The 57,671-nt window shown below is 53.8% G+C and carries 46 protein-coding genes and 1 pseudogene (1 of these 47 running past the window's edge); 35 read left to right on the top strand and 12 right to left on the bottom strand.

Features of this window, described 5'->3' with window-relative positions:
• A protein-coding gene (gshB, locus tag ABYA77_RS01545; RefSeq protein WP_372964169.1) for a glutathione synthase crosses the window boundary here: on the bottom strand, window positions 1-765 show its 5' portion. The gene continues 189 nt to the left of window position 1, outside the view; only the first 765 of its 954 coding nucleotides appear in the window; the start codon lies at window positions 763-765; its stop codon lies off the left edge, out of view.
• 310 nt (window positions 766-1,075) lie between these two features.
• Between gshB and pilG the strand changes: the two genes are divergently transcribed.
• The 12 genes from pilG (at window position 1,076) to ABYA77_RS01485 (ending at window position 17,848) form a co-directional block, all read left to right on the top strand.
• Complete coding sequence (gene pilG / locus ABYA77_RS01540; protein WP_372964168.1) at window positions 1,076-1,468, top strand: twitching motility response regulator PilG; 393 nt, start codon at window positions 1,076-1,078, stop codon at window positions 1,466-1,468.
• A gap of 33 nt (window positions 1,469-1,501) precedes the next feature.
• Complete coding sequence (gene pilH, locus ABYA77_RS01535; RefSeq protein WP_011787171.1) at window positions 1,502-1,864, top strand: twitching motility response regulator PilH; 363 nt, start codon at window positions 1,502-1,504, stop codon at window positions 1,862-1,864.
• A 21-nt stretch (window positions 1,865-1,885) separates the two neighbouring features.
• On the top strand, window positions 1,886-2,431 hold the full coding sequence (locus ABYA77_RS01530; protein ID WP_372964167.1) for a chemotaxis protein CheW: 546 nt from the start codon (window positions 1,886-1,888) through the stop codon (window positions 2,429-2,431).
• 93 nt (window positions 2,432-2,524) lie between these two features.
• Window positions 2,525-4,597 (top strand): methyl-accepting chemotaxis protein, encoded by a 2,073-nt coding sequence (locus ABYA77_RS01525; protein ID WP_372964166.1) that lies wholly within the window; start codon window positions 2,525-2,527, stop codon window positions 4,595-4,597.
• Between the two features lie 27 nt (window positions 4,598-4,624).
• Window positions 4,625-5,524: a protein-glutamate O-methyltransferase CheR gene (locus ABYA77_RS01520; protein ID WP_372964165.1), complete on the top strand. Its 900-nt coding sequence runs from the start codon at window positions 4,625-4,627 to the stop codon at window positions 5,522-5,524.
• Window positions 5,525-5,535: 11 nt separating this feature from the next.
• On the top strand, window positions 5,536-13,110 hold the full coding sequence (locus ABYA77_RS01515) for an Hpt domain-containing protein (RefSeq protein ID WP_372964164.1): 7,575 nt from the start codon (window positions 5,536-5,538) through the stop codon (window positions 13,108-13,110).
• On the top strand, window positions 13,110-14,162 hold the full coding sequence (locus tag ABYA77_RS01510) for a chemotaxis protein CheB (protein WP_372964163.1): 1,053 nt from the start codon (window positions 13,110-13,112) through the stop codon (window positions 14,160-14,162). Before ABYA77_RS01515 ends, ABYA77_RS01510 begins: the two co-directional genes overlap by 1 nt.
• Before the next feature lie 11 nt (window positions 14,163-14,173).
• Window positions 14,174-14,635 (top strand): chemotaxis protein CheW, encoded by a 462-nt coding sequence (locus ABYA77_RS01505; RefSeq protein ID WP_372964162.1) that lies wholly within the window; start codon window positions 14,174-14,176, stop codon window positions 14,633-14,635.
• A 72-nt stretch (window positions 14,636-14,707) separates the two neighbouring features.
• Window positions 14,708-15,199 (top strand): Fur family transcriptional regulator, encoded by a 492-nt coding sequence (locus ABYA77_RS01500; RefSeq protein ID WP_372964161.1) that lies wholly within the window; start codon window positions 14,708-14,710, stop codon window positions 15,197-15,199.
• The gene (gene znuC, locus ABYA77_RS01495) at window positions 15,192-15,965 is read left to right on the top strand and encodes a zinc ABC transporter ATP-binding protein ZnuC (RefSeq protein WP_372964160.1); all 774 of its coding nucleotides are present in this window, start codon (window positions 15,192-15,194) and stop codon (window positions 15,963-15,965) included. Before ABYA77_RS01500 ends, znuC begins: the two co-directional genes overlap by 8 nt.
• The gene (gene znuB / locus ABYA77_RS01490) at window positions 15,952-16,764 is read left to right on the top strand and encodes a zinc ABC transporter permease subunit ZnuB (RefSeq protein ID WP_372964159.1); all 813 of its coding nucleotides are present in this window, start codon (window positions 15,952-15,954) and stop codon (window positions 16,762-16,764) included. Before znuC ends, znuB begins: the two co-directional genes overlap by 14 nt.
• 82 nt (window positions 16,765-16,846) lie before the next feature.
• Window positions 16,847-17,848, top strand: a complete 1,002-nt coding sequence (locus tag ABYA77_RS01485; protein ID WP_372964158.1) for a histidine kinase — start codon at window positions 16,847-16,849, stop codon at window positions 17,846-17,848.
• On the opposite strand, the gene ABYA77_RS01480 is transcribed toward ABYA77_RS01485, so the two are convergent.
• On the bottom strand, window positions 17,845-18,927 hold the full coding sequence (locus tag ABYA77_RS01480; protein WP_372964157.1) for a patatin-like phospholipase family protein: 1,083 nt from the start codon (window positions 18,925-18,927) through the stop codon (window positions 17,845-17,847). The two genes, ABYA77_RS01485 and ABYA77_RS01480, sit on opposite strands and share 4 nt — an antisense overlap.
• Before the next feature lie 225 nt (window positions 18,928-19,152).
• Here ABYA77_RS01480 and ABYA77_RS01475 point away from each other — a divergent pair, with 225 nt between their 5' ends.
• Complete coding sequence (locus tag ABYA77_RS01475; protein WP_372964156.1) at window positions 19,153-20,223, top strand: diguanylate cyclase; 1,071 nt, start codon at window positions 19,153-19,155, stop codon at window positions 20,221-20,223.
• Here the strand turns inward: ABYA77_RS01475 and ABYA77_RS01470 are convergent.
• Window positions 20,220-21,149 carry an alpha/beta fold hydrolase gene (locus ABYA77_RS01470; protein ID WP_372964155.1) on the bottom strand — a complete coding sequence of 310 codons (930 nt, stop codon included), beginning with the start codon at window positions 21,147-21,149 and terminating at the stop codon, window positions 20,220-20,222. The genes ABYA77_RS01475 and ABYA77_RS01470 overlap by 4 nt on opposite strands.
• 177 nt (window positions 21,150-21,326) lie before the next feature.
• Between ABYA77_RS01470 and folE the strand changes: the two genes are divergently transcribed.
• From folE to ABYA77_RS01455, 3 genes and pseudogenes are all read left to right on the top strand, one after another.
• Window positions 21,327-21,899, top strand: coding sequence for a GTP cyclohydrolase I FolE (gene folE / locus ABYA77_RS01465; protein WP_372964154.1), 573 nt, complete (start codon window positions 21,327-21,329; stop codon window positions 21,897-21,899).
• Between the two features lie 104 nt (window positions 21,900-22,003).
• Window positions 22,004-22,822: pseudogene (locus ABYA77_RS01460) on the top strand (SDR family oxidoreductase); the annotation flags it as partial.
• A 72-nt stretch (window positions 22,823-22,894) separates the two neighbouring features.
• Window positions 22,895-23,611: an enoyl-CoA hydratase/isomerase family protein gene (locus ABYA77_RS01455; RefSeq protein ID WP_372964153.1), complete on the top strand. Its 717-nt coding sequence runs from the start codon at window positions 22,895-22,897 to the stop codon at window positions 23,609-23,611.
• Window positions 23,612-23,671: 60 nt separating this feature from the next.
• Here the strand turns inward: ABYA77_RS01455 and ABYA77_RS01450 are convergent, their stop codons facing one another.
• Together ABYA77_RS01450 and ABYA77_RS01445 are read right to left on the bottom strand one after the other, a co-directional pair.
• Entirely contained in the window at window positions 23,672-25,366 is a 1,695-nt protein-coding gene (locus ABYA77_RS01450; protein WP_372964152.1) for a hypothetical protein, read from the bottom strand.
• Window positions 25,363-26,091 (bottom strand): MBL fold metallo-hydrolase, encoded by a 729-nt coding sequence (locus tag ABYA77_RS01445; protein ID WP_372964151.1) that lies wholly within the window; start codon window positions 26,089-26,091, stop codon window positions 25,363-25,365. Before ABYA77_RS01445 ends, ABYA77_RS01450 begins: the two co-directional genes overlap by 4 nt.
• 132 nt (window positions 26,092-26,223) lie before the next feature.
• On the opposite strand from ABYA77_RS01445, the gene ABYA77_RS01440 reads away from it, so the two are divergent.
• The 8 genes from ABYA77_RS01440 to ABYA77_RS01405 all read left to right on the top strand — a co-directional run bounded on the left by ABYA77_RS01440 (window position 26,224) and on the right by ABYA77_RS01405 (window position 37,725).
• Entirely contained in the window at window positions 26,224-26,661 is a 438-nt protein-coding gene (locus ABYA77_RS01440) for a CoA-binding protein (RefSeq protein WP_372964150.1), read from the top strand.
• Window positions 26,662-26,764: 103 nt separating this feature from the next.
• Window positions 26,765-28,060, top strand: a complete 1,296-nt coding sequence (locus ABYA77_RS01435; RefSeq protein WP_372964149.1) for an HD-GYP domain-containing protein — start codon at window positions 26,765-26,767, stop codon at window positions 28,058-28,060.
• 56 nt (window positions 28,061-28,116) lie between these two features.
• Window positions 28,117-30,363, top strand: coding sequence for an EAL domain-containing protein (locus tag ABYA77_RS01430; RefSeq protein ID WP_372964271.1), 2,247 nt, complete (start codon window positions 28,117-28,119; stop codon window positions 30,361-30,363).
• A 53-nt stretch (window positions 30,364-30,416) separates the two neighbouring features.
• Window positions 30,417-30,743 carry a hypothetical protein gene (locus ABYA77_RS01425; RefSeq protein WP_372964148.1) on the top strand — a complete coding sequence of 109 codons (327 nt, stop codon included), beginning with the start codon at window positions 30,417-30,419 and terminating at the stop codon, window positions 30,741-30,743.
• 9 nt (window positions 30,744-30,752) lie between these two features.
• Window positions 30,753-33,251, top strand: coding sequence for a heavy metal translocating P-type ATPase (locus ABYA77_RS01420; RefSeq protein ID WP_372964147.1), 2,499 nt, complete (start codon window positions 30,753-30,755; stop codon window positions 33,249-33,251).
• 123 nt (window positions 33,252-33,374) lie between these two features.
• On the top strand, window positions 33,375-33,824 hold the full coding sequence (locus ABYA77_RS01415; protein WP_372964146.1) for a DUF411 domain-containing protein: 450 nt from the start codon (window positions 33,375-33,377) through the stop codon (window positions 33,822-33,824).
• 124 nt (window positions 33,825-33,948) lie between these two features.
• Entirely contained in the window at window positions 33,949-35,667 is a 1,719-nt protein-coding gene (locus tag ABYA77_RS01410) for a diguanylate cyclase domain-containing protein (RefSeq protein WP_372964145.1), read from the top strand.
• Window positions 35,668-35,739: 72 nt separating this feature from the next.
• Window positions 35,740-37,725, top strand: coding sequence for a ribonuclease R family protein (locus ABYA77_RS01405; protein ID WP_372964144.1), 1,986 nt, complete (start codon window positions 35,740-35,742; stop codon window positions 37,723-37,725).
• A 12-nt stretch (window positions 37,726-37,737) separates the two neighbouring features.
• On the opposite strand, the gene ABYA77_RS01400 is transcribed toward ABYA77_RS01405, so the two are convergent.
• Window positions 37,738-38,631 carry an acyltransferase gene (locus ABYA77_RS01400; RefSeq protein ID WP_372964143.1) on the bottom strand — a complete coding sequence of 298 codons (894 nt, stop codon included), beginning with the start codon at window positions 38,629-38,631 and terminating at the stop codon, window positions 37,738-37,740.
• Window positions 38,632-38,814: 183 nt separating this feature from the next.
• Between ABYA77_RS01400 and ABYA77_RS01395 the strand changes: the two genes are divergently transcribed.
• From ABYA77_RS01395 to ABYA77_RS01375, 5 genes are all read left to right on the top strand, one after another.
• Window positions 38,815-39,966, top strand: a complete 1,152-nt coding sequence (locus tag ABYA77_RS01395; protein ID WP_372964142.1) for an alpha/beta fold hydrolase — start codon at window positions 38,815-38,817, stop codon at window positions 39,964-39,966.
• A gap of 66 nt (window positions 39,967-40,032) precedes the next feature.
• Window positions 40,033-40,944: a LysR family transcriptional regulator gene (locus ABYA77_RS01390; protein ID WP_372964270.1), complete on the top strand. Its 912-nt coding sequence runs from the start codon at window positions 40,033-40,035 to the stop codon at window positions 40,942-40,944.
• Between the two features lie 113 nt (window positions 40,945-41,057).
• Complete coding sequence (locus tag ABYA77_RS01385; RefSeq protein WP_372964141.1) at window positions 41,058-42,281, top strand: Bcr/CflA family multidrug efflux MFS transporter; 1,224 nt, start codon at window positions 41,058-41,060, stop codon at window positions 42,279-42,281.
• A 108-nt stretch (window positions 42,282-42,389) separates the two neighbouring features.
• Window positions 42,390-42,890 (top strand): thiol peroxidase, encoded by a 501-nt coding sequence (gene tpx / locus ABYA77_RS01380; protein WP_372964140.1) that lies wholly within the window; start codon window positions 42,390-42,392, stop codon window positions 42,888-42,890.
• 178 nt (window positions 42,891-43,068) lie between these two features.
• Window positions 43,069-44,343, top strand: a complete 1,275-nt coding sequence (locus ABYA77_RS01375; RefSeq protein ID WP_372964269.1) for an MATE family efflux transporter — start codon at window positions 43,069-43,071, stop codon at window positions 44,341-44,343.
• Between the two features lie 9 nt (window positions 44,344-44,352).
• Here the strand turns inward: ABYA77_RS01375 and ABYA77_RS01370 are convergent, their stop codons facing one another.
• Window positions 44,353-44,778: a thioesterase family protein gene (locus ABYA77_RS01370; protein ID WP_372964139.1), complete on the bottom strand. Its 426-nt coding sequence runs from the start codon at window positions 44,776-44,778 to the stop codon at window positions 44,353-44,355.
• A gap of 148 nt (window positions 44,779-44,926) precedes the next feature.
• Between ABYA77_RS01370 and ABYA77_RS01365 the strand changes: the two genes are divergently transcribed.
• The 3 genes from ABYA77_RS01365 (at window position 44,927) to ABYA77_RS01355 (ending at window position 49,188) form a co-directional block, all read left to right on the top strand.
• Window positions 44,927-46,564 carry an MBL fold metallo-hydrolase gene (locus ABYA77_RS01365; protein ID WP_372964138.1) on the top strand — a complete coding sequence of 546 codons (1,638 nt, stop codon included), beginning with the start codon at window positions 44,927-44,929 and terminating at the stop codon, window positions 46,562-46,564.
• A gap of 257 nt (window positions 46,565-46,821) precedes the next feature.
• Window positions 46,822-48,207: a succinylglutamate desuccinylase/aspartoacylase family protein gene (locus ABYA77_RS01360; RefSeq protein ID WP_372964137.1), complete on the top strand. Its 1,386-nt coding sequence runs from the start codon at window positions 46,822-46,824 to the stop codon at window positions 48,205-48,207.
• A 42-nt stretch (window positions 48,208-48,249) separates the two neighbouring features.
• Window positions 48,250-49,188, top strand: a complete 939-nt coding sequence (locus ABYA77_RS01355; RefSeq protein WP_372964136.1) for a DMT family transporter — start codon at window positions 48,250-48,252, stop codon at window positions 49,186-49,188.
• 13 nt (window positions 49,189-49,201) lie between these two features.
• Here ABYA77_RS01355 and ABYA77_RS01350 read toward each other — a convergent pair whose 3' ends face one another.
• On the bottom strand, window positions 49,202-50,383 hold the full coding sequence (locus tag ABYA77_RS01350) for a MalY/PatB family protein (protein WP_372964135.1): 1,182 nt from the start codon (window positions 50,381-50,383) through the stop codon (window positions 49,202-49,204).
• 177 nt (window positions 50,384-50,560) lie between these two features.
• Between ABYA77_RS01350 and ABYA77_RS01345 the strand changes: the two genes are divergently transcribed.
• On the top strand, window positions 50,561-51,451 hold the full coding sequence (locus tag ABYA77_RS01345; protein WP_372964134.1) for a prenyltransferase: 891 nt from the start codon (window positions 50,561-50,563) through the stop codon (window positions 51,449-51,451).
• A gap of 114 nt (window positions 51,452-51,565) precedes the next feature.
• On the top strand, window positions 51,566-54,064 hold the full coding sequence (locus tag ABYA77_RS01340; protein ID WP_372964133.1) for an acyl-CoA dehydrogenase: 2,499 nt from the start codon (window positions 51,566-51,568) through the stop codon (window positions 54,062-54,064).
• Window positions 54,065-54,079: 15 nt separating this feature from the next.
• Here the strand turns inward: ABYA77_RS01340 and ABYA77_RS01335 are convergent, their stop codons facing one another.
• Window positions 54,080-55,027 carry a LysR family transcriptional regulator gene (locus tag ABYA77_RS01335; protein WP_372964132.1) on the bottom strand — a complete coding sequence of 316 codons (948 nt, stop codon included), beginning with the start codon at window positions 55,025-55,027 and terminating at the stop codon, window positions 54,080-54,082.
• Between the two features lie 105 nt (window positions 55,028-55,132).
• Between ABYA77_RS01335 and ABYA77_RS01330 the strand changes: the two genes are divergently transcribed.
• The gene (locus ABYA77_RS01330) at window positions 55,133-56,014 is read left to right on the top strand and encodes a DMT family transporter (RefSeq protein WP_372964131.1); all 882 of its coding nucleotides are present in this window, start codon (window positions 55,133-55,135) and stop codon (window positions 56,012-56,014) included.
• Window positions 56,015-56,334: 320 nt separating this feature from the next.
• Here the strand turns inward: ABYA77_RS01330 and brnA are convergent, their stop codons facing one another.
• The 3 genes from brnA to ABYA77_RS01315 form a co-directional block, all read right to left on the bottom strand.
• Window positions 56,335-56,571 carry a type II toxin-antitoxin system BrnA family antitoxin gene (brnA, locus tag ABYA77_RS01325; RefSeq protein WP_372964130.1) on the bottom strand — a complete coding sequence of 79 codons (237 nt, stop codon included), beginning with the start codon at window positions 56,569-56,571 and terminating at the stop codon, window positions 56,335-56,337.
• On the bottom strand, window positions 56,561-56,824 hold the full coding sequence (locus ABYA77_RS01320) for a BrnT family toxin (protein ID WP_372964129.1): 264 nt from the start codon (window positions 56,822-56,824) through the stop codon (window positions 56,561-56,563). Before ABYA77_RS01320 ends, brnA begins: the two co-directional genes overlap by 11 nt.
• Before the next feature lie 111 nt (window positions 56,825-56,935).
• On the bottom strand, window positions 56,936-57,671 hold a 736-nt coding region (locus ABYA77_RS01315), incomplete at its 5' end, for a hypothetical protein (RefSeq protein ID WP_372964128.1).

Genomic DNA, 57,671 nt, shown 5'->3' with positions numbered 1-57,671 from the left:
GATTTCCCGGTCACGGGTCGTCAGCTCACGCCCTTCGCCACGACCACCTGCCGCCAAGTTCCCGCGATTTTCGCCCTGGGAAGGAATTCGTGCAAGGGCATAGGGCACCGGCTCGCCATCAATCAGCAGTATGCGCTTGTCGCCGTCAGAGATTTCAGGAATGAACTTCTGGGCCATAGCCTGATGTTCACCATGGTTAGTCAGGGTTTCAATGATGACACCAAGGTTGGCGTCATTCTCTTTCACCCGGAAGATCGAGCGACCACCCATACCATCTACCGGCTTCATAATAATGTCGCCATGCTCCGCGTAAAACTCCCGGAAGCGCTTGGACGAGCGAGTGACAACAAGCGGTGGCGTTAAATCCTCAAACTGCGTGGCAAACAGTTTCTCATTGCAGTCCCTGAGCGTTGCTGCCGGGTTAACCACATATGCGCCCTGCTGCTCTGCCGCTTCGAGGATATAGGTAGCCATCAGGAATTCACGATCAACAGGAGGGTCCTTGCGCATCAGGATCACATCCAGATCACCCAGCGCTATGTCCTGGGAGGGGCCATATCTGAACCAGTCCTCGGGATTATTATGCACCGTCAGGCTTCGGGTGTTGGCTCGGGCCTGACCACCGGCCAGATACATGTCCTGGAGTTCCATGTATTCGATTTCCCAACCGCGGTTCTGTGCGGCCAGCAGCATCGCCAGTGAACTGTCTTTCTTAAACTGAATATCCTCAATGGGATCCATCACTATCCCGAGCCGGATTGTCATAGTGTCTCCTGGAGTATCAAATTGGAAATCTGCGAAACATGCCACTGAAAACAAGAACCGGTCAGCAGAGCGAACCGCAAATAAAGTGTTATGCTGATGATGGTATTGTACCCCAGCCACGAATGCATCCGGAGAAATCCTGAGCTGAATACGTGACGAGGAATGCAGAAGTACATTTAGTCACAAACTAATACTTTTTATCCAGCCATGGATACTCTATAAATGAGAAGGGTTTATAGAACAACCTTAAGGTTTGTGTTAAAACCCTCCTTAAATTATGACACCCGCTCGAGCGCAAGGCAGTCGGACAATGGATGACAACTTCGAGAACTTGAAGATCATGGTGATCGACGATAGCAAGACCATTCGTCGCACCGCAGAAACCCTCTTGAAAAAGGTTGGCTGTGAGGTCATTACTGCCACTGACGGCTTTGACGCTCTGGCCAAAATCGCCGATTCCCAGCCGGACATCATCTTCGTTGATATCATGATGCCTCGCCTGGATGGCTATCAGACCTGCGCTTTGATCAAAAACAACTCCTCTTTCAAGAAGACACCGGTCATTATGCTGTCGAGCAAAGACGGCCTGTTTGATAAAGCAAAAGGGCGCATCGTAGGCTCGGACCAGTATCTGACTAAACCGTTCAGTAAGGATGAACTGCTCAATACCATCCGCCAATACACGTCTCAGGCGGAACAGTAAAACCTGCTGACACCCAGAACCATCGAGGAAGCCATGGCTCGCATTTTGATTGTTGACGATTCGCCAACTGAAGTTAAAAAAATCTCCACCATTCTGGAAAAGCACAAGCATGAAGTGCTGACCGCTGACAACGGCGCAGATGGTGTTGCCAAAGCCCGCGCAGAAACACCCGACCTGGTGCTAATGGACGTTGTCATGCCGGGCCTTAATGGTTTTCAGGCTACCCGCCAGCTAACCCGCGCACCGGAAACAGCTTCTATTCCCGTCGTTATCGTTACCACTAAAGATCAGGAGACTGATCGCGTGTGGGGAACCCGTCAGGGTGCCAAGGGTTACCTGGTAAAACCAGTTAACGAAGACGACCTGATCAAAACAATCAATAGCCTGATTGCCTGATCCTTCGCCGTGGAGTTAAGCATGTCCGCCCAGGCCGCCCCCTTTGCCGTTCTGACGGATATCGCCCAGCGCAGCCGGTCTATGGCCTCTGGCTTGCCGGAGCAAGAGAAAGCTGTTGAGCTGTGGAACGGCATCGGCTTCATTCTGGCCGGTGAACGCTACGTAGCTCCCATGGGCGACGTTACTGAAATCCTGCACGTACCCCGGTTCACGCACATCCCCGGGGTGCGCCCGTTTATGATGGGCGCCGCCAACGTTCGGGGCCGACTCCTGCCTCTGGTAGATCTCGCCAGCTTTTTTGGCATTCCCCGGTCATCGCGCAGCCTGCGCGAGCGCCGGGTTCTGGTCATTGAACAAGGCGACATTTTCAGTGGTTTGGTCGTAGACAGCGTTTTAGGCATGCAATATTTCGCAAAAGACAGTTTCAGAGCCAACCCGAAAGGGGTGCCTGACAGCGTTCAACCGTTTGTAGATGGCGGTTATGAGCGCAACGAAGAGATCTGGAATGTGTTCTCCGCCGCCGACCTGGTGGATGACGAACACTTTCTTGATGTCGCACAGTGGTAAGGGTGATGGTACTGGCAGGAACGTCACCCTGACCGTCTGAAACCAGATACAACAACTTGCCATTTCCAGAAGAAAGAGGCCGGGAGCCAGAAGATGAAAAACAGAGCCGGAAGACTCAGTATGGGACAGGGAGGCAACAAGCTGGTTGCAGGCCTGATCGCAGCGCTGATTGCACTCACTATCCTGCTCGTTGTGGTGCTGTTCATCATCAACAAAGACAGCCAGAACGATCAGGAATACATTGCTAACACCGCGGAAATGCGCGTGCTCTCTCAGGAGGTCGCTAAAAACGCAACCGAAGCAGCCGGCGGTACTGCCGAAGCCTTCGACCAGCTTAGCCGTTCCCGGGATGAGTTCCAGCAACTCTGGACAAATGTAACCCAGGGCAACCCCGAAACCGGCCTCCCTGCCAGTGAGCTGGCTCAGAAGAGCGATACTCAGAAGCACTGGAACCGGGTTCGTGAAAATGCCGACAGTATTCTGTCTACCCGAGAAGCGGTACTTGGCCTTCACGAAGTAGCCCGCACGCTCAACGAAACCATTCCTCAGCTACAGGTAGAGTACGATGACATTGTACAAATCCTGCTGGATAATGGAGCTCCGGCCGAGCAGATATCCCTCGCTCAACGCCAGTCTCTCCTTGCTGAGCGTATTGTTCGCTCTGTAAACAACGTACTTTCCGGTGATGAAGATGCGGTTATCGCAGCCGACCGTTTCGGCCGTGACGCCAGCCTTTTCGGCCGCGTTCTGGATGGCCAGCTTAACGGCAGTCCTGGCATGGGTATCACCCAAGTAGCTGACGAAGACGCCATTTACGGCCTGGAAGCGGTTGACGAGCTGTTCGAGTTCGTTTCCCAGAACGTAGATGCCATCCTTGAAGCCTCTCCCGACCTCTTCAAGGTTCGTACAGCCGCCAGCGACATTTTCCAGAACTCAGAAGTTCTATTGGATGAACTGTCCACTCTGGCGGACGACTTCGGTTCACAAGCCAATTCGCGTCTGATTAACGCAACCCTCGCCTTCTTTATTCTGGCAGCCATGATTGCGATTGTAGTCTTCATCGGTTTCGCTCTTTACCGTGATGCTCAATCTCGTCTGGCATCTACGCAGGAACAGAACGAGCAAAACCAGAATGCAATCCTGCGACTACTGGATGAACTGGCCGACCTCGCAGACGGTGACTTGACTACTGAGGCCACCGTTACGGAAGACTTCACTGGTGCGATTGCAGACTCCATCAACTTCGCGATCGACCAGATGCGCGGGTTGGTACAAGCGATTCGTGGCACCGCCGTGCGAGTAGCTTCAGCGGCTCAGGAATCCCAGGCCACAGCAATGCACCTGGCCGATGCTTCCGAGCATCAGGCCCAGGAAATTGCAGGCGCCTCTGCGGCCGTTAATGAAATGGCCGTTTCCATCGACCAGGTATCTTCAAACGCTGCAGAGTCTTCTGCGGTTGCGGAACGGTCGGTTGCGATCGCGAAGAAAGGCGCGGAAGTGGTACAAAACACCATCCGCGGCATGGACAATATCCGTGAGCAGATTCAGGAAACATCGAAACGGATCAAACGCCTCGGTGAATCTTCCCAGGAAATCGGCGACATCGTATCTCTGATCAACGACATTGCCGACCAAACTAACATTCTGTCTCTGAACGCGGCCATCCAGGCCTCCATGGCCGGTGATGCCGGCCGGGGCTTCGCAGTTGTTGCGGACGAAGTTCAGCGGCTTGCGGAACGCTCCTCTGCCGCAACCAAGCAGATTGAGGCTCTGGTTAAGACGATCCAGTCTGACACCAACGAAGCCGTTATCTCCATGGAACACACCACCGCGGAAGTGGTACGTGGTGCCCGCCTGGCACAAGATGCGGGTATCGCACTCGAGGAAATCGAGAACGTATCCATGAGCCTGGCGGAACTGATTCAGAACATCTCCAACGCCGCACGTCAGCAATCGTCCTCTGCTGCACACATTTCCAACACGATGAACGTCATCCAGGAAATCACCTCGCAGACGTCTTCCGGTACCAATGCGACCGCGAAGTCTATCGGGAACCTGGCCGAAATGGCGTCTGAGCTGCGGTCTTCTGTTGCCGGCTTCACTCTGCCGGACGAAGAAGCCACCAGCGAAGAGGACGAAAACAGCGACGTCCCGGTGGTCAGCTGACCATCGGGCCGGGGCAGATAGAGGTTTATGGCTCACACGCATAACCAGTTGTCACCCAAGGAAGGTATCTGGGCACTGCGCAAGCTTCCTGATATGGATGAAGCGCAGTTCAATCAGTGGCAAACCCTGCTGGAACACCGGACAGGGATGACACTGCCCCCCGATCGCCGTTCATTTCTGGAGACCAATCTGAGTATCCGGATGCGGGAAATTGGCTGCAGCAGCTATCAGGCCTACTACGAAAAAATCGTAACGGGCCCGGAGGCTGTCCGAGAGTGGGCAACACTGGTAGACCGGCTGACGGTTCAGGAAACCCGCTTTTTCCGGGATCCCGATGCCTGCAGGCTGGTAGCTGATTATGTAATGACTCGTCCCCGGGAACAGCTAAAAGCCCGGGCTATTGAAGCATGGAGTGTGGGTTGCTCAACCGGCGAAGAGCCATACACCCTGGCCATGATTCTTGATGAGTGCATTGAACAGTTAGGCATGCGGCCTCTGTATGGCGTTACCGGCTCAGATATCAGCCAGCCTGCCATCGAGAAAGCCAGACAAGGGCTGTTCAGTGCCCGCAAGCTACTGGGCATGGATGAAGACATGAAGTCCCGGTATTTCCGACCTGCTGAGCGGAATACCATAAAAATTGTGAACCGCATCCGTGACCGGGTGTGCTTTGCCAGGCTCAACGTTCTGGATCTGGACAAAGCGCCCATGCACGGCATGAACATTATCTTCTGCCAGAACCTGCTGATTTATTTCCGCCGCTGGCGCCGGCGCGAAATCGTCAAACGGCTTGCAGAGCGTCTGGCACCGGGGGGGTTACTGGTGCTGGGCCAAGGCGAACTGACCGACTGGCAGCCGCCTGGCCTGCAGAGGGTTCCCTCGGAAAAAGTGCTGGCGTGGATCAAACGTCAGTCCGACGAAGAATAACCGGAGTGGTTATGGGCAATCACCATGACAGTATCGCCCTCGACTGGGTTCGGGGCGAAATACAGGACACGCTGACTCAGGGTCAGCATGCACTCGAAGCGTACGTTGACAATCGTGACGATACCGCGCGCCTGCGCTTCTGCCTGAACTACCTTCACCAGGTGCATGGCACGCTGCAGATGGTGGAGCTCTACGGTGCAGCACTGCTTACCGAAGAGATGGAAAAACTCACCCAGGCCATTCTGAATGATGCTGTTGTTAACATAGACGACGCTCTTGAAGTCTTGATGCAGGCCATTCTCCAATTGCCTCAGTATCTGGAGCATATCGGAAGCAGCCAGGACGACTTCCCGATGGTTCTGCTGCCGTTGCTGAATGACCTGCGAGCGGCCCGCGGTGAATCGCTCCTGTCTGACACCTCACTCTTCAAGCCTGACCTCGCGCCTTCTCGCCTGAAGGTTACCGGCAAGGTTTCTGAGCGGCTGCAAGATCCAAAAGTGCTCGGACATCTTCGTAAACTGCGTCAGATGTACCAGTTTGCGCTTGCAGGGGTCGTTCGCGAGGAAGATCTTGACGCCCACTTCGGCTACATGCAGAAAGTCATAGCCCGACTTTGCCGGCTTTGTCAGCAAACAGCCAGGGGTGAACTCTGGAAAGCCGCAGGTGCCTTTGTCGAAACTCTGGAAGCACGAGTTAATCCGGTCAACACGGCCGTCAAATCTCTGCTTCGTGAACTCGACAGCGAAATACGAAAACTGACGGACGAGCACGCCGACATCCTGCTACAACCGGTTCCGGAAGCCTTATTCAAGAACCTGTTGTATTACGTAGCCCGCGCCAGAGATCTGGACCGCCCGCAGGTCAATTATTTGCGCAAGACATACCAACTTGCAGATGCCCTGCCCTCAGATGATGACGTCAGTGCAGCCCGTAATCGGGTTTCCGGCCCAGGCCGGGATGCCATTCACTCGGTCGTCAGTGCGCTGAATGAAGAACTTGGCCGCCTGAAAGATCAGCTCGACCTCTTCGTGCGCGCAGAACACCGCCAGAACAATGAACTCGACGACCTCCTGCCCAGTATGCGTCAGGTTGGCAACACCCTCGCAGTCCTTGGCCTCGGTATTCCGCGAAAAGTAGTAACCGAACAGATTGAACTGGTTGAAAAACTGTGCTGCCAGGCTGAAGTCATAGATGACGGAACCCTGATGGATATTGCCGGCGCACTGCTCTACGTCGAGGCAAGCCTTGCCGGCCTGGATACTGACCACCATCCTGAAGCCTCGGCCAGCACCAACGAAACCGGCTCCGCCAATATCGGTTCCAGAGAAATTACTGAAGCCAGCGAAGCGCTGATCAGAGAATCCCGGAACACTCTGGAGCAGGCAAAATCGGCCATCGTAAACTTCATTGCATCCCAGTGGGACACCCAGGAAATTGAACATGTACCCGGTTTGCTTCACAGCATTCGGGGTGGTCTGAGTCTGGTGCCGGTGGAGCGCGTACCTGAAATGCTGGACTCCGCCGAGCGTTACGTTTCCGACGTCTTGCTAGCCAACAAACAAATCCCTGACTGGCGTCAACTGGATACCCTCGCTGATGCTGTCACCAGTATCGAGTACTACCTGGAACGTCTGGCCGAGGGGATCAGCGACAACGACGCCATCCTCCAGATCGCTGAAGACAGTTTGGCCAGCCTGGGTTTCCCGGTTGGGCAAGAGCCTACCTGGGGCCGGGCCTCCGATTCCGACACAGACGCAACAGAAGACGTTCCCGTACTGGAAGAGGTGCCGCAAGAAGAACCCGAACAGCAACAAAAAAGCTCGGACAGCGAATTGCTGGATGACGAAATTCTGGGAATTTTTGTTGAAGAAGCTGAAGAGGTTCTGGAAACCATCCATGAATATTACCCCCGGCTTCGCCAGGATCATGCCGACCGTGATGCACTGACCGAAGTAAGGCGTGCCTACCACACCCTGAAAGGCAGTGGCCGGCTTGTTGGCGCCACCAGCCTGGGTGAACTGGCCTGGTCTGTTGAAAACCTGCTGAATCGGGTAATCGACCAGTCTCTGAAGCCAACGGAAGACATGTTCACGCTGGTGGACGACGTGAATATGCGAATCCCTGATCTGATTCAGGAATTTCGCCGTGGTGAAACTACAGGTGACGTTGAGGCTCTTATCGCTCGTGCCGAGGCCCTTGCTACAACTCGCCGCACAGATACCTCCGCACCGGAAGTTCCAGACTCCGGCGAAGCTCTTGAGCCCACTATTGAGACTTCAGCCAGGGACTCACAGCCTGCTACTCCGCCGGAAGCGACCGATGAACATGAACCGGCCACCAATCTTCCTGAATCGGCGGCCGAAGGCGAAGACGATCTCATCGACGATGAGATTCTGGAAATATTTATCGAAGAAGCGAGCGAAGTGCTCGACACCATTCGTGAATATCTACCTATGCTACTCCGCCAACCTGACGACCGGAGTGCCCTGGCCGAAGTGCGCCGCGCATTCCACACGCTGAAAGGTAGTGGCCGCATGGTCAATGCCACTGTCATTGGCGAGCTATCGTGGTCTATCGAGAACCTGCTTAACCGTATTATAGACGGCAGCATTTTCATGAATGACGACATCTCGCAGCTACTGCAGGATGTGACAAGTGTCATTCCAACGTTGGTCCGTAATTTTGAAAACCGTGTAGCTGCCTCGGTAGACACCTCCGGTTTTGAAGCCCGGGCTTACGCGCTGGCCAGCGGTGAGCTACCGGATACTTCAGCCATGCCGGCCGCGGAATCGGCAGAGACTCACCTGCAGCCTGCCGCTCAGGGTATCGAAACCCTGGCTGACAACGCAGGTTCAGAGCAGCAGTCCCTTGATGATGTTGATCTGGTCCTGCTCGAAATTTTCGAGCAGGAAGCTCAAACACACCTGCAGACAATTCAGAACTACCTGTCAGCCGCTGGCAACAAACCTGCTGCCGTCTATACAGATGAACTTTCCAGGGCTCTGCATACCCTCAGGGGCAGTGCTAACACTGCGGGCATTTCGCCCATTGCGACCGTAATCACGCCTCTTGAGCGATTTATTAAAGAAGCCCGGGCGCAAAACAAGCGAGCCAATCAAGATGTTCTGGAATTGCTCGCCAACGCAAGTAGCTTCCTCACCCAAGGCTTGGCGCAGATTCATGTCAACCCTCAGGCAGAGCTTGACGGCACCGCAGACTATCTCGAAAAACTCGAGAGAATCAGCAAGCTGACACTGCAAGCCCAACACGACGACGATGAAGCACAGCCCGCGGCTCAAGTATCGACACAACTGGTCCAGCTATTCCTGGGTGAAGGCCTGGACATTGTTCTGGATGCCGAGACCATTCTTGATGAATGGGCTGAGAACCCGACCGAAACCAGTGCCCTGACAACACTGCGTAGCGAGCTCGAAACCCTGACCGATGGCGCCGCAGATGCCGGCCTGGCCGACGTAGCCAATCTGGCCGATGCGCTGACCAGACTCTACGGCGCTGTCGCCGCACAAGGTTTGTCAAAAACTGACATTTTCTTCAGCACCGCCCGTTATGCCCAGGAACAACTGATCAACCTGATGGATCAGGTTGCTGCTGGCCTGGCCACGGATCCTTGTGACAAACTCATTCTTGACTTGAACGCTCTCACCGAAGCAATACACCGAAACGAGCCGGATGAGTTTGAGCAACAATTCACAGAAGATCTGGAAGAGATCGACCTGAGCCTCGAGATCAACGATCTGGATGACCAAGGCCTGACCTCCGAAAGTATTACCCTGCAGTCACCGCCGGAATCTTTCGAAGATGACAGTGAAATGGACGATGAGCTCGCAGCCATCTTCCTGGAAGAAGCCCGGGACCTCATCAACAGTTCTGCAGAAACCTTACAGAGCTGGAATGAGGACACCGAAAACCTCGATATCCTCCGTTTGCTTCAGAGAGATCTGCACACTCTCAAGGGCGGCGCACGTTTAGCTGATATTAAGGCGATTGGCGACCTTTCCCACGAACTTGAAAATCTGTTCGAAGGTCTGACCGAGCACAAGTTCTCGGTTAACGACAAACTTTCGGATCTGCTGTTCCGCTGTCATGACCGCCTGGCCAGTATGGTCGATGCGCTTGAAGCGCAAGAACAACCAAAGCCAGCACCTGACCTGAATCAGGAAATCCAGGATTACATTTCGGATTCCCGGAGCGCCCGACCGGTCACCGACATCACCCCCCTTGAAGAGCAGCCAGAAGGCTCAGAGCCTGACAGAGCCGGTGATCACGAATCAGCTCTCACAGAAATCGAAAGCGCCTCAACTGAGGAGGATGTGGCTGACCTGTCTCATCTCGACCCGGAACTGCTTGGCATATTCCTGGAAGAAGCTTACGACCTGATCAACTCTACCGGCAGCGCCCTGCATACCTGGAGTGAAGACCCATCAGATCGTGGCGTTGCCGCGGAGCTCCAGCGTGATGTACACACCCTTAAGGGTGGCGCGCGCATGGCAGGTGTTGATGCCATTGGTGACCTTACTCACGTTTTAGAAGACCTCTTTGAGAAAGTCGCCGAAGGCCAGCTAGAAGCAAGCAGCTCCATGATGGACCTGCTGTTTGCTTGCCATGACCAGCTGGCCCAGATGGTCGAGCAGGTTGCCACACAGAAACCATGCCCGGCAGCCAGGCAGCTGGAAGAACAGGTTAAGGCGATTCTGAAGGGAGAAAGCCTGCCGGAAGCTGAAGAGCCGATACCCGAACAGGAACAATCCGAAACCGTCCAGGATATCAGCGAGGAAAGCGAAGCTGATTCACAGGAAGTCCTGCCAACGTCAGCAGATGACGACATCCTCAGCATCTTCCTGGACGAAGGGCTGGAAATTCACGACTCTATCACCGAGACCCTGAACCAGTGGCGTGAGGATCCGGAAGAACTCACGACTGTTATTGCGCTTCGACAAGAGCTGCATACTCTCAAGGGGGGGGCCCGCCTGTCAGACGTAGACGCCGTCGCCGACCTGGCTGAAGCCTGGGCTCATGCTCTGGACGAGGTTGTCAGCGGAAGTAAACGCCCGGAAACAGCCCTCGCCCTCAGTGATCGCGCACTTGCCAGCTTTAAAACCATGCTGGGTGCGATTGAAGAAGGCAGAAAGCCTGAGCTCGACTTCAGCCTCATTGATAGCTTAAGCCAGACCGAAGAGCAGGTTACTGAGACACATCAACAAGTTAGTGAGCAACCGGATACCGGCTCTGTTGAAGCCGTAGATCCTGAAGTGCTGGAAATCTTCCTGGAAGAGGCCAGCGAAATCATGGATCAGCTGGAGCAGGTGCTGGCTGACTGGCACAAAGAGCCTGCCAACCAACACTTTAATCAGGAGGCTCAGCGGGCCATGCACACCCTCAAGGGTGGTGCTCGTCTGTCTCAGCTTTCCGGTCTGGGAGATAAAGCCCACACCTTTGAAACGCTGCTGATTGACCTGGGCAGCACTGCTCCTACTGAAGAACAGTGGCAAGAGATCGCCCGGCACCACGATGGCATCATCGCAATGGTGGCGGACGTTCGTACCCGATATGAACAAGGCTCAGCCTTGCCTCAGCCAGAACCAGCGCAATCCGCGGGCGAACCGGTGGCCGAAGTAGCTGACACAATGCCAGAGCCGAAAGCTCCGGCACAACCGGCTGCACAACCTCAGAAACCAGTGCGGAAGCCTTCGAGATCTCGTGGCAACAGGGCCGCCGAAGCTCAGCGTGCCGCTCAGGAAACCATTCGGGTTTCTGCGCCTTTGCTGGACGAGTTGGTCAACCTGGCAGGTGAAACCAGTATCACCCGGGGCCGTCTGGAACAACAGTCCAGCGATTTCAGCCACACTCTGGATGAAATGGCCGCCACCATCGAGCGCCTGCGAGAACAGCTGCGCCGAATGGAAATCGAAACTGAAACTCAGATTCTGTTCCGTGCCGAACAGGAGCATGGCGCAGATTATGGCGATGATTTCGATCCCCTCGAAATGGACCGGTATTCGTCGATTCAGCAGCTGTCACGAGCTCTGACCGAGTCGTCTTCTGACCTGGCAGACCTTCGGGAAACTCTGGCGGATCGTGTTCGCGACACTGAAACCTTGCTGGTTCAGCAGTCCCGGATTAACACGGAACTCCAGGAAGGTCTGATGAAGACCCGAATGATCCCGTTCTCCTCCACAGTACCCAGGCTGCGCAGGATTGTCCGGCAAATCAGCGGTGAGCTAGGTAAGAAGGTTGAGTTCGATGTCCGCAACGCCGAAGGCGAAATGGACAGAACCATTCTTGAACGCATGGTTGCGCCTTTGGAGCACATGCTCCGGAATGCTCTCGACCATGGCATCGAAACGCCAGAAGAGCGCCAGCAGGCCGGTAAGCCCGTAACTGGCGAAGTCACTCTGTCACTCACCCGTGAAGGCGGTGATGTGGTTCTTCGCATGATCGACGATGGTAAAGGCATACCATCGGATGTGATCCGGGACAAAGCCATTCGTCAGGGCCTGATGCGTGCAGATGAAGCGCTGTCTGAACGGGAAATCCTGCAATTCATTCTGCAACCCGGCTTTTCAACGGCCCAAAAGGTCACCCAGATTTCCGGACGGGGTGTGGGGATGGACGTCGTCGCCAGCGAAATCAAACAACTTGGCGGCAGCCTTGATATCGATTCGACCTTTGGCCACGGCACAACCTTTACCGTACGCCTGCCATTTACAGTATCGGTAAACCGCGCGCTGATGGTTTCTACCGGCGAAGACTTCTATGCCATCCCGCTCAACACCATTGAAGGTATTGTTCGGGTCAGCACGTATGAGCTGGAAGAGTATTACAAGCCTGACGCCCCCATGTACGAATATGCCGGCCAGCAATACCGGCTTCAGTACCTTGGCAACCTGCTGAACAGCGACCATCATCCCAAGCTTCAGGGGCAGGCTCTGCCACTACCGGTCATTCTGGTACGGGGTGCAGAGCAACCTCTGGCACTGCAAGTTGACCAGCTGATGGGTAGCCGGGAAATTGTTGTTAAGTCTCTTGGACCGCAGTTCAGCACTGTTCGCGGTGTGTCTGGCGCAACCATTCTCGGTGACGGTAACGTCGTTGTGATCCTCGACCTTCCAGCCATGATTCGCTCGGATATTTTGTCGGACCGCCAGCGTCTCGCCAGTCTGGCCAAAGACCGGGGAAGCAAACGTTACGAAGAACAGGTCACCACGGTTATGGTGGTGGATGACTCGGTTACCGTACGCAAGGTTACTTCGCGCCTGCTGGAGCGGAACGGTATGGAAGTCATTACGGCCAAAGACGGTCTGGATGCAGTAGCACAACTTCAGGATCACCGCCCGGACGTTATCCTGCTGGATATCGAAATGCCCCGGATGGATGGCTTCGAAGTGGCCAGTTTTGTGCGCCACGATGAAAGCCTTAAAGACACGCCGATCTGCATGATCACCTCTCGAACCGGTGAAAAACACCGTGAGAGAGCCCTGGCTATCGGCGTGAATGAATATCTGGGTAAGCCATTCCAGGAGTCTGTGCTGCTTGAGACCATCAAACGGCTAACTGAGACCAAGTGATGTCCGGGCGGGCCGGTCGACCACGGGTCGGAATTGTTTCTGATGAGGCGCTACAGCGTCGACGGCTACAGGAAGCAACCGAAAAATTCGGTCTTGAGAGCTGTTTTTCAGGAGGTCCGGACAGGCTAATCGCCTATCCGGATTTTCCGGAAGCAGCACTTTGGCTGGTCACCCTGCAAGACGAGGCTGACCACCCTACCTTTTTCGATCATTTGCTGGAAAATACAGATGCTCCGGTCCTGTTCGGTGTCGACCTTGCGCCAAAGCCTGGCGGTACCGACTATTTCCGTTGGGAGCGGCGACTCATAGATAAGCTGGAGCGCCAGCTCGGCCCTCTGGAAGAGCTGGACACCGCTAACGACCTCGAGGAACTGGTTGAGACAGAGCCCGAACCCCAAACGTCACCGGAATTACCCCACTGGATTACTCCGGCAGCACCAGACTCTTTAGCAGACGAGATCTGGATACTGGGCGCCTCGCTGGGCGGCCCTGCAGCGGTGAAGACTTTTCTGGATAACCTGCCGCCCGGGTTGCCTGTCGGTTTTATCTACGCCCAACACATTGACGGCAACTTTACCGATGTTTTGACCCGGGTTTTGGGCCGCCACGCCCACTATCAGCTACGGCGGGCAGAAGAAGGTTACCAGGTGCATAATGGCGATGTTGTACTGATGCCGGTTGAACATGAGTGGTCCTTTGACCACGAAGGTCGTTTCACCCAATCAGACAGACCATGGCCCGGCCCCTATGGCCCCTCTATTGATCAGGTTTTGCTCAATGTAGCAGACCATTATGGCAAACGCTGTCATGCTATTCTTTTTTCGGGCATGGGCAATGACGGTGCCATTGCGGCGCCGATGCTCAAAGCCTATGGTAGCCGGATATGGGTTCAGGAAAGCCATGGCTGCGGCAATAGTTCCATGCCTGAATCCGTCGCTGCAACCGGCTGTACCAGTTTTTGTGGTACACCAGAACAGCTGGCTGCAGAGCTGGTAAAAACCATTGAGAACAACTGCCTGCTCAAAGGCCGGCAAAAACGGGATTCTGCCTGAGGAAACATGCGATGAACGAAAACAGCCAATCCTTGTCCTGCGTCATGATACCCGTCAGCGACCGGCAACTGCTGCTACCGAACGTCTCGATTGCCGAAGTCGTAGACCTGAACAGCACCAGTGCTGATACCAATACCCCGGATTGGCTGGTCGGATTTATCGAATGGCGCGGGCTCAACTTACCCGTCATATCCTATGATGTGGCCAATGGGGGCAATCTGGTTATGCCGGGTGCTAACCGTGGCAGAATTATTGTGATCAATACCATCGGCCCGAAACACGAACAGCTTCCGTTCATGGCCCTGGTCACTCAAGGGATTCCCAGCCAAAACCATCTGACAGAAGAACAAATTCGTGAACTTGAAGGGCAACCAGGCCCTGCAGACCTGATGCAGGTAGAAGTTGACGGCGAAGCGGCCTGGATTCCCAATCTCGAATACCTGGAATCTCTAGCAGCCGAAGCCAGGCACTGATTCTTCAAAAAGCGCTCGTGTCGGCCGCGCCTGCAAATGTTATAATGTTTCAAAAATTGCAGGAACCGGATTATGTCAGAGCGCGCGCTACCCTACCGCCCCCACAATCATCAGGCGTGTGTCAGTCAGGCACTGTCTGAAGCCCGATCAATCTGCCGTGATCAGAATGCCCGCCTTACTCCAATCCGTGAACGGGTGCTGGAACTAATCTGGCAATCACACAAGCCGCTCGGAGCCTACGATATTCTGGGCATGCTTGGAGCAGAAGGCCACAATGCTGCCCCCCCTACGGTTTACCGTGCTTTAGATTTTCTACTGCAGTACGGTTTGGTGCACCGCATTTCATCCCTGAACGCATTTATTGGTTGTGCCCATGCCGGTGAATACCATCGTGAAATGTTTCTGATTTGCCGACAATGCGGCAATGTTCTTGAACTTGCCGCACCAGCGCTGTCCAAATCCATCGAATCTTCAGCAAAAACAGAAGGCTTCCTGCCGGAGGATATCACTCTGGAAATAGCAGGTTTATGCCCTCGCTGCCAAGGGGATTCCAGTCATGACTGATCGACTGGTTCAACTGGAACAATTGACGGTTCGCTTCGGTGACCGGCCAGTTGTAGACCACGTAAACCTGACGGTCAACAGGGGTGACATTCTTACCATCATCGGGCCTAACGGCGCAGGTAAAACAACTCTGATCAAAACTATTTTGGGGATTCAGCGAGCCACCAGTGGCAAGGTGTTACTCACCCCCGGACTGGTGATTGGCTACGTCCCTCAGCACCTGTCACTGGAAGCAACTCTGCCACTGAGCGTAAAGCGCTTTATGATGCTGAGCGGACGGTCTGCCAGCGAATGTGAGGCGGCCTTGCAACGCACAGGCGTAGCACATCTACTGGAAGCCTCGGTACATCATCTTTCCGGTGGTGAAACACAGCGACTGCTGCTAGCACGCGCACTGGTCCGTCAACCTGATTTGCTGGTACTGGATGAGCCGGCTCAGGGCGTTGATATCAACGGCCAGGCTGCCTTGTATGATCTTATCCGGGAACTCAGAGACGAACTGCACTGTGGAGTGATCATGATCTCCCACGATCTGCACCTGGTTATGGCAGCCACCGACAAAGTCATTTGTCTCAATCAACATATTTGTTGCAGCGGCCACCCGGCTGACGTCTCCCATGACCCGGCTTTTATCGAGACCTTTGGAAACCAGGTTGCCGAATCACTGGCGGTTTACCATCACCACCACAATCACAAACACAACCTGCACGGCGATGTTGTGAATGGAAACGAACCTCACGGAGCCTGCGACCATGAACATCATTGACCAGCTTCTTGGAGATTTCTTCTGGCGGGCTTTGCTCGGTGGATTTGGGGTCGCCTTAGTTGCCGGCCCTTTGGGCTGCTTTGTGGTCTGGCGCCGGCTGGCCTATTTCGGTGATACCCTGGCCCATTCAGCCTTGCTGGGTATTGCTCTGAGCTTCCTGATCAGTATTCCGCTCAATCTTGGCGTTATCATCACCTGTCTATTAATCGCCATAGCGTTAGTCTTGCTATCTCGAACACGCGCTTTAGCCACCGACACATTACTCGGCATTCTGGCTCATAGCGCTCTTGCGATTGGCCTGGTAACGCTCAGCTTCATGCCCGATATCCGAGTAGATCTAACCGGACTCCTGTTCGGTGACCTGCTCGCCATGACACGACAAGACCTGCTCTGGATTTTTGGCGGCGCTGCGGTGGTATTGGGCCTTCTGACAGTGCTCTGGCGCCAGCTGTTAATGAGCACCATCCACGAAGAACTTGCCCGGGTGGAAGGGATACCGGTTGAGCGGCTCCGGCTAGCGCTGATGCTGATGTTTGCGCTGGTGATTGCCGTGGCCATGAAGATCGTCGGAGTACTGCTGATCACCGCCTTACTGATCATCCCGGCAGCCACGGCACGCCGGCTGGCGAAAACACCGGAGCACATGCTGATGCTGGCGATTGTTTTCGGATTTATTGCCGTATCCGGAGGACTGACCTTATCCTGGCATCTCGATACGCCGGCCGGCCCGTCCGTGGTGGTTACCGCGTTTCTGGCGTTCTTGCTGGTGTACAGTACTGCAAGAAATGTCAGCAACTGATTCCTCCAGCCTTTCCCACGGGGCCAGGCTGGTCTAAAGTTATCTCGCATACCAACAGGAAACGTCAGGGAGCACCCGGGGCATGGATAGCAGCCTTCAGGCTATTTCGGCAGAAAAGGGTATCCACCGGTTTTTATGGCCGGGTCTATGGGTTCCGGCGGTTATTCTGATTCTGGGCGTCGCCCTTAGCTTGCCCGCCGCGAGGCTCGCGTCTACTCTGGTAAAAGAACAGGCCCACCAGCTCTATCAAGCGCAACATCAAGCCCTCGCCAACTTGATTGCCAGCCAGCTCCAAAGCAAGGAGAACGACTTCACTCTATTGAAGGAGACCTTGGCCAGAGCCCTGCCTGAGCACCTTAACCTGCGCGTTGACACCCTCGACCGGCATACCAAACAGCCTATTCTTGAACTTGGCTCAACCAAAGACTCCCTGTCCCGCCAATCACTCCGAAGCGAACTGGATTTAACCGGAGGCCGATGGATGGTCACTACCCTGCCCGGAGCCGAGCTGTTGATATCTCCGGCACAAAGCGTACGCCGGAGGGTGCTGTTCTGCGGGCTGGCCATTACTTTATTGGGTGTTGTTCTCTCTCTATTCCTGTGTCGGCGCAATGGCATAAAACAACAGTTAGCCAGAAACCTCGAAAAAGACGTTCAGGTTCAGAACCAGAAAATTGCCAACCTGAACATAGAGAAGACCGCTTTGCGTCAAGCGCTTAATGACAGTGAAACAAGGAGCCGGGATCTGGTCAGATTATCCGGCACCCTGATTGCCGAGCTGGATAGCCAGGGGAGAATTGGTTTTATCTCAGACCTGGCGGTAGAAATGTTAGGCAGAGCTCCGTCTGACCTTGGCCAGACGCCTTTTCAGGATCTGGTGGCAGAAACTGATCAACAGCGATTTCTCGAGTGCCTGAACGCCTCGATCAGCGACCATGACATAGCCAGGGCCGACCTGACTCTTATAGGGAAGAACGCAGAACAAACCGTACCTGTTGCCTTGCGAATCAAGGCCCTGAAAGAACCTGTGCGAGGCATAACCGGATACAGGCTGAGCGCACAAGCAATAAACCCGGCAGCTTAAAAAGACTGAATCCGGTCCACAAGACAACCGTTTTCTATCAGTTCCAGAAACTCATCCCCCATCCGATCACTCTCAGCGATCGCCCGGCGCCATGCCTGCTCCCGGCCCGCGTCATCACCCTCATATCTCTCGAAGTCCTTACGATCCGGCAACTTACGATCCGGCAATGACTCAAGATACTCCCGAGAGGGCGAAATCAGCAGGACATCCTGTAAACGCGTCGCATCGCCTGTGCGCCACGGGAGAACCTTATCAAACCAGCCAGGCACAATCCTGTCCGTAAAGTGCGGATAGAGAATAATGCCCGGCTGCTCATAAGGGAGATCAAGGTGATAGTCCAGCAGCCCCCCGTCTCGATAAACCCCTTCCGGGGCCCCGGGAATATTACGCACGCCAGACATCACCATAGGAATAGAGGCGGAAGCCAACAAGGCAGATAGCAGATTGTCGCGGGAAAGCACTACTTCATGCCGGGGAAAATCCGCCAGGCCTGAAACCGGTGTTTTAAGGCGAGGATCATGCACAATGCCTCGCTCCATAAACCGGGTCAGATAACGACGATTGAGCATATTGGCACTAATAGCACTCATCAGCCCCAAGCCCAGACGACCTTTGGAGTCGTGCTGCAACAGCCCAAGACTCCGAACAACCACAATATTAAGCCGATACCATGGGTGCGTCAGCAAATAATCTTCTCGCCCGCCTAGAAGCTCGTCCAGAAACTGAATACTCTTGCGGGTAACCTCTTCAGCACTCACCCCTTTGGTAAAGCGCTGATGCGTGTACAGTTCAGCAAGTCTGGCCAGCTGAGCCCTGGGGTTATCAGAAGAAGCGATGGCTGCAAAGCGCCAACTACCGATGGACGAGCCTATCAGCGCCCGCTCCTGTTCCACCCGTGGTAACCAATCTCCGAATATAGCCTTATCAAGTCCGCTGATACCTAAAGCCTTTGGGCCACCGGCAGCCCCCGGAATCACATGAATGTCTGAAGGCTCAAGCGGTTTCTCGCGCAGCCGCGCCAGAGCCCTGCTACCAGCCCGGATGGTCAGTGCCGGGGCACGAGTATGAATGGCGGTCATTCGGAGTCCTCTTAATTGGCCGGCAAGAGTGTAACGAAGCCCTACTCTCCAGCCAACTGAACAAAGGTCATAGCGGCGATCAGCAGCTTACACGTCATACCGGAAAACATGCAAAAACTCGTAAAATGCCCGGTTTTGGCCTTTTTTATCAAAATCTCCGTGCTAGAATTCAGTGATTAGAATGGCCACGGATGTGGGCTGTTTACTTTCAGCAGGAGCTGGGCTGTGAACTTTCTTACCTCGCCGGAAACCATGGCGACCAACCCCAACCTTGCAGTGCTCGGGTTCAAACGCCAACTGGCTTACCACCTGCACTTCTGGGCATTCCTCTCGGTGGCGCCACTGGTTCTGATTCAGTGGCAAAAAGAACACCACCTGCTCGCGGTCTTCCTGCTCCTGTTCTGCATCAATGCTGTACTCGTCATTGCCTTCTTACGCATAAAAGGACGCTATTTCCTTCAAGGGCGCCTGTTCCCGATTCTCGCCATGATCTCGGCTGCTTACTCCACGGCCCTCAATGGTCACTCGGGCCTTTACTGGGCCTACCCTGCGGCCATTGCTCTTTTCTTTTTGCTACCACTTAAAGAAGCCGGTATCTACAGCATCCTTTTTGTTACTGTAATTGCTGTCGTTTCGTTTCTGGTACTACCGGAGCCCGATTTCTGGCGAGTCTCCTTTTCTCTCGGCCTTAGCTGTTTGTTCGCCATGATTTTTGCCTGGCTTGTCGGGCGCCTGCAGCAGGAACTTACAAGACTTGCTACCACAGACCCATTAACGGGCTGCCTGAACCGTTCCCAGCTGGCCGACATCCTGAATGTCCAGATTCAGATGCGGGAGCGGTACGAACGGGTATCCAGCCTGGTGCTGATCGATCTGGACTACTTCAAAATGATAAATGACCGCTGGGGACATCTGGCGGGAGACAAGGTCCTGAAAGAGCTCACCTTGCGGCTTCGAAAACGACTGCGCGAAAGCGACCAACTGTTCAGAATTGGCGGCGAAGAATTCATGATGGTGCTGCCGGAAACCCGTATGAAAGATGCCGACGCGCTGGCACGTCAATTACTAACCAGCATCAGCGCCCGGCCATTTCTGGACGATATCCGCGTCACGGCTAGCGCCAGTGTCGCGGAAGTCTGCAAAGGTGAAACCTGGTCTGTTTGGCTGAATCGTGCCGACCAGGCACTGTACACGGCCAAAAACAAAGGCCGTAATCAGGTTGTGAAAGCATCCAAATCGGCCTCTCCATCAGCGATATCGCCTGCGGGAGCCAGCGAAGGCCGAGAAATCGCCTAACCGGCAGAGCCGGTCTCAAACACTTGCTGCCTGAAATCCTGATAGGCTGAAAAAACATCCCTCGGTTTCTCAAAATGCGGGTAGTGCCCTACATGCCTCATGCTGACCACATCAGCCTCCGACATCAATTCCCGGTAACGCCTTACCATAGCTGCGCCTGAAACCGGGTCAGCCGTACCTGAGATAAGCCTCGCAGGCTGAGTGGCATTCTGCAATGCTCCTACCCAACGGTTACGGTGGCAACGCCGCTCTTCCATAAACTGAATCAGCTCATGCAAAATCCCGCGCCCGTTGTTGTATGTAAGCAGATGCCAAAAATCCAATAAATCCTGACGGTCTGGCTGGTTATGTGCCCCGAATAACCGCCGGAAATTCCGTTCGAATGTACCCTTTGACAGCCCTCGGCTGATCACTCCCCCGAAAGGGCTACGGAGCAGCTTCTGAATCAGCAGGGGGTTATGAACTTCAGGAAACAGACCACCATTGAGCAAACATACACTTTTTATATGAAAACCCAGGGAAGCTTCCTGGTCTCTGGCGAGCAGTTCCTGAACCACAGAGGTACCGTAGTCATGGGCAAACAGGTGAACTGCCGGTAAACCCAAACCTTCCAGCCAGCCCTGAACCAAGTCTGCCTGGTCTTCAATACTGTAGTGGTAATTCTGAGGTTTGTCGGAAAAACCAAAGCCCAGCATGTCCAGTGTCAGCAGGCGGTAGTGACGAGCCAGCATCGGCCATATCCGGCTCCAGTCCCAACTCGCCGTAGGAAAACCGTGGAGCAACACCAGGGGCTCTCCGCGCCCCGCCATACGACTGAAAATGGCGTGCCCACCGTAGCTGAACCATTTCCCTGCGTGCTGCCACGCTTCTAACGTGAAGACATCCTCGTGTCCAACCACCGCTGATCCGGACAAAACCTGCTCCATGACTGCCCCCACCCGATTCCCAAGACGACAACTTTAGTTCAAAGCAAAGCACCTGACCACCGCAACAGAAGGCACCACATGATCTAAACCATTTCCTCCTGACCGCCGAAATCATGGAGGTAAAGGGCAATTTGCCTTAAGCTTTACACTTTGACAGGCACACTACCGGAAACCACTATGTCTCAACCCCTTGATGATCTCACCGGCCACTACCACGCGATTCTCGAAGGCTTGGGGGAAAATCCCCACCGTGAAGGCCTCCGGGACACTCCCGTTCGCGCCGCAAAAGCCATGCAGTTTCTGACCCGAGGCTATCAACAGGATCTTGAAGACCTGGTGAACAATGCCGTGTTCGAGTCTGCCATGGACGAAATGGTCGTGGTCCAGGACATCGAACTTTACAGTATGTGTGAACATCACATCCTGCCATTCATAGGGAAATGTCATATCGCCTACCTGCCTCAGGGCAAGGTACTGGGGCTGTCCAAGTTTGCTCGCATTGTGGATATGTACGCCCGCAGGCTTCAGATCCAGGAAAACCTCACCAGGCAGATTGCCGAAGCCGTCGAAAGCGTCACCGGAGCCAAAGGCGTCGGGGTTGTCATCGAAGCACAGCACATGTGCATGATGATGCGCGGCGTTGAAAAGCAAAACTCCCGCATGAAAACCTCCATGATGCTGGGGCAGTTCCGTAAATCCCAGGCCACCCGCAGCGAATTCCTGACCCTGATTTCAAACAATCGCGGCTGAAGATGGAATAATCTCCCACTCAAATTGGCATTTTCGGCTGCTGCAGAACAGCAACAGCTCCGGCAGGATGGAACGGTATTAGCATTCATCGTTCAGGAGCTGTTATGCGTTTTCTGGAAAACAAGACCATTATTATCACCGGCGCCAGCCGGGGTATTGGACGTGAAGTTGCTTTGGTTTGCGCAGCAGAAGGTGCAAACATTGTTATCGCAGCCAAATCGGATGAACCACACCCCAAACTGGAAGGAACAATTCATTCTGTCGCAAAAGAAGTGGAAGAAGCCGGCGGTAAAAGTTTAGCGATAAAGGTAGACGTCCGCAGTGAGGAAGACGTTGATAACCTCATTGCGAAAACCGTAGAAACCTTTGGTGGCATCGATGCCATTATTAACAACGCGGGAGCTATTGCGCTATCCGGTGTTGAGCTGACACCGTTGAAAAAGCTCGACTTGATGATGCAGATTAACTTCCGCGCAGTTTTCCTGCTTAGCCAGAAAGCTTTACCCTATTTGAAAAAATCCGAAAACGGTCACATCCTCAGCTTCTCCCCACCTCTGGATTTAGACCGTCGCTGGATGCGTAATCACTCACCGTACACCCTCACAAAATACGGTATGTCGATACTGACACTGGGTATGTCGGATGAATTCAAACGCTATGGCATTGCCGTAAACGCCCTCTGGCCACGCACCGTTATCCATACTGCGGCAACATCCTTTGGTGGAAAGCAATCGTTTGACCGCGCCCGTAGCCCGAAAATCATGGCAGATGCAGCACTCGCCTTGTTGAAAACCGAAAACCGTGAAATCACCGGCCAGCTCTTGATTGACGAAGACTTCCTTCGCTCTCAGGGCGTAGAAGACTTTGAGCGCTATCGTGCAAACCCTGAAAGCGACAAAACAGACCTGATGCCGGACTTGTTCGTGCAAGATGCCGAGGCCTATGTTCGTGGCTCCGTACCTCCCCTTGCAGGCTTAACCGAAGAAGACTGATTTATGTCCCTGATGAATCTGCGCAACGATGGCAAAGTCGCCATTATTTCAATGGATAATGGCAAAAATGCCAACAACCTGATGTTTGCTCAAGAGCTTTTGGGCCGGCTGAAACAAGCTGAAGAAAACAAAACCAATAAAGCGCTGATCCTTGCCTCCAGTGATGAAAAGAACTGGAGTCAGGGCATTGATGTGGCGTGGTTAATGGGCAGCATTCAAAGCGGTAAGAGTGACGATGTAAAAACCTTCTTATCAACCATGGATGAAATTTACTCGGTGATGATGCAATACCCCATGCCCGTCATTGCGGCCATCAACGGCCACACCTTTGGCAACGGAGTTGTGATCGCCGCCGCCTGTGATTTCAGGTTTATGCGCAGCGACCGAGGCTACGTCTGTTTTCCGGAAGTGGACATGAACATTCCATTTGTGCCTGGCTTGATCGACGTTATTCTAAAAGCAATGCCGCGATACAAATTCAACGAAATGATTCTGACGGGCCGCCGATTAGGAGCCGAAGAGCTTTCAAAGGCGAATTTTATTGACCAAACGTTTGACTCAATTGAAACGCTCAATGACGGTGTGATGGCATTTGCCAAAACCTTCAACAAGAGCCGTGCCATATTCGCTGAGCATAAGCGCCGTCTGCACAAGCCCGCTCTGGACGCCCTGGCAGAGAAAAACCCGCCAGTCATTGAAGCGTTGGACATACTGTTATAGCGGTTGATAAAACCGGCATAACGTTTGGACAACAGCCTTCATCCCGGGCCAAAAGCATTTTTACCGCAATAGCTTTCGGATATAGGCTCCAACCAGCACCGTCACAAAAAGTACACCAACAGCCGACTCAAGGGTGACCAGTATGGCCAGCGGCGCGGTTGCCAATGTTTCAGGCCACTGGCCAAAAAAACTACTGATGAACGATTGAACACTTAACATCAGAGCTTCAGCGGGCGCGAACCCCGACAAACCATAGGCAATAGCGAACAATGTCACCAACAGAATGGCCGAAGTAAGAATATTACGAAAGCGGAGCCCCCAACCAAACATGCCGCCCAGCACAAGCCGGGTTACCAGGCGCTCCTCCTTATAGTGACGCATATGGAAAAAGGCACAATCTTCTTCCCGCAAATGACCGGAATCACCCATCCAGTTTTTGAATCGCGTGTAGGCCTCAGCCAGCGATTTTCGTGTCTCTGGATCTATGTTTTGCCGGTGTTCATCCGCCAGCACACCAAAAGCCCGAGGCCTTGCCAGATGACGTCGGGGCTTATCGCCATATACCAGGCTTACCGGCTCGAACCAGGCCTGCTCAGCATGAAAACGCTCCATCGTTACTTTCGGCGTACCCAGCTCAGGATGTTGCAATTCCATTATCCAGGCCTGACCAACCGACGTGCCCGACAGATCGCAAGGGCCTCGCAGATACTGACCTGTCATCCTCAGGTTTCTACTGATTATCGTGTTGGTTATCGATATTCCATCATTCATATTCACAACACCAATATTCTCGAGCTTCAGATCCTGAGTTAGCTCACATCCCCGGACAATCAGGTTCGCCGAAGTGGTGTTCTGAAACGTTAGCGAGGCCAATTGACTGCCATGCACCTCGAGATTGCCACGGACGTTATAGCCGTGTATTTGAATACCTGAATCGAAGCTGTTTCGAGTTAGTCGCTCAGCCTTGTAACTCTGCCGCCCAATATAGACATTGCCCAGACTCGGAGAGTCGTTCACCGGAAATTCATCCTGCCGGGCCAACAACTGCACAGGTGCGTTAAAGCTTCCGTTCAGTGCGAGGCATCCCGTTAGGCTCATTTCGTTTAGCCACAGCATGTCATCACTACCCCGGGTGCCAAACTCGATAAATACCGAGCAGGCACGAACACCGCGAAATGAAATGCCTCCCGCACCACTGAAATCACATCCAAAGAAAAGCGCGCTACCGTCCAGGTGGGCTGCTTTCAGGCTAAAATGCTGATGGAACCGACAATTGAAAAACCACAGGCTGCCAATGCATCTGGTTCTCAGCCAACGAAAGTCCCCTGTCACTTCACAGTTTGCAAAAACCACAGACCCGCTAAGTATTAAGTCCTCAATCTCACAGGAACTAAACACTGCATTGGAAACAACCGTCACAGGATCTTCGGTAGCAACCTGCTCAAGAAATTGGCCCACAGTGAGTGACTCAGATGGACGAACAGCTGCACCGGTAGCATCAGCACTCCCCCCTTCAGAGAAACGTGAGGGACAATTACCCACCACCTCAGAAACGACAAGTGTTTTACCATCACGCTTATCCAGTACAAGACGCACATAAAACCACTGCCCAATCCGGACCGCCGGAAAATTCGCTAACTGGAACGGCCGCCAATGGCTGTATGCCAGTTTCTGATCCTCTGTCACCAGAACCAAAAACCGGCCAGACGCCTGATCTGTATGGATAACGCGCGCTAAAACACCCACCTCACTCAAAGTTCGAACTCCTGTCCCTGAGTCGCAAATCCAGCGAAGTCCTGTTCCACACGCTCACGCTGTTGCTCATATTCATCCTCATAACTCATCAGATACATGCGCCGCCTGATGTTTTCCGGATAGTTTTCACATAACTCTTGCAGCGAAGCATGCACCGGATTCCAGTCCGCCAGGGTCGCATCGTGCAAAATCACCTCAGGGGTATAGCGGTTGAGCACCTCCGGAATGGCTCTGGTGTCACCACTGAACAGCAGCCGCTCATTAATCATAAGCCCATAGGATGGCTTGGTGGGGGTATGCTGATTCTGAAAGAATTCAATATTGACGCCTCCGAACTGAAAAGGCTTGTCATCCAGCAGCACCACATCAAAATAATCCGCAAGTTCAGCGGGTCCCTCGCCCACCTGGCCCAATACCCCTTTCAACGTCTGGTCCCACAACTCTTCATATACGCCCGGAGGCAGGTAGAGTGTTGGTTTAAAACCGTATTTGAACCGGCACTCATAGGCCAGGCGCTCCAGACCAAAGCAGTGATCCGCATGGACATGGGTAATGAATATTGCGTGAACATCCGCCAGTGTCAGGCCCCGATCTCGCAAGGCAAACTTGATGGTGTAACCCGCATCGATCAGGAGTCGCCGGTTAGCAACCTCAATCATTGCGTTATTATTCCAGTGAGCCAAAGATTCTGAATGGCCAACGCCAAGCATTTTCAATACAGCCACGTTACTTCCCTCATTCCGTTGTCCCGATACAACACGGATTCTTTTATACAATGGTAAGAGCCAACATTGCCGGAGATTTTAGTCGCAAAAATACATATCCTGACCCTAGGTGATTCCAAGGAGAAAACCAATATGCCAATCCAGAACGAACAAGACATTCGCAACATCCTGACGAATGTTCGAACCATTGCCTTAGTGGGCGCCAGCGAGAAAACCAACCGCCCCTCCCACGAAGTCATGGAGTACCTGCAAAATCAGGGCTATCGGGTTATCCCGGTCAATCCCAGGCTTGAGGGCAAACAAGTGCTGGGAGAAATGGTTTATCCAGACCTGGCATCCTTACCTGAACCAGTCGATATGGCAGAACTGTTCCTGGCTCCAGAACGCACTGATGCGGTAATCGATCAGGCAATTGAGCAAAAGATTCCCGTACTCTGGCTGCAGCTTGGCGTTATCAACGAATCCGGAGCCTCCCGAGCGGAAGCCGCGGGCCTTAAAGTTGTGATGAATCGCTGTCCAAAGCAAGACATCCCGAAATTTAACATCCCTACACCAAACAGCGCTGGCTAACATCTCCCATCTGTGCGCAACTTCAGACATTTCAGTGATCCGGTATTGCCAGCCGGATATCACTGATCTAATCTAAGTTTATACTTATAAAAACGACATATTCATGAAGCCCAGAGATAACCCAGATACCCCCCTGAAGGGCGACAACCGCGGTTCGCAGGCTGAAACACACCTGAGCAGGGCACGCATTCCTGTCGATCTGCTCCAGCTTGGCATGCGCATTGTTATGCTTGACCGGCCATGGACGGATGTCCCTGTGTTATTTCAGGACTTTACTCTGTCCACGGCTGAAGAAGCCCGGGTGTTACGCCAATACTGCAGCTGGGTTGTAGTCGAAGATACAGAAGAGCGTTTAACGCCTGTTCTTGCCCATATCCCCCTGCTCAAGCAGAAAACCGCCTTACCCCTTTCCGAAACCAAGACGATTGAACAGGAACTGCCACGGGCCAAAAAAACCTGGAGCCGCACGTTAACGTTTGTCGACAGACTTACTACAAATATAATTAAAAACAATGCCCTGGAGCTTGATGAAGCCCGAACGCTCATCAAATCGTGCGTTGACAGCGTTAAAGCCAACGCCAGCGCCATGCTCTGGATGGCTCGCATCAAAAACAGAGATACCTATACCGCCGAGCACTGCCTTCGGGTTGCCGTATATGCGATTACGTTCGCAAGATTTCTTGGCATGCCGGATGAAGATCTGGAAACCGCGGGCATGTGCGGACTTCTGCATGACCTAGGCAAACTTAAAATACCAGGCAACATTCTGAACAAACCCGGGCGACTCACCCCCGAAGAATTTGCCATCATGCGGGAGCATACAACTCACGGCTACAACCTGCTCAAACAGGACAAAAACCTTACTGAGATCGTCCGTGACGTCACCCTTCATCACCACGAACGTATAGACGGTAAAGGTTATCCCTCCGGCTTGCCAGAGAATCAGATCAGCCGCTTTGCCCGTTTAATCTCCATTGTTGATACCTACGATGCCATCACCAGTGACCGTTGCTACAAAAATGGCAACTCTCCATCCGATGCCGTCAGGATTCTTTTCCAGTGCCGGGGCACACAGTTTGATACCGATATGGTCGAAGCTTTCATTCGAATGATTGGTCTTTACCCGCCAGGAAGCTTAGTCGAACTGAATACAGGAGAAATTGCCTTGGTGATCAGCAGTCACCCGGGTCGTAAATTAAAGCCCCGTGTTGAAATCATTCTTGATGCAAACAAACACCCTATTACACCTTACATTCTTGACCTGGCTACCGAGACAACCGAAGATGCACTTCATCGGGAGATCAATTCACCACTCCCCGATGGTGCTTACGGTATAGAGCTTAAAGACCGCGTTCAGCAACTATCTAACGATCGAAAGAACTCTGCCGTTAACCTCTAGGAAGCAGCCAAGGTGGTAGACTCGGAGCAGAGAATTTGAGCAAGCCCAAGCCGTCCATGAATTTCATTCTTCGGGCTCTTATGAGCCCGATTTTCCCTGCGCTCATTTTTTTCGTTTTTATAGCGGTGGCCTGGACTCTGCGCGAAGGGCTTATTCGGCAAGACACTCACCAGATACAGGCGAATCTGGCCAATGAAGCCCAGGCACTGACCAATCATCTTGAACGGGAATTCATGGTGCAGGTGGATGCCCTCGGTCGTATGGCTCGCCGCATGCTGGTCAACCCTTACACAACAGAAGCTCATTGGCAGGAAGACGCCCACACTTACCTGAACGATTTTGGCATTTACCAGGCAGTTGAATGGATCGACCGACACTATATCGTGCGCTGGCTTGAGCCAATGGACAATAACCGGAATGTCGTGGGTTACAACGTTGCGTTTAACGACCAAAGGCGAAAAGCATTAGAGCTCGCTGCCACTACCGGGCAGCCTGATACGTCAGGGATTATTGAGCTGCACCAGGGTGGAAAGGGCCTGGTCATCTACTATCCAATTGGTCATGGCGCTGACAATAATGGATTTGTTGCCGGTGTTTTCAAAATGGAAGTTCTTGCCAGACAACTGTTAGCGGACCAGGTTATAGATCCGTTTCAGATTGAAATACTCCACCAGGGACAAACCACTTACTTTCTCAACTCTTCAGACAATATTGACAACGCGTTCAGTGAAACCGTTGCTATAGATCTCCCGCTACTTGACTGGGTACTGACCCTGCGCCCCACCAAAACCTGGACAGAGAATCAGCGTAGTAACTGGCCAACACTGATATTCCTGAGCCTTGTACTGATGGGATTGCTGACCAGCCTGAGCACCCGGCTGATACAACTGGTCCTCAAGCGCAACCAGACTCTTCTGCAAACCCAGCTCGAACTAGAGCGAGAAGTCGACCAACGTGTTGCGGTGCAGGTGGACCTGGAACGACTGGAGTCCACCGATAGCCTGACCGGCCTGGCGAACCGCCGGTTCTTTATCGAAGATCTGGAGCACACTCTCAGCATCGCAGATCGCCAGATGCGTCAGGTAGCCTTGGTGATGATTGATCTGGACCGGTTCCAGGTACTGAATGACACCCTGGGTCACCAGTTTGGTGACGAGCTATTGATCAAGGTCTCCGAGCGGCTGAACAAGCTCAGCAACGAGCGTATTCTGGCCGCCTACGCTGGCGGCGATGAGTTCATGATCTGTCAACAGCAGGTGGAAGACATTGACGATGTCATTCACTTGCTCGGTCAGATCAAACAGTGCTTCGCTGAACCCTTCGAAGTTCTGGGCGAAGTCCAGGCCATTACGGCCACCATAGGCGTGGCTGTTTACCCTCAGAGCGGCCATGATGCCGACACACTGTTACGCAATGCCGATATCGCCCTGTATCGGGCCAAAGAACAAGGCCGTAATACGTATCAGTTCTACACCGAAGGTATGCAAGAAAAAGAAATGATGCGGCTGGAACTCGATAAAGACCTCAGCCAGGCTCTGGCCAATGACGAGTTTGTACTCTATTACCAACCGCAATTGAATCTCGACACGGGTGAAATCAACAGTGTTGAGGCTCTCATCCGCTGGAGACATCCTCGTCGCGGGCTGTTGCCGCCCATTGAGTTTATTCCTTTAGCCGAAGAAAGCGGCCGGATTACCGAGATTGGTCGTTGGGTGGTTCTGGCCGCCTGCCGTCAGCTCGCCCAATGGAAAGGCACACCTTGCGACCACCTTCGAATAGCCGTCAACCTGTCAGGCCGGGAACTGGAAGATGTCACACTTGTGGACCACGTGCGGGACGCACTAGCCAGTGAGAATGTCGACCCGGCCATGCTCGAACTTGAATTAACTGAAGAAATCTTTATTCAAAACATAGCGCACAACCGCAGTCAGTTATCACAACTACACCAGCTTGGAACCCACCTGGCGATTGATGACTTTGGTGTCGGTTATTCATCTCTGGGATATCTGCGGGATTTCCCGGTGGACCTGCTGAAAATTGACCGGTCATTTATCACCAATGTGACTGAACGCCATGACGATGCAGTCATTACCCGGGCCGTCATCAACCTTGCCCATAACCTTGGTATTCAAGTTGTGGCAGAAGGTGTGGAAACGGAAAATCAGCTGAACTTTCTCAAGACGCACCAGTGCAATATGGTTCAAGGCTACCTGATCAGTCGGCCGGTTCCTGGTGACGCTCTGGCGCAGGCCATTATAGAAGGCTCGTTGTTTACAGGGCAGAATGAGACTTCTGAATTGTAATGGTAGCTGCGAGCCTGCACACTTTACAGCACCCCTTTTTGTTGAGCGCTTTTATGTCAACCAGATATTTAACTTCAGAGCAGGATGCGAAGCTTCGTCGCTGGGAACGGTGGAACCGGAACTATTTTATATTTGCGTTTTTCTCACTGATTGTCGTACTTGTGTTCAGTAGTCAGTTGGGGATTTCTTCCGGTGATGACTGGGGGTTTCTGGGAGTTCTTCTGGTTCTCCTGGTGATTCCGATCATCGTGTTGCAGGTCCGGCTGAAGTGCCCTGCTTGCGGCACCAGGATTGGCTGGCAGGCTAAACTGATGGCGCCGGATCAATGTAAATCTTGCGGCGTTTTTCTGCGATCTAAAAACGCTTCTTCCTGTAAGTAGCATTAAATTATGAGCCAAACACCTGCTTTGAAGGCTGTGCTAAGTATTTCCGGGGCATCCTGCCAGGGCTGTGCGAAGAAAATTCGCAACGCTTTGGCACCGTTAACCGGAGACCCCGAACTGGTTGAAGTCAATATTGAAAGACAAACAGTCGCCCTGCCCGAAGGGGTGGACCTATCCGAGGCGGCTCGGATTTTGGCAGAGACAGGGTACCTGGCCGAGTCGGCCCCACCTCAGCGAACTGAATCTACCCTTCATTCCAGTCGCGATCAGGTTCATCTTGCCGTCACAGGCGCTACCTGTGCTTCCTGCGTGAATACTATTGAGAAGGCACTGTTATCCGTACCCGGCGTAACCCAGGCGCACATGAATCTGGCCGATAACACGGCCACGGCCACGGGAGCGCCCAATACCGCCAGCCTTATAGACGCCATCAAAAGTGCAGGGTACGGGGCCAGTGAAATTGAGGATGAGGACGAAGCGGAAGACCGCAGGCAAGCAGAAGACAGGAAGCAATACAAAGCCTTGATGATCAAGATGGCCGTGAGTTTGGGGCTTGGTCTTGGCTTGATGATCTGGGGAATGGGCTTTGGTTCAATGATGGTCTCGGGCGACAACCAGATCACCTGGTTTAACCTCGGCATTCTGACTCTCGGTGTAATGATCGCTACCGGTGGACATTTTTACATCGGGGCCTGGAAGGCATTCACTCATCACAACGCCAACATGGACACCTTGATTGCCCTGGGTACCGGCACTGCGTGGTTGTACTCAATGGTGGTCGTCAGCATCCCCGAGGCGCTGCCAGCAACGGCACGGCACGTGTATTTTGAAGCCTCAGCAATGATCATTGGCCTGATCAATCTGGGCCAGGCTATGGAGCTGCGCGCCAAGGGCAAGACATCGGAAGCTGTGCGGCGATTACTGGATCTTCGGGCGAAAACGGCCCGGGTACTTCGTGATGGCGAAGAGCGGGATATTCCCGTAGAAGCTGTTCTGAAAGGCGATCACATCCGGGTTCGCCCGGGCGAGAAACTGCCGGTCGATGGAGTGATTGTTGAGGGCAGCACCCGCATTGATGAGAGCATGCTCACTGGTGAACCCATGCCCGCCAGCAAAGCTGAAGGTGATGAAGTGTCCGCAGGCACTCTGAACACCCACGGTTCAATTATTTATGAAGCCACCCGAGTAGGCAGTGAAACCGCGCTCGCGCAGATCATTAAACTGGTGAAAAAAGCCCAGGGCTCCAAACCCGCCATCGGCCGCCTCGCCGATAAGATCTCTTCTGTTTTTGTTCCATCGGTAATGCTGATTGCCGTGGCAACAGCCTTGGTCTGGTACAACGTTGGGCCAGAGCCCGCCGTGGTGCACATGATGATCGCGGCGACTACGGTTCTGATTATCGCCTGCCCCTGTGCTCTTGGCCTGGCCACGCCTATGTCAGTCATGGTTGGCGTTGGTAAGGCTGCAGAATATGGTGTGCTGATTCGCCAGGGCGATGCCCTGCAGACCGCCGGCAAGATTGACCTGGTGATTCTGGACAAAACCGGCACGATTACCGAAGGTCATCCGACGGTAACTCACATACACGCTCTGGATGGCGATGACCGTCGGCTGCTGGCGCTGGCCGCAGCGCTGGAGCAGCATTCCGAGCACCCGTTGGCGGAGGCCATTACCAATAAAGCCAGGCAGAACAAACTCCCCCTTGAGTCTGTGACCGGCTTTGAGGCACTGAATGGCAAAGGCATACTCGGTCAAATCAACGGCCAGACCCTGCGCTTTGGCAATCGCCGCTGGCTGGAAGCCGAAGGCGTGTCCGTGGTAAGCCTGACGGACGCCGCTAAAGCCATCACCGATGAAGCCGGCACCCCTCTCTACCTGGCCATAGACACTGACGTGCTTGGTGTGATCGGTGTAGCCGATGCCATCAAAGCCGACTCCCAAGCGGCCATCGAACGCCTGCATCAGGCCGGAATCAAGGTCATGATGGTCACGGGAGACATCGACGCTACCGCCCAGGCCATTTCGGCCAAAGCAGGCATTGATGATTTCCGGGCCGAAGTGTTGCCGGAAGATAAAGCCAAAGTGGTCAATGAAATGCGTGCAAAGGGCCATACCGTGGCGATGGTGGGTGATGGTATTAACGACGCACCGGCATTAGCCGCCGCTGATGTGGGCTTTGCTATTGGCACTGGAACGGATGTTGCCATCGAAAGTGCCTCGATCACTCTGATGCGAGGCTCACTGCATGGGGTACCTGATGCCATCGAGATTTCTCAGGCCACCGTGAACAACATCCGCCAGAACCTGTTTGGTGCGTTTATCTACAATTCACTCGGCATCCCCGTCGCTGCTGGCCTGCTTTACCCGCTATGGGGGATACTCATGAGCCCTATCCTGGCCGGTGCTGCCATGTCTTTGTCATCAGTAACGGTTGTGTCTAATGCCAACCGCCTGCGTTTCTTTAAAACCAGTCAGCGATCCGAACAGCACACGGAGTCGAACTGATGGCAACTTTTCTGGTCAATGTTGGTGGAGTCACGCTGATGGCCGCCATTGTGTGGTGGTTCTGGCTGTCCGGTTCGGGAAAAAATTCTGCAGATAACCAACATAAGCACTGAGGTAACCTCCATGAAAACACACTCTCTGGCCTTCAGCTTGATGGCAGTTCTGGGATTCTCCACCACGGCTCTTGCCGGTGGCTCAGCTCCTGGCATTCACGTATACAAATCCCCGACCTGTGGCTGCTGCAGCGACTGGATAGACCATCTGAAAGAAAACGGGTTTGATGTAACCTCCACCAACATCAACGATATGGGCAGGATCAAAGTCGAAGCCGGCCTGATCCCAGGTTTAGGTAGCTGCCACACCGCAACTGTGAACGGCTACGTCATCGAAGGCCATGTCCCGGCTGATGACATCAAGCGATTGCTCAGCCAAGCACCCAAGGCCTCCGGCCTGAGCGTACCGGGAATGCCGGTAGGCGCTCCAGGCATGGAAATGGGTGATCGAAAAGATCACTACAAGGTAATTCTGTTTAACGAGCAGGGGCAAACCCGGGTGTTTTCTGAACACCATTGACCCCATCAATACGGTGCCGACGCTCATAAGCCCCGACACAAGCTGCCTACTTTTTCTACACTAAGGCACCCTGGTGCTCTATGATTGAGTCTCACCCAGACAGACCAATAACAGGGACACCTTTTTGAGTCTCAAGACCCGATTTCTAGGCATCGTAACGCTGCTGATCGTTATTGCTGCTGCCGCATCCTGGGTGGCCTATCAACAACTGTCTGAAGGCATTATTGAACGCTGGGGCAAGCAGGTAGCAGAAATTCAGGTGCGCTATGACAGTGCCCGCCTGCTGCAATCTTTAGAACGGGAAATCGGCCTCGCCCGACAAATGGCACAATCTTCAGCCATTATTCAATGGGCAAAAAATCCAGGAAATGACAACGCCTCCAAAGCAGCCATCAATCAGATGGAAAGCTTCAGAAATAACTTCCGGGGTAAAAGCTATTTTGTCGCGCTCAGCAGTAATGGCCATTATTACTACAATAACGCGGATAATGAATACGCAGGTAACCAGTTTCGGTACGTGCTTGATCCAAACAACCCGGACGATGCCTGGTTTTATCAACTGGTTAACGAGGGCCGAGACTTCCACCTCAACGTAAATCCGGATCATGAGCTTGGTGTCACCATGCTCTGGATCGACGTGCTGATGCGCGATGACAACAACAGAATCCTCGGCATGGTCGGTACCGGCCTTAATCTGGACGACTTTTTGGAAAATGTCGTCGATCTCAGACAGGAAGGCATCACCACTCTGTTTGTTGATGACAGCGGGGCTATTCAACTCTACCGCGACCGCAATTACATAGACTTTGCCAGCATAATCAAACCCAAAGACAGCAGAAATACCATCGACTTGCTGTTCCAAGCTCCCCAGGACAAACAAAAGATTCTGGGCATGCTACAGATGCTCAAAAAACGCACAGATGAAAACAGTCCGATTGAAAGCGGCTTCGTTACGGTTAATGGCAAAAAACATCTGGCCGGCGTCGCTTTCCTGCCGGCCATCGGCTGGTTCGAGATTACCTTACTGGACCTGGACACACTGCTGCCAACCAGTTTCCTCTGGCCGCTGATTGCGGTTTTTCTGGCCAGCCTCTTTGTTACCCTGATTGTCTTTCACCAAATTATTCAATCGCGCATCCTGAAACCGGTAATGAGCCTGGAAAAAGGCGTCCAACGTTTACAGGATGGCCGTTTCGATCTGCCATACCTAGCCAAACCGGATAATGAGATTGGCCGGCTGGTCGATCATTTTGAAAAGATGACTACCGCGCTGAGAGACACCACCCACAACCTGGAAAGCAAAGTTGCCCAGCGCACCGAAGAGTTGCACCAACTGGCACGCATAGATGCCCTCACCGGATTAAACAATCGTCGAGGCCTGGACGAGGCAATTGCCTCATCTATCCATAAATCCCAACGTGAAGGCACTGGTTTCGGCCTTATCTGGCTCGACATCGATTATTTCAAAATTATCAACGACACACAGGGTCACCAAGCAGGAGACGAGATCCTTCGGAATGTTGCTCTCTGCCTGGAAACCTCAGTACGCCCCTATGATCACCTGGGTCGTTGGGGCGGAGATGAGTTTGTAGTGCTGCTGTCTCCCTGCGATGAACAGATACTGGAACACATAGCCCGCCGGGTACGGGTGTGCGTAGAACGGGAAAGCGCTTACACCGGCTACCCGGTGACAGTAAGCATTGGCGGGTATTTCTGCCAACCGGGCGACAGCCTCGATACCATTCTGCACAATGCGGACAAAGCTCTGTATATTGCCAAAAAACAAGGCCGAAACCGGGCCTGCATCCATACCGCCAATGGCGAAGAAATTCATACCGTCTGACAAATCTGACTCACACTGGCAGAACCGTTATACTTCGCTGCATCATCCATTTTAAGACCAGGTTACTTCTTCATGCTCAATGCCGACGCTCTCAATCAGTTGCGCCAGCTGAAAACCAATATCAAAGAAAGCAAGGTGGTCTTCCCCGGTACCGTCAAGTCCACCAATGGGCGTTTTGGCTTTGTAGCCCTCGATGAGGGGCGGGATGTGTTCCTGCCTCCCGAGGAAATGCAAAAAGTATTGCCCGGTGACCGCGTTAACGTCACAGAGCAGGAGGTGGAAAAAGGTAAAACTCAGGGCGTCGTCGACGAACTGCTGGAAACCCGCCTGACCACCTTTGTTGGCCGTTACCTGATCAAAGGCAAAGGCCACTTTGTGGTGCCCGAAACGCCAGGCATCAACCGCTGGATTTTCATTCCTCCGAAAGAACGCATGGGAGCCGAGCCAGACGACTTTGTGTATTGCCAGATTCACCGCCACCCGATCAAAGACGGTAAAGGCCAGGCAAAAATCCTGCGCATTATTGGCAAAGCTGGCGAACCGGGTATCGAACGCGCATTCACCCTCGCAAACTTCGACCTGACCGATACCTGGCCCGAGAATGTCCAGCAACAGGCAGACAGCCTCACGGAAGACAGCATTGCCGCCCTAACGGATGGCCGCGAGGATCGTCAGGCTCAGCCTTATGTGACCATCGACAGCCCGGGCACGCAGGACATGGACGATGCCTTGATGGCTACGCCAAACGCCACCGGCTGGACCTTATCGATCGCCATTGCCGATCCAACGGCACTGATAGATCCTGACAGCCCGGCCGAGCAGGAAGCCTTCAAACGAGCTACCGCGATTTACTTTCCCGGTGAACCGCTGCCCATGCTCCCGGACAGCATCAGCACACGCCTGTGCTCGCTGATGCCAGATGTGCCACGCCTGGTTCTGGTGTGTGACCTGCAAGTGAATAACGATGGAAGTCTGGGGGATTACAGCTTTCACCAGGCCGTCATCAGCTCCAAAGGCAAGCTTAGCTACGAGTTGGTCTCGCATCTGATCGAAGGGCGGGAAGACGACGACATCAAAGCCTTACCCGACGAAGTAGGCAACAGCCTGGACCAATTGCATCAAGTGGCCACAGCCCTCCGCAAGTGGCGCGCTGAACATGCACTCCTCAGCAGTGACCGGCCGGAATTCCGTCTGCGATTGGATGAAAACCGCCGCATCCGCCTGATTGAGCCTTCGGTGCAGAATGAAGCGCACCGCTTGGTGGAAGAATGCATGGTTGCAGCCAACCGCTGCGCTGCTGATTTCCTGAGCAAGCAGGACCATGGTCTGTTTATCCAGCACCCGGGCCTGCGAGATGATCGCGCCGACAACGTCCGTAAGTTGCTGGAAGGTTATGCACCTCATCTGGCAGAACTGAATGCCAACACGGCGGAAGGCTTCAAAGCGCTGATGAAACAGTGTGACCAGCTGGAAGCAGAAGTGCCCATCAAAGCCATTTTGTCCCGACAGCTGGCCCGTGCAGAACTGCATGCTGAGGCGGGGCCCCATCAAGGAATGGGTCTGGCCGCCTACACAACCTTCACTTCGCCCCTGCGTAAGTTCTCGGATTACTACGTGCACCGGCTGATCAAAGCGGCCCTCTGGGGCACACCGATCAAAGCTCTGGACAACGAACAACTGGAAGTTCTCCAGGCAACCCAGTTCCGGGCACGACAAGCCGCAAACTCACTGGAGACATGGTTAAGGGCTGACTTTGCGAAAACCCTGCCGGAAGATCCGATGGAGGGCACCATTAGCCGTACGGTACCATCAGGCTTCTTTGTTCGCCTGGACAACAATGGCCTGGAAGGCTTTGTCAGTTGCCGGGATCTGGATGGCAAATTCGGTTTTGACCCGATCACCCTGCGCCTGGTTCACAACAAAAATGGTCGCATTTTCCAGATTGAGCAGCGGGTAACCGTGAGCTTCGCAGGAGTCGATGACGAGCGGAGGCAAATCAACTTCAAACTGATTAAGGCCGATGAAATTTCCACCGGCCAGAATAACGAGGGCGGCTAACGCCGCCCTGGTTTATTCTCCCAGCATCTTACCCAGGCGGGCATCTTTAGCCTGCCACTGCGCACTCAACCATTCTTTGACATTACGGCGATGCTCAGCATCGCTCGTATAGTCGCGCCCTTTCAGGTGCTCAGGTATCGCGACAGGTTCAATGTGCATTTTAATGCAGGGCACCCGACCACAGAGAAAGTCCCAGAAAGTCGGAGCCCCGCCCGGGTATGCGATGGTGACATCCACCAGAGTCTCGATAGAGTCGCCCATGGCATCCAATACAAATGCTGCGCCGCCCGCCTTGGGGGTCAGCAAATGCTTATAGGGAGACTGCTGCTTATCGTGTTTCGCTTTGGTGAAGCGAGTGCCCTCAACAAAGTTCATCACGCTGACCGGCGTATAACGAAACTTTTCACAAGCTTTACGCGTAGCCTTGAGGTCTTCTCCGCGCTTTTCCGGATGCTTGATCAGGTATTCCCGGGTGTAGCGTTTCATGAACGGGAAATCCAGCCCCCACCAGGCCAGACCAATCACCGGCACCCAGATCAGCTGCTGTTTCAGGAAAAATTTAAGAAATGGTGCCTCCCGATTAAACACTCTCTGCATGGCCAGAATATCTACCCAGCTCTGGTGGTTACTAAGTACCAGATACCAGCTTTCCCGCTTCAGGTTTTCAGCACCGGTCACTTGCCAATCTGTGTTTTGGGTCAGCTTCATCCAGCCGGTGTTACAGGCTACCCAGGATTCGGAAATCCAGATGATCACTTTGGTGCAAATAACCCGGAAGCCCTTGTGAGGAATGATCAGCTTCAGCAGTGCCGGAATGTAGAGCAGCACACACCAAAAAATAGTATTGATGGCCAGGAGAATAGAGTTGAGCACGCCGATAAGAGGAGCTGGCAGAAAACTGAGCATGGTGATCCTGTTTTGATTATTGTTGCCAAAAGAGCCGACATCATAACAATCAGCGGCACGGTTTGGCAGTGGCCTGATGTGACCACTTCGCCGGTAATTAATGACTATTCTGCCATGGCCGGAACATCAGTTCGGCTTTATGCTTGAGCCAACCATGACCAAGCCGCACTTACGGAAAGACCTATGTTCAATCCCCTGAAGCTTGCCATCAACACAGCATCCGGCCTGACTCGCCAAACCGCGAGGTACGCAGGCAATGCATTTGACCGTGTATTCAAACCGGCGAGCCTCGTTCAGGCCGGGCAAACACCTTTTGAAACGCTTCATTCCGATGGTTTGGTCAGCCTGCGTTACTACCTCCCACTCAGGGAAAATCTCATTCAGCTTGGTGATAAGAACATCCCGGTAGAGCCGGTAAAGCACCGCACACCTATCGTCATCATTCCACCGCTGGCCGTAAATATGCTGATCTATGATCTGTTCCCGGAGCGAAGCCTGGTACGCTTTCTCAGGGCAAAAGGATTTGAGGTTTACCTGATCGATTGGGGCGTACCTCAACGGGAACACACTCACTATAACCTGCATACCTATGTCGCTGAACTGTTGCCCGACTACCTGAACCGGGTACGCAAACACAGTGGCCAGCAGGAGCTGTCACTCCACGGCTGGAGCATGGGCGGTATGTTCACCCTGTTTTATTCCGCGTTAAGCCAGGATCCATATATCCGCAATGCCATTGTTCTGGGACTGCCCATCGACAGCCATGCATCTGGCGTGCTTGGCTGGATGTACCAACGCCTTTCCGATGTTGCAGGCGCTATACACAAGCGAACCGGTTTCCATATCCATAATGTGAACCCCAACTGGTTCCACACCCCCGGCTGGGCCAACACCATCGGGTTCAAGCTTTCCAACCCAATTGGCAGTGCCAGGGGCTACTGGGAGTTGCTGGTGCGACTCGGCGACCGGGAGTTCGTCACGAACCATGCCACGACGTCTGCCTTTCTGGACAAAATGGTGGCCTATCCTGGCGGAGTGATTCAGGACACTCTGGTGCGAGTATGGATAGACAATCAACTGGCCAAGGGAAGAATTCAGATCGGCGGTGAGATCGCACGCCTTGAGAATGTAAAAGCTAACCTGCTGGCCATCGCCGGGCAGGACGACACCCTGGCAACTCCAGGAGCAGCAAAGCGGGTGATGGATCACGTCAGCTCTGTGGATAAAACTTTCCGGGTAGCGCCGGGAGGCCACATGGGGATTCTGGCGGGCAGCAAAGCCCCTGAATCCAGCTGGCTTTATCTGGCAGAATGGTTAGCCGCCCGCTCAGACTGAGTTCAGGCGTGGGCTGGTTTTGGGTGAGCCGTGACATTGCAGTCCCCCTCACCTAAACTCCGATCCATGAAAGCTATTGATATATTAAACCTGGACCTGCGCTCGCTGGTCACCTTTATGGCCGTACTGGACGAAAGCAGCGTATCCCGCGCAGCTGCCCGCTTAGGCGTTAGCCAGTCAGCCGTCAGCCATACCCTGGACCGTCTCCGGCTGGCCTTTGGTGACCCGCTATTTGTGAAGTCCGGCCGCGGCATCGTACCTACGGAATATGCTCTGCGTACCGGCCCTCATATCCGCCAACTGCTAGACGACATCCGTACCCTGCCCTCCGGACCTCCATTTGAACCAGCTACGGCGGAGTTTACCTTTACCATTGCGGCCAACGACTACCAGCGGGACCTGCTGCTACCCGGCTTGGTGAATATCCTTCGGGAACAGGCTCCGGGCATTCATTTGCAAGTGATTCCTTCCGGCATTCCTAATCCCGATATGCTGCGAAAAGAAGCCTGCGATCTCGTCATCAGCCCCCATGCGCCGGAGGCAACCGACATCATGCAACGAGGCTTGATGGGCGACAGGATGGTCGTGTATTACGACCAGAATGAACGTGAAGCACCTACCGGCATAAACGATTACATGTCCGCTGACCATATTACCGTGCTCTTCTCCACTGGCGAAAAGCTCGGCCTGGATACAACGCTGGACACCCGGGGCATTAAACGAAAAAGTAGCGTGATGGTCCCCAATTTCTCTGGTTTGCCCGCATTTTTACGCGGCACCACTATGCTGGCTTCGGCTCCTGAACGCATGAGTAATCAGCTGATGCGAGACTTCGCCTACGCTCCACTACCCTTCGAATACAATCCCTTCACCCTGCTCATGCTATGGCATCGCCGTCACCAAACCGACCCCGCTCACCGCTGGGTTCGTAATCAGGTGAACTCCGTCGCGGCCACCATGAACGGCCTTCACAACTAATCAATCGATATCATTCATATATCAAATGAAAGCCTGACCGTTATTTTTTTCGGTCTACCCCCCTAGAATTCTGCAGCACAGCCTCGCTCCTCACTCAAATGCCGGAACAAAGAATGCTCGCACTTACTAGTATTTGGACAACCATATTATTGGCCGCTGCCGTTGCCCTCGGGCCAATGGCCATCGATATGTATTTGCCAGCACTCCCCCAGATCGGCAGCGATTTCGAGGCGAGTACCGCCCAGGTTCAATTGACCCTGAGTATCTATATCGCCGGCTTTGCGATTGCCCAATTAGTCTGCGGCCCTCTGGCAGACCGCTATGGGCGTAAACCCATCATGATTGGTGGCATGCTCCTGTTTGCACTGGCCAGTATTGGCTGTGCGCTGGCCACCAATATTGAAATGCTGCAGCTGTCCCGCTTTCTTCAGGCCTTGGGCGGTTCCGCCGGGCCAGTACTTGCCCGCGCGATTGTAAGAGACATATACACCCCAAGAGACGCCGCAAAAATCCTGGCCATGCTGGCCGGCATGATGGCACTGGCTCCCGCTATTGCACCTACGCTCGGTGGCTTTATGGTTGCTGTCTTCAACTGGCACTGGATTTTCATTGTCATGGCTGCCTATGCTCTGATCATGGTCGCCGTCATCGCCATTGGCATCCCCGAACCCCTCCACCCACACAACCAACAGCCCTTCCGGCTCTATAGTTTGTTGCGTAATTATCGACTCGTGAGCACAGACCCAACATTTATCGGCTACACCCTCACCAGCGCAGCCATTTACGGTGGCCTGTTCGCATACCTGTCTGGCTCTGCTTTCGTACTGATTGATGTTCTCGGCGTAGCCCCCGAACACTTCGGTCTCTACAATGCCGTAACCGCCGCTGGCTACGTCCTCGGTAACATCGCCTCTATCCGTTTTGCAAGCCACTGCACCGCCGGTCAAATCCTGCGATATGGCCTCATTGGCAGTCTGGTGTCAGGTGTCATTATGACGCTTTTGGCCTACAGCCAGATCTACACTCCATGGGCCGTGATTCTGCCCCAGACCGCCTTTATGGCAGCTCTGGGCATGATCCTCCCCCAATGTATGGCCGGCGCCCTGGCCAACTTCCCCAAAATGGCCGGTTCTGCCTCCGCATTACTCGGCTTCGTACAAATGGCTGCAGCCGCCACCGCAGGAGCCCTTGTTGGCCACCTGCACGACGGCACGCCTATGGTTATGGCCATCATCATTACCGTTTGCGCAACATTGGGCCTGCTGGGTTACCTATTGCTTGTGCAGCGTTATCCTGCCCAGGATTTCGAACCACAGAGTGCCGGCTCACAAAGCTAGCGCTCACCGATGCAAACCAAAAACCCCACAAACAACATGGATGAAAACTCCACCAAATTAAGCTACACAGTGTAGGTACCAGACCTCCATTCAAAAAAGGAAAAAACCATGCCTACCAACGTCACACTCGATGGAAACCCCATCGAACTTAGCGGCACATTCCCCCAAACGGGTCACAATGCTGCGCCATTCACCCTGACCAGCAGCGACCTCGAAGACGTCAAGCTCGATAACTGGGCCGGTAAACGCAAAATTCTGAATATCATCCCCAGCATCGACACCGGCGTCTGCGCTGCCAGCACCCGAAAATTCAACGAAAAAGCCGGCAACCTCGAGAATACCGTCGTTCTGGTCATATCTGCGGATCTGCCTTTTGCGGCAGCAAGATTCTGTGGCGCCGAAGGCCTTGATAAGGTTGAAACCCTGTCCACGTTCCGCAATTACAGCTTCCAGCAAGATTACGGCGTGGCCATCCAAAACGGCCCCCTGGCCGGCCTCTGCGCCCGTGCGGTTGTGGTATTGGATGAAAACGACAAGGTTATCCACAGCGAACTGGTAAGTGAAATCAAAAACGAGCCAGATTACGAAGCAGCGTTGAAAGTACTCTGACCAACTCAGAGTACCCGTACCCTAACTCACGCACCGGGGAAATATATGCCGGTGCCTGAGTAACCGTGCGCCAAAAGCCAGAGCTGTTAGAATCAGCCTCATCCCCAGAACCCAAGGCTCCACAATCAACGTGCAACAAGCCCGACAAAATGCCTCCCTAGGCCGCCAGCTCTACCACATGACCTGGCCAATGCTGTTCGGCGTCCTCTCCCTGATGACATTCCAGCTGACCGACAGCGCCTTCGTTGGCCAATTAGGCCGTGACCCACTCGCTGCACTCGGCTTCACCGTTCCCATGCAACAACTTGTCAGCGGCATGTACGTCGGTCTGGGCATTGCCACTACTGCCATCATTTCCCGCACCCTGGGGCAAGGTGACAGTCTGCGCGCGCAGCGCCTGGGCGGCCTCGTCATCACCATCGGCGCCACCCTGGCACTGGTCCTGTGCCTCTCGGTCTGGCTGCTGCAAAGCCTGATTCTGAATATGCTCGGCGCCGAAGAAGCGCTGCGCCCAGCCATCCGCGAATACTGGATGCCATGGCTGCTCTCCGCCTGGGTCGGTGCTATGGTCTACTTCAGCTACGCCATATGCAGGGCCAACGGCGACACCCGCCTGCCCGGCTACATGATGATCATCACCAGCTTGCTCAACATCGCTCTGGACGCACTCTACATCTTCGTTTTTGACTGGGGCCTACCCGGTGCAGCCTGGGCCACGATTACTGCCTTTACCATCGGCGCACTGGTCATCTATCCGTTAATACTCAAACGCCAATGGCTCCGGTTTGACCTGTTCCAGCTGCAATTTCTCAAAGCTATCCGCCAACTTGGCGGTATCATGGCCCCGGCCATGGTCAGCCAACTGATGCCACCTCTGTCCGCCATGTTGGCCACAGCACTGGTGGCCGGCTATGGCTCCGCAGCGGTTGCCGCCTGGGGGCTTGGCACCCGGCTGGAATTCTTCTCCATTGTCGTGGTGCTGGCACTCACCATGTCCATGCCACCTATGGTAGGGCGCATGCTGGGAGCCGGTAAACTCGAAGATATCCGAAAACTGGTCAGAATTGCCGTTCGCTTTATCGTAGGCTGGCAACTGTTCATCGGGCTGGTATGGTTAGGCGCTTCCGGGTTCGTTTCTACCCTGTTTAGCCCAGATGCCAACGTACAGAACGTCCTTTTGAGTTACTTGCTGCGGGTACCGTTGAGCTACAGCGGCTTGGGTGTGTGCATTCTTATGGTATCGATCAATAACGCCCTGGGCATGTCCATGCGGGCCTTGCTGATTTCAGTATTGCGGTTGTTTGGCTGTTATCTGCCAATGCTGTGGATCGGAGCACAACTAGCAGGGCTACCAGGCCTGATGACCGGAGCCCTGATTGGCAACTTAGTGGCTGGAGTCATGGCATACAGCTTATACCGCCAGGGAATGAACCGGTTACGCCAGCAGGCCTGACTCCCACTTTTACGCAAATCGGGCGCGAAAGCTTTCCGGAACAGCCATTACTTCACGGGTGTTGTAGTTGAAAAACACAAAACCGTATTTGGCCATGGCAACGGGTTGGCCGCTGTCGACTTTGGTTACCCGGAACACAAAATCGCCACCGTACTTGTTAAAATCCATCAGCCCAACTTCAAATCGCAGCATATCTGGATAGAAGGATTCACTCTGGTACATGGTGGCAAGATCAGTAACAACGATGCCGTGACCGCGCGGATCGCCTTCTTCAATGCCATTTGCCACCAAAAATTGCGCTCGCGCCTCAGAAAGCATGGAAATGAGCGCATCATTCCCGAGGTGGTTAGCGCCGTTAATGTCGCTGATTCTGACGGGCATCCTGGTTTCAAAGCAGAAGACGTCATCCGGGAATTCCAGTTTGATTCTTGCCACGGTGGTTTCCTGTTCCAGATCTTTCATTGAGTTTATAGCGCATCATACCCTTGCGGTTGTGACTTCTCATCTTGTGCCTGTATCGGGTATCTTGGGTTTATCGCTGATACATTTGATGCACGCCTCAGATAACAATTAAGAGTAATTTATGAGCATTCGTCCTGCGGCCACTTTGGCTCTGACCCGAGACACCTCAAACGGCATTGAAGTCCTTTTATTGCAACGCACGTGGGACGCCATTTTTCTGCCCGGCTATTTTGTTTTCCCCGGAGGCGCGGTAAATGAACAGGAACCCGAGGGCCGGGACCATGCCATCGGAGTTGAGGATGCAGCCATCAGTCAGACCATGAGTCTGGTCGAGGGCGGTGCAGATTACATGCTGGCGGCTGTCCGGGAGTGTTTTGAAGAGGCCGGTATTCTGTTGGCCATGGATAAAGCTGGAAATCTGATTGGGGCAGATCACCCGGTGATGGCCGATCGCCAGGCACTATTTCAGGAAACAGTTTCTCTGGCAGAACTGTGCCAGAAACACGAACTGACGTTACCGCTGGACCGGTTGGCGTATCTGAGCCACTGGGTAACACCGCCCGGCCCGCCACGCCGGTTCGATACCCGGTTTTTTGTGGCCGTAGCCCCTGAAGGGCATGTGGCCAGCCATGATGGCGAAGAAACCATTGCTCACCTCTGGATTTCTCCGGCACAGGCACTGGAAAATCATAAAGCGGGAAAACTACTGCTAGGACTCCCCACCATTCGCACACTGCGTGTTCTTTGTGATTTCAGCACCACGTCAGAACTGATGCGTTATGCCCACGCAAACCCGCCAGAGGCATTTCCGACCGATCCCTGGCCAGCGCTGCGCAAAGGCAAACCAATACTGCTGGAACCGAATGCGCCGGCTTATGATGAGGCAATGAAGCTAGACCCCGAAGGGGCGGGTTCAGTGAATGCTCAGATTACGCCAGGCGACCCTGTTGAGATTGCTGCCGGAGTTGTCCGGCTGACAGCACCGAACCCCGGGATGATGACCGGGCCGGGCACCAATACTTATATCGTGGGCTTTGAGCGCTTTACCGTGATTGATCCAGGGCCGGCGAATGAGGCCCATATTGAACGAATTCTGGCACTGACGGGTGGCGCGGTGGATCAGGTATTGGTGACGCACACCCATCACGATCACTCTCCCGGCGTCAAGTTGCTGAAAGAGCGCACCGGTTGCCGGGCGATTGGCTGGCCAGCACCAGACTGTGCCGGACAGGACACAGGATTTTCACCCGATGAGGAACCAGCACATGGCGATCTGATAAAAACCGAAGCTGGCCTGCTGAAGGTTCTGCACACACCCGGTCACGCTTCAAACCACCTGTGTTATCTGCTGACGAATCAGGAGCTGCTATTTTCCGGGGACCACATCATGCAAGGCTCAACGGTCGTCATCAACCCACCGGATGGTGATATGAAAGCCTATATTGAATCGCTGTATGATCTGTTAGAAGAGCAGGTTCAATTCATTGCGCCAGCACACGGGTTTCTGATGGGGCATCCGGAGGCTGTCGTTGATTACCTGATTACCCACCGTTTATCCCGTGAGCACAAGGTTTTCCGGGTACTGGAGGCAATGGCGCCAATAAGCCTGAAAGATCTGACCGCAGAGGCCTATGATGATGTGCCGGCAGCAATTCACCAACTCGCTGCCCGCTCCGCCCTCGCACACTTAGAGAAACTGGAAGCCGAACACAGAGCATTCCGGAAAGATGATCTCTGGCACACAATGAACCCGGCTTAAACCGCCGGGTCATTTTTTGTGTTCTCCCAAGGCAGCGGTAACAAAATCACCATCAGATTTCGCAAAAGAGCCACACAGTTCCCTCACGAGTCCGCGTATAACAGTTCATAGCATTGTAAGAAAACCCTGTTATACACAACAGGCCGCTGAGAATCGGCCGGGAATCATGAAAGTGGCATTACATGTTTGTCACAGCGGTATTCATGGCCCTTTTTGGACCCTATGCTTGGGCCGTTTCGTCTGGCACCAGAGGACTTATGCTGTTTCATACGCGCAACAACGTTCTGTACCGCAAACTGATCGCTGGTTTATTACTGACGCTGGCTCCTGCCTTCGCCTTCGCTATAGTCGGCAACACCAAAAGCAGTGTTCTGCTTGCTGAGTTGGCAGAAGACGAAAACGTGGAAGATGTGGTCAAGTCTGAACCACGGCGAATCAACGCAAACCCGAAGCAAGACATCTCTGCAGTAGAAGAGCCTGTACAAACGACGCAAAAACCTGAGCCAGCACCTGCGGAGGCTAAAGAAACACGCCAGATTGCACCCAATGTCGACCTGAAACAGGTTGCGCCTATGCCTGAACCTGAAGCTCCGGCCGAGGCGGTAGTAGTCAATGAGCAGGAACAGGAACCCGTCTCTGAAACAGAGAATACTGCCGGGATTTCCGAGAACGCACCGGTACCGTCAGAAAGCTTTACCCTACTGGGAAAAGAAGTGCTGCCTGGCACATCCACCCGGTTGGCCTGGTCCCCAAAGATTCAGATTGCAGGATTATCCCAGACCACTCCGGTACTGGTGGTCAACGGTGTCCACACCGGCCCTACGTTGTGCCTGACCGGTGCCGTTCACGGCGATGAATTAAACGGTATCGAGATTATCCGGCGCACCATGTATGACCTCGACCCAAACAAATTGAGCGGCCGGGTGATCGGTGTGCCCATTGTGAACCTCAGCGGGTTCCAGCAAGGCAGCCGCTACCTGCCGGACCGCCGGGATCTTAACCGGCACTTCCCTGGCAGCCCCGACGGCAGTCTGGCCGACCGGATTGCCCATTCCCTGTTTACCGATGTCATCAGCCATTGCGATATGCTGGTCGACATCCACACCGGCTCACTCAAGCGCACCAACCTGCCACAGTTGCGGGCCGACATGAACAATCCGGAGGTGTCTGTGTTCACTCAGGGTTTTGATCGCATAGCGGTTGTTCACAGCTCGGGATCACCGGGAATGCTGCGCTCTGCGGCCGTTGAAGCCGGTATTCGTGCGGTAACCCTGGAAGCAGGCGAATCCCTCAGGATTCAGGAGCATCAGATCAAGGCCGGCGTTAACAGCCTGCACAGCCTGATGGAAAAACACAACATGATTTCACGCATGTTCGTATGGGGCGACCCAGAGCCCATCTATTACGACTCAGTCTGGATTCGAGCAGAACATGGCGGCATTCTGTTCAGCGAAGTGGAACTCGGCGACAAAGTATCCAAGGGCGAAATTCTGGGCTACGTTTCAGATCCTATTACCAACGAACAACACCCTATACGCTCTAACGCCAGCGGTCGGATTATCGGCATGGCGGTCGATCAAGTAGTGATGGCCGGGTTCGCGGCCTACCACATTGGTACCAAAGCAGAAGTTCCGGGGGAGTAGTATCCTAGGCGTTTGATGCACGACTCCCTTTAAGGAACTCTTGTGGCGGCAAAGAACACCGGTTTCTTATCCCAGGTTCCGGGCCTGGCGTATTTTGGCCTGATTCTTACACCCCTGTTCTGGGCAGGCAACGCGGTGGTAGCCAGGGGTACAGTGGAGCATATTCCGCCGCTTTCCATGTCGTTCTGGCGCTGGATTATCGCTCTGGCCCTGCTGCTGCCCTTCGGCTTGCCCGGAATCTGGCATCACCGACAAGTAATCCGCCTACACCTGGGCTCCATGCTCGCCCTGGCCACCTTCAGTGTGGCGGCGTTTAATTCTCTGCTCTACTATGCGGCGCTGACCACTACCGCCACCAACATCGCCCTGTTCAACTCCACCATTCCTATATTTATTGCTCTGCTGGCGTGGCTGCTACTGGGTGACCGAACACGCCCCATTCAGGCATTGGGCATTGGTCTGGCTATTCTGGGCATTCTGACGGTCATCGCACAGGGAGACATGTCCGTGTTGACCAACCTGCAGGCACAGCCCGGCGACTTGATTATGATCGCAGCAGTATTCAGTTGGGGACTGTTCTCTGTATTACTCCGGCGACAGTCCGTGCCACTGCCCCCGCTGACCTTTCTCACAACCCAGATTCTATTAGGAACTGTCGTCCTGTTTCCTTTCTTTCTGATCGATGTCCTGTTTTTTTCTGGCGGTTTCGAGCTATCACAGGCCACGGCCTTGCCACTACTCTACTTCGCCATCTTCCCCGGCATTCTGGCTTACGGATTCTGGAATCACGGCGTGCACAAAATCGGCCCCGCCAACGCCGCCATTTTTATGTATTTGACGCCAGTATTCGCCTCGGCTCTGGCCAGCGTGTTTCTCGGGGAATCTCTGGGCATGCCTCATATTATTGGAGGGGCGCTGATCCTCGCGGGACTGTTACTGGCCACCCGTGTCGGCCAGAGACAGCCCGCCGGCCAAAAGTAATCGTCGCAACCCGTTAGGCTAACGCCGCTTCAATGCGTCCCAAAACCTGCTCCAACACTGCTCGTGGGCAACCAATATTCAACCGCATAAAACCGCTACCAGGCGCACCAAAGGTAATCCCCGGGTTCATGCCAACGCCGGCTTTCTGAACAAAAAAACGCCTGAGGCCAGCGTCATCCAGCCGCAGGCCCCGGCAATCAAGCCACATCAGGTAAGTACCCTCGGGAGCCGATACACTGATACCTGGCAACCGGTCTGCCACCTGCTGAACCACGTAATCCCGGTTGGCTTGCAGATACACCATCAGTTGATCCAGCCACTCCCCACCTTTGCGATACCCCGCTTCAAAACCCGTTACGCTGAATGGATTGCACTGGGGCAGATGCATGGAATCAAACACTGCTTTTATTGCGCGACGGCGTTCCGGATCGGAAATCACCAAAGCAGACAGCCCCAAACCGGGCATATTGAAACTTTTGCTGGGCGCTACGGCTGTCACTAACGCATCATCCGGTCTGGCAAGGCTGGCAAGCATAGTGTGGGCTGGCTTGTCCGGATAGACCAGATCGCAGTGAATCTCATCCGTAATCACTACCAACTGATGCTTGCGGGCAATATCGAGCACGGCTTTCAACTCTGTTTCTGACCACACCCGGCCAACCGGGTTATGAGGCGAACAGAACATGAGCATTCTAGCGTCCGACCTGGCCGCACATTGCTCCAGATGCTCCAAATTCATGCGGTACTGACCGGACTCTGGATCTCGTATCAAGGGGTTCTCGATCACCGTTCGTCCGCTCAGATTCACCGAACTGAAAAATGGCGGGTACACAGGCGGCTGAATAATCACGCCTTCACCAGGCTGAGCATAAGCCATGCAGGCGGCATGAAGAGAAGGAACCACTCCGGGCGCCATCAATATCCAGTCCTTCTCAATCGCCCAGCTGTGGCGCGTGGCAAACCAGTCCATCAACGACTGATAAAGGGTATCCGGGAAAACAGTATAACCATAGACAGGATGTTCAGCCCGGGCCGTCAACGCTGCCGTCACCCCTTCCGGGGCGGCAAAATCCATGTCAGCCACCCACACCGGAATCACATCATCACGGCCAAAAACAGCCTTACGCACATCGAACTTCACCGAACAGGTGTTTTCCCGTTCTATCGGGTGATCAAAATCTATGGCCACAATCATTCTCCATCGACGGCACTCAGTTACAAAGTGACGAAACCATACAACAAGAACCTCAAAAGGTGACATCACTGGTATTATTAAGCAATCCTGGCCGGGCGCCTGTTGCGCCAATGGTCTGGGGCTGGTACTCGTCGCCAGCCATCAATGCGTTCTTTATTTCCCGAATAAGGTTGATCAATGTCTGAAACGGTTGCAGTAGTCCGCGCCTCCCGCCCCAACTTCCTGATCCTCGCGCCCTTATGCGCAGGGCTTGGTGTTGCCATTGCCTGGCAACAAGGTCATTCACCGGCTCTGCTGGACACACTTCTGGTGTTAATCGGCGCAGTTCTGGCTCATGCTGCGGTCAATCTGCTGAATGAATACGATGATTTCAAATCCGGCCTGGACATGATCACCCGGCGCACCCCCTTCTCTGGTGGCAGCGGAGCTCTTCCAGAAGTTCCGTCAGCAGCTCATGGCGTTTTGTTGGCTGGGTTGGGCACCCTCGGGCTTGTCATTGCCATTGGCCTGTATTTCCTCTGGCTCCGGGGACTTCCGATGTTGGTACTAGGGGCAACGGGCGTGATATTGGTGCTCACTTACACCCGCTGGATTACCCGTTCACCCTGGTTGTGTTTATTGGCACCCGGCATTGGTTTTGGCCCTGTCATGGTACTGGGTGGCCTGATTGCGCTGGGCGCAGAACTGAATACAACGGCCCTCATTTCTTCCGGAGTGGCGTTGTTGTTAGTCAGTGAACTGTTACTGATTAACCAAATCCCTGATGCGGAAGCCGACCGGAAAATAGGTCGAAAACATCTGGTTATCACTCTGGGGGCAAAAGCCGCTGCCAGGCTGGTGGCCACTTTACTTCTGGGTAGCTATGTCCTGATCGCGGCCGCCACATTTTCCTCCGCCCTACCCCCCTGGAGCTTTCTGGCCCTGGCACCGCTGCCTGGCGCACTTTGGATAAGTCTGCGCCTGCCAGATGCTTTAACCCGGCCGGATGCATTGAATCAGGTCTTAGGCCTTAATGTGGCGACGCTGCTATCGACTCTGGCACTCTTAATTGTCGGACTGAGCCTGTAAACAGGGGCGCAGTGTACTAGGCTCAAGCATGTGCCGTGCTTGCAACTGCACAAACTTTGACCGATGGTTAGAGTGCAATCTGCCTGAGTTTATTACCGATATGGAGGTCTTCCCGTGAGCATCCTGTTTCTTGTTCTTAGTGCCTTGGTGCTGATTTACTTCAGCATCGGCGGGAAAACCGCTGCCATTGTCATGTCTGTAGCCACTTTGATTGGTGTGGCACAGGACGACTGGCACATTCTGAGCTTTCTCCTGGGAGGCGTCTTACTGGCGTTAGCTCTGCTGGTTGTGCTTCCCGGCGACCTACGCCTTAACAAGCTGAGCCGCCCCTTGCTGTGCTGGGTTCGCGGCCGCCTGCCCAAACTGTCTTCCACCGAAGAAGAAGCCCTGAAATCCGGCTCTGTGGATTGGGACGGCGAGTTATTCTCGGGCAAGCCTGAATGGAACAAACTGTTAGATGCCAAACCGGCCCACCTGACCAGCGAAGAACTGGCTTTCCTCGACGGCCCGGTGGAAGAGCTTTGCAAAATGCTGAACGACTGGCAGATCACCCACGAAGACTATGATCTGCCGGAGAACGTCTGGAAATTCATTCGCGAAAACGGCTTCTTTGGGCTGGTGATTCCCAAAGAAGATGGTGGCAAAGGCTTCTCCAACACAGCCCATTCTGAAATCGTAATGAAAATATCCACCCGCAGCGTGTCTGCTGCCGTGACCGTGATGGTACCTAACTCTTTAGGCCCGGGCGAATTGCTGATGCACTACGGCACAGATGAGCAAAAGAATCACTATCTGCCTCGCCTCGCGGGCGGCGAAGAGATTCCCTGCTTTGCCTTAACCTCACCCGTAGCCGGATCTGACGCGGGCGCCATTCCTGACAAGGGCATCGTGTGCACAGGAGAATGGCACGGCAAAAAAGTGCTCGGTCTGAAAGTCACCTGGAACAAGCGTTACATCACCCTGGCACCTGTCGCCACACTGATTGGCTTGGCCATTAAGGTTTACGACCCGGATCATCTGCTGGGTGAACAAGACGACATAGGCGTGACCTGCGTCATGGTCCCCCGTGACACCGACGGCGTAAATGCCGGTACTCGCCACCTGCCCATGAATACCGTCTTCATGAATGGGCCGACCTGGGGCACCGACGTGTTTATCCCCATGGATCAGGTGATTGGTGGTCAGGAGATGCTAGGCAAGGGCTGGACCATGCTACTGGAATGCCTGTCCATCGGCCGTTCCATCTCCCTGCCTGCACTGGGTACCGGCGCGGGCAAACTCGCCAGCCTCGCCACCGGCTCCTACGCCTATACGCGGGAACAATTCGGCCGATCCATCAGCCAGTTTGAAGGCGTTCAGGAAGCACTGGAGCCCATCGCCGGCTACACCTATATGATGGACGCCGCACGCCTGCTCACCGTAGGTATGCTCGACCGTGGCGTGCGCCCGGCCGTGCCCTCGGCAGTGCTTAAATACCGCAATACCGACCTGATGCGAGAAGTCATCAACCACGCCATGGATATCGTGGCGGGCCGCGGTGTGATCACCGGCCCCCGAAACTTTCTGGCTCGCGCCTACCAGGCCGTGCCCATTGGCATTACGGTAGAAGGCGCAAACATTCTGACCCGCAGCCTGATGATCTTCGGCCAGGGTGCCATTCGCTGCCATCCGTTCATTGTGGAAGAAATCGAAGCAGCCGGCATGGAAGATCAGGATGCAGCTGCGAAAAAATTCGATGGCATTTTTTACAGCCACCTGGCCCACACCACTCGCAACACCTTACGCGCATTCTTGCTGGGCCTGAGCAAAGGTTGGCTGGAAACAGCTCCGAGGCACGGAGATATCCAAAAGTATTACCGACAACTAGGCCGCTTCTCCGCCGCTTTTGCCATGATGACCGATGTGACATTGTTAACCGTTGGCGGAGGCCTGAAGGCCCGACAACGCCTGTCTGGCCGAATGGCAGACTGCCTGGTTCAGCTGTATTACGCCACAGCCGTGATCAAACAATGGCACGAAGAAGGCTACCCGGAAGACCAGCGTGACCTGGTGGAGTGGTGCCTGCAAACCTGCCTGCACGACCTGCAACATTCCATGCGGGAGGCGATCATCAAATTCCCGGTACCGGCCCTGCGCTGGCCTCTGCGCTTCCTGATCTTTCCGCTTGGCGCCACCGGCCTCAATGGCCCCGATGACCAACTTGGTGCCCGTGTGGCTGCATCCATCGTAAATGATACGCCCGTCCGCGAACGTGTCAGCCGCGGCACCTTCATGTCCCTGGACCCCAAAGACCCTCTGGGCCGGGTTCTGAATGCCTACACGCTGGCCCAACAAACGAAAGATATGCGCCACCGACTGCATGACGCTATCCGCCAGCGTGACGAAGATGAACTGGATGGCATTGCTTTGCTGATGGGCCATCAGCGTAAAGAACTGGTGGACTGGGCCTGCGCCCAAGGCATTGTGACAGCCGATGAGTGTCCGAAGCTGGAGGAAGCGTTAACGGCTCTTTACGATGTTATCCGAGTGGATGCCTTTGAGGCGGATGGTCTGAAAGCTCTGGCCAGGAGCGCCAAAGGTAAGCGCAAAGTTGTTGAAAGGCACAGCACCTAACACCATAGAGGCACGTTACTCACTGCGAAGCCCGCCAACAATCGCCTCGCCGACTAACCACCGCCGCAGTGTCTGGATCCCCCGTTCATGCCTGCGGCTGGTCTTCCAGGCGACGTAAAACTTATCGCCGGTTACCAGCGCATGGGCTGGTAACCGGACAAAATCCTCAGAATCTTTCCGGGTACTCAACATATAGTCATTAGTCAGGGCAATACCCTGGTGAAACCGCGCCGCTTCCAATGCCAACAGCATATGGCTAAAGTGCTGAGCGCGGACACCAACTGGCAACGACTCATTCATATCCTGATACCACGCCTCCCAGTCACCAACAGGTTTATCATAGATACTGTGGGTGGATAACAAAGGAAAACGTGCAATCTCCTCCGAACTCAACGGACGCTCGCACCGCCCCTCCGGAGCCACATCCCGCCCCAACTCCCGGCGAATGCGTAGCCAATAATCCTGACTACATACCGGAAACAACCGCTCTTCATACAGCAAATCGTAACTGTACGCAGGCGAATCCCGGCGAATAGTGATAAAACAATCCGCTACCCGGTCTGACAACACAGGATCCTCATTACTCATCTCCAGTGCCAGATTGATCTGCGGGTGCAAACGCTGCAAATCTGGTAACCGTGGCACCAGCCAGCGCACAGCAAAAGAACTGAAGACCGACAACCGGATCCGGGACTCCTCATGCCCCAATAACTGCTCACTCGCCCGCTCAATCTGCAACAGGGCGGTGCCGATCGCATCGAAATATTGTCGACCTTCATCGGTCAGCGTCACCACCCGGCCGGAACGCCAGAACAGCCGCTCTCCCAGATAGGTTTCCAACTGCTTAATCTGATGGCTCACAGCGCTCTGGGTAATATTCAGTTCCTCCGCTGCCAGTGAAAAACTGGTCAGCCGGGCAACGGCTTCAAACACGGGAAGAGCTTTAAGTGGTGGCAGCTTCATATATCTATTTTTCTAATAGCAAACAAAGAATGATCATTTTATCGGATAGTTAAGCACAGATAGACTTCCCCTGACACATCAACTACCCGGTAAGAAGGTCAATACATGTCAGGCAAAACTGTAAACAGCGCGATCCTGCTGCTGATCATCGGCAACGCCATGGCCCTGGTCTCCGACGTACTGGTCAAACTTCTGGAAGCCGACACCCCAATCTTCCAGTTTGCTTTCCTGCGCTGCCTTCTCACACTGGTTTTCCTGCTACCTCTGGCAAAAAAACTCGACCGGAAAAACCTGTTCAGTGGCCTGAAGATCCACGCAATCCGCGCGCACATACACCTCGTGGGCATTGCATGTATGGTGATCGCGCTCACCAACTTGCCGCTGGCAACCGCCAACGCCATCTTCTACGCCGCACCAATACTGGTCATGGTACTGTCAGTAGTTCTGTTCCGGGAAAGGCTCACACCTCTGAGTGTCGTTGCGGTTTTCAGTGGTTTTAGCGGCATCATCGTTATCCTGCGGCCAATGGAGTTCAACTGGGCTGCCGTAGCGGCACTCGGTTCCGCCTTTGCATTGGCTATCAATGCCGTCATGGTCCGCCAGTTACCGAAAGACCAAAGTACCGTGCATAAACTGTTTCTGAACTACCTGCTCATTATCCCGGCTGCGGGCGCTCTTGCCTGGTGGGAAGGTGCCGGCTGGAACGCCGAAATCCTGTTCAGTGCGGCAGGTTCAGCCCTGTTTATTCTGAGTTACAACATCACCGTGTTACTGGCGTACCGGCAGGTGGATGCCAATCAGGTCACCAGCGCGGAGTACACCGGGCTGATCTGGGCTGTTGGTGTTGGCTGGATCTGGTTTGGTGAAGCACCCGACCTGTGGTTTGCGGTTGGCAGTGCGATGATCGTAGTGCCGCTGATTATGGTGGGGATGCGTTCCCTTCAGCGGAACCACCGGATATTACGGGCTCAACCGCTGAATAGTTGATACTCTCGACACATAGAGATGCCAAGGAATGACCTGCTACTATCTGGCAGGACCTAATACGGGGTCAGGGTCACTTCTCAGCGTAGCAGGTGACACCAAAGCTGAATTCAACGCGCCAAAGGTTGATTTGCGAAGACACACAACTGGCGCTACGGTCGCAAAGCGGACATTCAGATCCGAGTCGAAAAGGCCCCGTTTGAGGCTGGCGTAAGGCATGCTTATCGGGTGGAATCCGAGAAGATTGTTGTGCTCAACATCGGTGTCAAAAGCCAGGAGTTCTCAAAAGCTAAATGGCTTAATTTATGGAATTGACACCACAGTCACTTGTTAGCAGATTCTGCCTGAAGACGCTCCACCAGCCACACCTTGATGATCGATTGGCGGGTAACGCCAATGCGCGCAGCCTCACGATCCAACGACTCGACAACCCAAGCCGGGAAATCTACGTTGATTCGCTTTTGTTCCTGATTAACGCGGCGAGCAGAGGACAGGTCCAGGTCATCAACAATGTCTTCCTGACCTTCCTCAAATTTTTTGTCGAAGTCTTTAGCTTTCATAGAGCTCAACCTCCTTCTTACGGGAACGTCTGACTGAAATCAGACGAATACGAGCACCCCTGTATGTGACGACAGCCGACCAGTGCTTTTCAGCAATCTTGCCGATCAGCAAAAACCTTGGCTCGCCCTCTGATTTTGCGCGGATTTCCAGTAGGTACGGATCTGCCCACAATTTTTGGGCGGCCTCGAAATCAATACCGTGCTTTTCCAGATTGGCTTGGCTTTTGGCTTCGTCGAATTCAAACTCATCCATGAGTATAAATTATTCCTTTTTTACTCATCTCGCAAGATGTGGGAGGAGTAGTGAAACTGCTAACGCTTGCAGCAGGGGCGCGACGTAAGGAGCGTCCCTTGCCTGCACTTGTTATGGCTTGATGTAGCCGTAGAAGTGATTAGGGTCCACATTTATCTTCAGTGGTTCATCCGGGGCATCGTTTAGGTATCTATTCGTAAATATCGCAATTCTCCATTCATCTTGGTCTATGAATGGCTCAACGGGGTCCTTTCTCAGGACGTCAGTATTAATCGATTTGACGTGGACCGATGGAGACCCGCTCAGCTCTATCGCCGAACCGTGAGGATCGTAGGACATTGTTAAGGCCGTCCGTTGATACGCTACCTGACCATATCTATACCCTTGAACTGGAACTTGCTTAGAAACTTGATAAACGATATCCGCCGCGAGGTCTGCGATACAACGAATACCAAGCGTATAACCACCGAACTCCTTACGTGTTGCTTCAGTGATACTTGTTCCATGCATTGACACAAGATAATGGAGGACAATTTCTTGCCCTACTGAACCCGGCCCTTCCAATGTAATTGCCTGCGCCGATTCAGGAGCAAAGCGGAGAGGAAAAAGCGCAGAAGTTCCATTGACCCCCTCTGAACTATCTTGCCTAGCGATATCTTCGATTTGTCTGTAGTACCGACTAGACCGCAACCAGATAGACCCTGAAGAAAGAGTTGCTTCGTACACATCTTTGCCACAGGTCCTGAAAATTACAGGCCGGTCCAATTTCGTTTTGATTGTCGGGTCACTCATATGTTTCCTGTAGGCCATAACGCTTTGGCTTTGCGGCGCACCGGAGCGCCAGCGT

The organism is Marinobacter sp. (assembly GCF_041595835.1).
Taxonomy (GTDB): Bacteria; Pseudomonadota; Gammaproteobacteria; order Pseudomonadales; family Oleiphilaceae; genus Marinobacter.
This window is presented reverse-complemented; position numbering and strand designations above follow the sequence as displayed.

Excerpts from the sequence above, each read along its gene's own strand:
- ABYA77_RS01520 (WP_372964165.1), top strand. The coding sequence starts at position 4,625 with ATGGCTCACACGCATAACCAGTTGTCACCCAAGGAAGGTATCTGGGCA.
- ABYA77_RS01530 (WP_372964167.1), top strand. The coding sequence starts at position 1,886 with ATGTCCGCCCAGGCCGCCCCCTTTGCCGTTCTGACGGATATCGCCCAG.
- ABYA77_RS01510 (WP_372964163.1), top strand. The coding sequence starts at position 13,110 with ATGTCCGGGCGGGCCGGTCGACCACGGGTCGGAATTGTTTCTGATGAG.
- znuC (WP_372964160.1), top strand. The coding sequence starts at position 15,192 with ATGACTGATCGACTGGTTCAACTGGAACAATTGACGGTTCGCTTCGGT.
- ABYA77_RS01415 (WP_372964146.1), top strand. The coding sequence starts at position 33,375 with ATGAAAACACACTCTCTGGCCTTCAGCTTGATGGCAGTTCTGGGATTC.
- folE (WP_372964154.1), top strand. The coding sequence starts at position 21,327 with ATGTCTCAACCCCTTGATGATCTCACCGGCCACTACCACGCGATTCTC.
- pilG (WP_372964168.1), top strand. The coding sequence starts at position 1,076 with ATGGATGACAACTTCGAGAACTTGAAGATCATGGTGATCGACGATAGC.
- ABYA77_RS01400 (WP_372964143.1), bottom strand. The coding sequence starts at position 38,631 with ATGCTCAGTTTTCTGCCAGCTCCTCTTATCGGCGTGCTCAACTCTATT.
- ABYA77_RS01390 (WP_372964270.1), top strand. The coding sequence starts at position 40,033 with ATGAAAGCTATTGATATATTAAACCTGGACCTGCGCTCGCTGGTCACC.
- ABYA77_RS01405 (WP_372964144.1), top strand. The coding sequence starts at position 35,740 with ATGCTCAATGCCGACGCTCTCAATCAGTTGCGCCAGCTGAAAACCAAT.
- ABYA77_RS01425 (WP_372964148.1), top strand. The coding sequence starts at position 30,417 with ATGTCAACCAGATATTTAACTTCAGAGCAGGATGCGAAGCTTCGTCGC.
- ABYA77_RS01385 (WP_372964141.1), top strand. The coding sequence starts at position 41,058 with ATGCTCGCACTTACTAGTATTTGGACAACCATATTATTGGCCGCTGCC.
- ABYA77_RS01505 (WP_372964162.1), top strand. The coding sequence starts at position 14,174 with ATGAACGAAAACAGCCAATCCTTGTCCTGCGTCATGATACCCGTCAGC.
- ABYA77_RS01470 (WP_372964155.1), bottom strand. The coding sequence starts at position 21,149 with ATGGAGCAGGTTTTGTCCGGATCAGCGGTGGTTGGACACGAGGATGTC.
- ABYA77_RS01350 (WP_372964135.1), bottom strand. The coding sequence starts at position 50,383 with ATGATTGTGGCCATAGATTTTGATCACCCGATAGAACGGGAAAACACC.
- ABYA77_RS01525 (WP_372964166.1), top strand. The coding sequence starts at position 2,525 with ATGAAAAACAGAGCCGGAAGACTCAGTATGGGACAGGGAGGCAACAAG.
- ABYA77_RS01360 (WP_372964137.1), top strand. The coding sequence starts at position 46,822 with ATGCTGTTTCATACGCGCAACAACGTTCTGTACCGCAAACTGATCGCT.
- brnA (WP_372964130.1), bottom strand. The coding sequence starts at position 56,571 with ATGAAAGCTAAAGACTTCGACAAAAAATTTGAGGAAGGTCAGGAAGAC.
- ABYA77_RS01480 (WP_372964157.1), bottom strand. The coding sequence starts at position 18,927 with ATGACCGCCATTCATACTCGTGCCCCGGCACTGACCATCCGGGCTGGT.
- ABYA77_RS01330 (WP_372964131.1), top strand. The coding sequence starts at position 55,133 with ATGTCAGGCAAAACTGTAAACAGCGCGATCCTGCTGCTGATCATCGGC.
- ABYA77_RS01335 (WP_372964132.1), bottom strand. The coding sequence starts at position 55,027 with ATGAAGCTGCCACCACTTAAAGCTCTTCCCGTGTTTGAAGCCGTTGCC.
- ABYA77_RS01430 (WP_372964271.1), top strand. The coding sequence starts at position 28,117 with ATGAATTTCATTCTTCGGGCTCTTATGAGCCCGATTTTCCCTGCGCTC.
- ABYA77_RS01440 (WP_372964150.1), top strand. The coding sequence starts at position 26,224 with ATGCCAATCCAGAACGAACAAGACATTCGCAACATCCTGACGAATGTT.
- pilH (WP_011787171.1), top strand. The coding sequence starts at position 1,502 with ATGGCTCGCATTTTGATTGTTGACGATTCGCCAACTGAAGTTAAAAAA.
- ABYA77_RS01485 (WP_372964158.1), top strand. The coding sequence starts at position 16,847 with ATGGATAGCAGCCTTCAGGCTATTTCGGCAGAAAAGGGTATCCACCGG.
- znuB (WP_372964159.1), top strand. The coding sequence starts at position 15,952 with ATGAACATCATTGACCAGCTTCTTGGAGATTTCTTCTGGCGGGCTTTG.
- ABYA77_RS01395 (WP_372964142.1), top strand. The coding sequence starts at position 38,815 with ATGTTCAATCCCCTGAAGCTTGCCATCAACACAGCATCCGGCCTGACT.
- ABYA77_RS01515 (WP_372964164.1), top strand. The coding sequence starts at position 5,536 with ATGGGCAATCACCATGACAGTATCGCCCTCGACTGGGTTCGGGGCGAA.
- ABYA77_RS01435 (WP_372964149.1), top strand. The coding sequence starts at position 26,765 with ATGAAGCCCAGAGATAACCCAGATACCCCCCTGAAGGGCGACAACCGC.
- ABYA77_RS01420 (WP_372964147.1), top strand. The coding sequence starts at position 30,753 with ATGAGCCAAACACCTGCTTTGAAGGCTGTGCTAAGTATTTCCGGGGCA.
- ABYA77_RS01345 (WP_372964134.1), top strand. The coding sequence starts at position 50,561 with ATGTCTGAAACGGTTGCAGTAGTCCGCGCCTCCCGCCCCAACTTCCTG.
- ABYA77_RS01375 (WP_372964269.1), top strand. The coding sequence starts at position 43,069 with ATGACCTGGCCAATGCTGTTCGGCGTCCTCTCCCTGATGACATTCCAG.
- ABYA77_RS01500 (WP_372964161.1), top strand. The coding sequence starts at position 14,708 with ATGTCAGAGCGCGCGCTACCCTACCGCCCCCACAATCATCAGGCGTGT.
- ABYA77_RS01320 (WP_372964129.1), bottom strand. The coding sequence starts at position 56,824 with ATGGATGAGTTTGAATTCGACGAAGCCAAAAGCCAAGCCAATCTGGAA.
- ABYA77_RS01455 (WP_372964153.1), top strand. The coding sequence starts at position 22,895 with ATGTCCCTGATGAATCTGCGCAACGATGGCAAAGTCGCCATTATTTCA.
- tpx (WP_372964140.1), top strand. The coding sequence starts at position 42,390 with ATGCCTACCAACGTCACACTCGATGGAAACCCCATCGAACTTAGCGGC.
- ABYA77_RS01365 (WP_372964138.1), top strand. The coding sequence starts at position 44,927 with ATGAGCATTCGTCCTGCGGCCACTTTGGCTCTGACCCGAGACACCTCA.